Source organism: Stenotrophomonas muris (assembly GCF_052751275.1).
Window position 1 is genome coordinate 568,755 of record NZ_CP199879.1, and the last position, 57,671, is coordinate 626,425.

Sequence of the window (57,671 nt, forward strand, 5' to 3'; positions counted from 1 at the left end):
GCAGGGCCTGGCGATCGGCGAGGCCGAGGTGCTGGTATCGATGTACAGCGGGCTGCTGCCCGGGCGCTCGCTGACCGAGCTGCGCCTGCGTGGCCTGGCGCTGGATCTGCAGCAGGGCGAGGACGGACGCTGGACGGTGCGCGGGCTGCCGCAATCGGACAACGGCGGCGATCCGCTGGATGCGCTGCGCCGGCTGGGCGAGCTGCAGGTGATCGGGGGGCGCCTGGGCGTGCACGCGCCGACGTTGGGCATCGACACCACGCTGCCGCGCATCGACCTGCGCATGCGGGTCAATGGCGATCGCCTGCGCGTGGGCGTACGCGCCTGGGCGCAGCCCGAAGCGCTGCCGCTGACCGCGGTGCTGGACGTGGACCGTGCGCGCGGCAACGGCGAGGCCTGGCTGGGCGCCGACCCGGTCGATTTCCACGCCTGGGCGCCCTTGCTGGCGGCTGGCGGCGTGCGCCTGCGCGAGGGCAAGGGCGAGTTGAACCTGTGGTTGACCCTGCGCGATTTCGCGCCGGTGGCGCTGACCACGGATTCGGACCTGCGCGACGTGCGTATCGATGGCGCACCGATACCCGGCATGGCGGCGCCGCAGCTGCAGCTGCAGCGACTGCAGGCCCGCCTGCGCTGGCAGCGCCAGGCCGAGGGCTGGGCGCTGCAGGTACCGCAGCTGCGGCTGAAGAATGAAGACGGCGAGCAGCGCCTCGATGGCCTGCAGCTGCAGGTCGGCAAACAGCTGCAGGTCCGTTCCGGTGAAGTGCAGGCCGGCATCGCACTGCGTGCGCTGGCCCTGAGTGATCGCCTTGAGCCGGGCCTGCGTCGCTGGCTGTTCCTGTCCAGGCCGCAGCTGGACGTGCGCGCGTTGCAGCTGTCGGGCGAACGCGATGGCCCCCTGTGGGCGCAGGGTGAACTGCAGTCGCTGGGTTTCGCCAGCGTGGGCAACTCGCCCGGCCTGCGCGGCCTGGGCGGGCGCTTTGAAGGCGACGCCGACGGCTTCAGCCTGCAGCTGCAACCGCAACGGCAGCTGCAGTTCGATTGGCCGACCGGCTTCGGCGTGCGCCATGACCTGCACCTGGCCGGACAGATCGTGGGCTGGCGCGACGAGGGCGGTGGTTGGCGGATCGGGACGCCGGCGATGCGTGTGGAAGGCACCGACTACGCGGCCGACGTGCGCGGCGGGGTCTGGTTCCAGGGCGACGGCACGCGGCCGTGGCTGCAGCTGGCCGCGAAGCTGGACGACGTGCCGATGACGGCGGCCAAGCGCTTCTGGATCCACTCCAAGATGAGCAAGGGCGCCACCGACTGGCTGGACATGGCGCTGGCTGGCGGCCAGGTGCGCAATGGCGTCGGCCTGGTCACCGGTGACCTGGACGACTGGCCGTTCGACAACAATGATGGCCGCTTCGAGGCCACCGGCCACATCACCAATGGCGACATCCGCTTCCAGCACGACTGGCCGCTGATGAGCCAGGTCGACGCCGACATCGCCTTCATCGGCCCTGGCTTCGACATGCGTGGACGGGGTGATCTTGCCGGCGTGGCGGTACAGAAATTCGAAGCGGGCATTCCGGACTTCGGGCACCAGCCGTTGTACGTACGTGCCGACGCGCCGAGCGAGGCCGGCAAGCTGCTGGCGATGCTGCGCCAGAGCCCGTTGCACAAGGATTACGGCGATACGCTGGACAATCTGGTCGCCAGTGGTCCGGCCCATGTGACCTTCGATCTGCTGCAGCCGCTGCATCAGGACGAGGGCGAGGGCCACCTGCAGGGCACGGTCGATCTGGCCGGCGTGAAGCTGGTCGACAAGCGCTTCCAGCTGACCTTTGACAACATGCACGGGCAGGCGCGCTACAGCAATGGCGGTTTCGGCGCCGAGGACCTGGCGGTGCGCCACCTCGGCCAGGAAGGACGGCTGAGCCTGCGTGCCGGCGGTTACGTGCATGACAGCACGCGCGCCTTCGAGTCGCAGCTGACCGCCCGCCTCGATGCCAGCGTGCTGATCGACCGTGCTCCGGAGATGGCCTGGCTCAAGCCTTACATCAACGGCAATTCGGCCTGGACCATCGGCGTCAACCTGCCCAAGGTGGCGCCCGGCGCGCCTGCGCCGCCGAGCGAGCTGCGACTGAGTTCGGACCTGGTCGGCACCCGGCTCGACCTGCCGGCGCCGCTGGACAAGCCGGCCGCCGAGCCGCTGGCGACCACGGTGGCCGCGCAGCTGCCGATGGGCGCCGGCCGCATCGATGTGGCGTTCGGCCAGCGCCTGGCCCTGGCCGCGCGCAGCCACAACAACCAGACCGGTGTGCAGGTCACGCTGGGCAGCGACCATGTCGACCGCGAGCCGCCGGCGAGCGGACTGACGGTCAATGGCCGCAGCCCGACCCTGGATGCGCTGGAGTGGATCAGCCTGGCGCGCGGTGGGAGTGACGACGACGCGATGCCGCTGCGCACGGTCGACGTGCAGGTCGGCCAGCTCAAGCTGATTGGCGGAGTCTTCGAGCAGACCCGGCTGCAGCTGCACCCGGGCCCGCAGGCACTGGACGTGCGCCTGGACGGGCCGTCGCTGGCCGGCCGCCTGACCGTACCCAACGCCGACGGCGGCACCATCAGCGGCCAGCTTGACCGGGTGCACTGGCAGTCACTGCCGGCGGCACCGGGTGCGGCCGCCGCGCCGGCGCGGGTACAGGCCGGTGCCAATGACATGGACCCGGCCACGCTGCCGCCGTTCGCGCTGGATATCGCCGACCTGAAGTTCGGCAAGGTGGTGCTGGGCCAGGCGGTGCTGCGCACGCGCCCGCTGGCCAACGGCCTGAACGTGGACGCGTTGCGCTTCCGCGCGCCGGACCAGGAAATCGACATCACCGGCCGCTGGCTCGGCCGTACGGGCGGCGCCCGTACCGAACTGACCGCGCAGGTGCGCAGCGAGGACCTGGGCGGGCTGATGCAGAACCTTGATTACGGCGGCCAGCTGCGCGGCGGTTCCGGCCAGGCGCAGCTGCAGGCGGCCTGGAGCGGGGGGCCGTCGGACTTCCAGCTGGGCAACCTGCAGGGCAGCCTCGACCTGCATGCGCGCAATGGCCAGCTGCTGGAGCTGGAGCCGGGCGCCGGCCGCGTGCTGGGCCTGCTCAGCGTCGCGCAGCTGCCGCGGCGGCTGATGTTCGATTTCCGCGACTTCTTCTCCAAGGGCTTCGCGTTCAACCAGATCGAGGGCAGCATGCAGTTCGGTCAGGGCATGGCGCGCACCGACAAGGTGCTGATCGAAGGCCCGGCGGCCAACATCACCATCCGTGGCCAGGCCGACCTGCGCAACCAGCAGTTCGACCAGACCATCGACGTCAACCCGCGCGCGGGCAACCTGCTGACCGTGGTCGGTGCGGTGGCCGGCGGCCCGGTGGGGGCGGCGCTGGGCGCGGCCACCAATGCGGTATTGTCCAAGCCGCTGGGCGAGATTGGCGCCCGTACCTACAAGGTGACCGGTCCATGGAAGGAGCCGAAGGTGGAAGTGATCGAGCGCAGCCGCGACAAGACCCCATCACCGCCCGTGCCGGCACCTGCACCGGCCATTCCGCCGACCGTCACCGACCTGCCGCGCTCGCGCTGAGCACGGCTTCCTGTTCACGGGGCTTGCCTGAGCGCCCCCGCACCCCCAGATCGAAACCATGACTGATATCGCCCTGACGCTTGCCCAAGACCGCCTGCTGCGCCCCGGCGGCCTGGATACCGCCGGCCTGGAGCGCACCTTCGGGCAGCTGCTCGGCCCTGGTGTCGACTTCGGCGACCTTTATTTCCAGCACGCCCGCCGCGAGAGCTGGAGCGTGGAAGACGGCATCGTCAAGGACGGCGCCCATTCCATCGAGCAGGGCGTGGGCGTGCGGGCGATTTCCGGCGAGAAGACCGGCTTCGCCTACTCCGATGACATCCATGCCGATGCGCTGCTGGCGGCGGCGCAGTCGGCGCGCGCGATCTCGCGCGAGGGCGGTGCGCAGACCGGACGTTCGCTGCTGCGCGGCAATGCGCGCGCGCTGTACCCGGCGCTGGACCCGATCGACGGCATCGGCAACGAGGCCAAGGTCGAGGTGCTCAAGCGCCTGGATGGCTACCTGCGTGCCGCCGACCCGCGCGTGAAGCAGGTGATGGTGAGCCTGTCCGGCGGCGTCGATACGGTGCTGATCGCCCGCAGCGACGGCGTGCTGGCGGCCGACGTGCGCCCGCTGGTACGCCTGAACGTGCAGGTCATCGTCGAACACAACGGCCGTCGCGAGTCCGGCTACGCCGGTGGTGGTGGCCGTTATGGCTACGAAGCGCTGTTCGCCAGCGGCCGCCCCGAAGCCCTGGCCCAGGAAGCGCTGCGCCAGGCGCTGGTGAACCTGGACGCGGTGCCGGCGCCGGCCGGCATGATGCCGGTGGTGCTCGGCCCGGGTTGGCCGGGCGTGTTGCTGCACGAAGCGGTCGGCCACGGCCTGGAAGGCGACTTCAACCGCAAGGGCACCAGCGTCTACGCCGGCCGCATCGGCGAGCGCGTCGCCGCACCGGGGGTGACCATCGTCGACGACGGCACCCTCGACGGTCGCCGCGGTTCGTTGAACATCGACGACGAAGGCCACCCGAGCCAGTGCACCCCGCTGATCGAGGACGGCATCCTGGTCGGCTACATGCAGGACAGCCTCAACGCGCGGCTGATGGGCATGGCCCCGACCGGCAACGGGCGCCGCGAATCGTTCGCGCACCTGACCATGCCACGCATGACCAACACCTACATGCGCGCCGGCGAGCACGACCCGCAGGAGATGATCCGTTCGGTGAAGAAGGGCCTGTACGCGGTGAACTTCGGCGGTGGCCAGGTCGACATCACCAGCGGCAAGTACGTGTTCTCGGCCACCGAGGCCTACCTGATCGAGGATGGCCGCATCACCACCCCGGTGAAGGGCGCGACCCTGATCGGCAACGGCCCGGAGACCATGCAGAAGGTGCGCATGGTCGGCAACGATCTGGCCCTGGACGAGGGCGTGGGCATCTGCGGCAAGGACGGGCAGAGTGTGCCCGTGGGTGTCGGCCAGCCCTCGCTGTTGATCGAGGGCATCACCGTCGGCGGTACGCAGGCCTGAGCGTGGCGATGGCCGCGGCCACCGCCCGGGCCGGCGCGGACTCAGTCCTCGTCGGCCTCGTCGACCGGATCGCCGGCGTGTTCGTCGCCCGCCGTCTTCAAGCCCAGCGCCGCCGGCAGCATCAGCGTACGCAGCACCTGGAAGATCTCGCGGTAGGCGCGCGGCGGCTTGTTCTTCGCCTTTTCGGCCTGCGCGTTGCGTACCAGGGTGCGCAGCTGCTGGCGGTCGGCCTGCGGGTAGTCGTCAAGCAGGGCGGCCAGCGCCTTGTCACCGTCGGCCAACAGGCGGTCGCGCCAGTCTTCCACGCGGTGCATCATCGCCACTTCGCGGCGGCCAGTCTCGCTGTTGGCGTCCAGCGCATCGCGGATCGCGTCCAGCGTTGCCTCGTCCTCGCGGCGCATGTGCTTGGCCAGGAACGCCAGCTGGCGCTTGTGGGCGATGTGGGCGGTGATGCGCTTGCACTCGGCGATATGCGGCAGCAGGTCTTCCGGGATCGGCAGGCGCGCCAGCTGGGCCGGGGTCAACGACACCAGCTTCTCGCCCAGGGCCAGGACGTCGAGCGCGTCGCGCCGGTTCTGGCTGCGGCTCTTGTCGTGGAATTCACCGGTTTCTTCGTCGCGTCCGCGCATCGTCCCTACCTGATCTCAAAAAAAGTCGCCCGGCGTGATGCCGGGCCCAACCTGTACAGGATAAAGCATTGAACGTGATCGCCCCTGAAGTGGCCGTCGGCGACGACAGCCCGGCCCGGCTGGAACGGCTGGCCGACCTCTCCCAGCAGCTGCTCGACCGCGCCCGCGCGCTGGGCGCCAGCCAGGCCGAGGTCAGTTGCAGCGAGGACCGCGGACTGGAGGTCAATGTCCGCCTCGGCGAGGTCGAGACCGTGCAGTCCACGCGTGACCGCGGCATCGCCGTGACCGTCTATTTCGGCCAGCGCAAGGGCAGTGCCAGCACCGGTGACCTGAACGAGGCCAGCCTGGCCGCTACGGTCGAGCAGGCCTGCGCGATTGCCCGGCATACCGAGGATGACCCGGCTGCCGGCCTGGCCGAGGCCGCACTGATGGCCACCGACTTCCCGGAGCTGGACGGTTGGCACCCGTGGGCGCTGCAGGCCGATGAGGCGGTGGACCTGGCCCTGGCCTGCGAGGCGGCCGGTCGCGAGGCCGACGCGCAGATCCGCAATTCCGACGGCGCATCGGTGTCGAGCATGCAGAGCCTGTCGGTGTATGCCAATTCGCATGGTTTCTTTGGTCGTGAGCGCGGCACCCACCATTCGGTCGGCTGCGCGCTGATCGCCGGGCAGGGCGATGGCATGCAGCGCGATGGCTGGTACACCAGCGCGCTTGCCCGGGAGGACCTGGAAGACGTGGGCCTGGTCGGCCGTCGTGCCGCCGAGCGCACCGTGGCCCGCCTGCAGCCGCGTTCACTGGCTACTGGCAGCATGCCGGTGCTGTTCGCCCCGGAAGTGGCGCGCAGCCTGGTCGGCCACCTGCTGTCGGCGGTGTCCGGCGGCGCCTTGTACCGCCAGGCCAGCTTCCTGCTGGACAGCGTCGGCCAACGCCTGTTCCCGGAATGGATGCAGATCGACGAGCTGCCGCACCTGCGCCGTGGCCTGCGCTCGGCCGCCTTCGACGGCGACGGCGTGGCCACCCGTAGTTCGGCGCTGGTCCGAGACGGCGTACTGCAGCGCTACGTGCTGGGCAGCTATTCGGCGCGCAAGCTGGGCCTGCAGACCACCGCCAATGCTGGCGGCGTGCACAACCTGCAGCTGGCGGCCAATGCCGGCCCGCTGGAAGAGATCGCCCGGCAGATGGGTGACGGCCTGCTGGTGACCGAGCTGATGGGGCAGGGCGTGAACGGGGTGACCGGCGATTACTCACGAGGCGCGGGCGGCTTCCGTGTCGAGAACGGCGAGATCCAGTACCCGGTGGACGGCGTCACCATCGCCGGCAACCTGCGCGAGATGTTCAGCAGCATCGAGGCGGTCGGCAGCGACGTCGACCCGCGCTCGCACATCCGGACCGGTTCGATCCTGCTGGGGCGGATGACCGTCGCCGGTAATGATTGATGGCATTGATGACGTAAGCTATGCGCGCCTGACGCAACCAGCTTGGTGCTGGTGGGTCAAGACCACCCAATGAAAAGGAGTTTTGTCGTGAGCGAATTCGATAACGTCCCGCCGCCGCCGGCAACCACCGATGCCCCGGCCGACCAGCGCACCATGGCGCTGGCTGCGCACCTGCTGGGCATCTTCACCTGGTTCATCGGCGCCCTGATCATCTGGCTGATCAACAAGGATGACGCCAGCAAGGCCTTCGTGACCGACCAGGCCAAGGAAGCGCTGAACTTCCAGATCACCGTGACCATCGCCATGGTCATCAGCATCATCCTGATGGTGGTGATCATCGGCGGCATCCTGGCGCCGATCGTGGGCATCATCAACCTGGTGTTCTGCATCATTGCCGCAGTCAAGGCCAACAACGGCGAAGCCTATCGCTACCCGTTCACCCTGCGCCTGATCAAGTAATACCGGCCGCATGTGCAAACAGGAACGCCCGGCATTGCCGGGCGTTTCTGTTTGAGGGCAGCGTCACCGGCGGCGATCAGTGATCGCGTTCCACCGCCAGCGTTGCCAGCGCGCGCAGCGCATCGGCCTCTTCGCCATGGCCGGCCAACGTGGCCTGCATGCGTGCGGCCAGTTCGCGCAGCTGCGCCTTCGCGCCGTCCATGCCGAGCAGCGCGGGGAAGGTGCTCTTGTCCTGCGCCTGGTCCTTGCCGGCGGTCTTGCCCAGCTGTTCGGAACTGGCTTCGACATCGAGGATGTCATCGCGGACCTGGAAGGCCAGGCCGAGTGCATCGGCGAAACTGTCGAGCTGGGCCAGCTGCGGCTCGTGGGCCTGGCCGCACAGCGCCCCCATGCGCACCGCTGCACGGATCAGCGCGCCGGTCTTCAGCGCATGCATGCGGGTCAGTGCCGCCAGGGTCTGCTGTTGGCCGGTGGCATCGATGTCCAGCGCCTGGCCACCGCACATGCCGGAGGCGCCGGACGCGTGAGCGAGGGTCTGCAGGCAGGCCACGCGCAGCGTGGCCGGCAGCGGCGCATCGGCCAGCAGGCCGAAGGCACGCGTCTGCAGGGCGTCGCCGGCCAGGATCGCGGTGGCTTCGTCGAAGGCGATGTGGGTGGTCGGCTTGCCGCGGCGCAGGGCGTCGTCGTCCATCGCCGGCAGGTCGTCATGCACCAGCGAATAGGCGTGGATCAGCTCGACAGCCATCGCCGCCGCGTCCAGCTGTTCCGGCTGCGCGCCGAACAGGTGGCCACTGGCATACACCAGCAGCGGGCGCATGCGTTTGCCACCGCCCAGCACCGAATAGCGCATGGCCTGGTGCAGGCGCTGCGGTGCTTCGGCGGGCGAGGGCAGGGCGGCATCGAGCTGGCTTTCGATACGGTCGCGCCAGCGCGCGAACAGGGCTTCAGCCGTCATGGTTGGGCGGATCGAAAGGCTCGGCCGTTTCCGGCTGGGCCGGATCGCTGAGCAGGCGCACGCGCAATTCGGCCTGCTCCAGCGCCTGCTGGCACTGACGGTACAGACCGACGCCGCGTTCGTAAGCACTGAGCGACGCTTCCAGGCTCAGCTCGCCGGTTTCCATCTGCTCCACCAGCTGCTCCAGCGATTCGAGCGACTGCTCGAACTGGGCGACCGGGGAGGCGTTTTCGGGGGACTTCTTGGCCATGCGGCAAGTGTGGACGGGCTGCGCGCGGGGGTCAATTCACCAGCCGCCCGGACGCCACTGCAGCTGCGCGTCGTGGGCCTGCAACCAGGCCTGCAGGGGAGCTGCGATGACCACGTCGGCGGCGGCAAGCAGCTGCGCTCCATCGAAGACCAGCGGCAGCTGGGCGCGTCGCCAGGGGGCAAGGTGTTCGCGTTGCAGGCAGTCCTTCAGCGCATGCGAATGCTGGCGACCGGGCAGCAGGATGCGTTCGCCGCCCACACGCGCACGGACCTGGAGCGGCCGTTCGAAGGCCTCGGCGCCGTGCAGGTGCAGCTGACCGCCATCGGGCAGCGCCAATGGCGCGCGTCCATCCCATCCGGCCTGCCAATCATGGGGAAGCGCCGGCAGTTGCGCGGGCAGGAGATAGGCATGATCGCGCCATTGCTGGATGGCATGATCGTGCCAGCGCACCCGCGCCTGGCGATCGTTGCCGGCTGGCAGCAGCTCGTCCAGCGCCTGCTGCAGCACCGTGGCCGGAAGTGGGGCGGCCCCATGGCCGATCACCCAGGCACGGAGCACGCGCGCGGCGCGGCCCGGTGACACCTGGCGCAGCAGCTGCAGCGACAGCACACGCGGTGCCACCTCCAGATGCACGATCAGCTCGGCGTCCTCCTCGTCCAGCAGTTCGCGGGTCTGCCGGCAATGCAGGGCGCTGCCCGCCAATGCCGCGGCGGTGTGCGGCCAGCGCTGGCGCAGCAACGGCAGCACCTGCAGGCGCAGGAAATTGCGATCGGCGTGGTCGTCGGCGTTGCTGGGGTCTTCAACCCAGCGCAGCGCGTGCTGGTGCGCGTAATCGAGCAGCGCACGGCGCGGCACCGCCAGCAGCGGTCGCCACACACGGTGTTCGCCTACGCGGCTGTCTGCGGACATCGCGGCAAGACCATCGACGCCGGAGCCACGCAGGGCACGCAGCAGGAAGGTCTCGGCCTGGTCGTCCAGGTGCTGCGCCAGCGCCAGTGTTTCGCCGTCGCGCAGTTCGGTGGCGAACGCGGCGCGTCGCGCCTGCCGTGCTGCGCCTTCCAGGCCCAGGCCCGATGTAGGGGCGATCTGCACGCGATGCACGGCCAGTTCGATGCCCAGCGCTGCGCATTGGTGCTGGCAATGCAGCACCCAGTCGTCCGCATCGGGGTGCAGGCCATGGTGCACGTGCACCGCGCGCAGCGCCGTGCCGGAGGCCTTGGCGCTGCGCCACAGCCAGTGCAGCAGCACGGTCGAGTCGACACCGCCGCTGTAGCCCACCAGCAGTGGCGCATCCAGCAGAACGAGGGCAGGGAAGGCAGTCACGGCGGCAAGTATAGGGTTGCTCGGCAGGGCTGCGCCCTGCACCCGCTACGATCCAGAGCAACGGCAACAGCAACAGCAACAGCAACAGCAGAAGCTGGTTTCCTGAGGGTAGGCGGGGTGGGTCCGGTTGCGGGGGCCGCTGCAAGTACGTCCATGTAAGCTCGGTCGCCGCATCCATGCGGCTCACGCCCCCGCAACCGGACCCACCCCGCCTTCGACAGTTTCCTGCGAACTGTTGGACGTGCCGATGGGGTCAGATCCGTTTTCCTGCGGAAAACGGATCTGACCCCGATTTATTTCGATATCTGACAGATGTGTCGACCAAGGTCGACACCTACCAACAGCCGCCGGAAAACTGTCGAAGGCGGGGCACTGTGGGTTTGCGGGGTGTGAGCCGCATGGATGCGGCGACCAAGCCCCCAGGGACGGGTTTACGGCGTCCCCGCAAACCCACAGCGCCCCGCCATCCCACGGAACGCACGCTGTTGCTGTTGCTTCGGCCGTGGCCGTTGCTATTGCTCTGGCGTGTAGCAGGTGCAGGGCGCAGCCCTGCCGAAAAACCTACTTCACCCGACGGCCCGCGCGGTCGATGCGGAACCACTCCCCGCCTTCCATCGGCGTGTGGCCATCGGCATCCGGCGTGCCGCGCCGACAGCCGTTGCAGACCTCGGCCACGCCATCCTGGAACGGCCACCCGAAATCGTAGGTGCCGGGCACCACCTGGCGGAACGTCAGGTCGAAGTAGCCGACGCGGTTGCCGACGCGGCCGCGCAGCAGGCCTTCCTGCGGTGTTTCCGGGCCGTTGTCCCAGGTCAGCACAGGCAGGCTGCGGCCCTTGCGGTCGACGTAGTGGAAGCCCTGGTCGGCATACACCACGGCCAGGCCGTGGTCGTCGTAGTTCAGGTCCTTCAGCGCATCGGCGCTGATCTTCGGCCGGTGATCGACCACCTCGCAGTTGGGCAGCGGCCACAACCCGTGTTCGTCGGTCAGCAGCTTGCAGGCCGGCGCCTGCGCCAGCGCGCTGGAACCGGCCAGTACGCCGAGCAGGACCAGCGACCGCGCGAAGCGGCCGCGGTCGAGGCGGGCCTGCCGCACGATCACTTGGCCTCGGCCTTGCGCTCGAAGGCCGTCGGTGCCGGCAGCTGCACCGGCACGCCCTTGTCATCGCAGGTGCCGGCCTGGCACAGGCGCTCGCGCAGGGCCGGGGTGGCCTGCACGATCATGTGGTAGATCGCGTTCTGTTCCAGCGTGCCGCGGATCGCCTTGCTGCCCGGGCCACGCGCCCAGATGCCGACATCCTCACCACCGTGCGATTCGGACTTCATCGGCACCAGTGCTTCCTGCATGTAGTCCGGATGCTCGGTGTCGACCTCGCGCAGGTTCGGGCGGCCGTTGGCCGGTTCGAAGCTGCTCGGGTTGTGCGGGTAACGCTTCGGGCCGGCCGGCTGCTGGTTGCTGCTGCCGGTATGGCCCGGGCCGTTGGCATAGCTCAGCGTGGTGTACGGCTGGCCGGTGCCGTCCAGCGCGTAGTCCAGCTTGCCGGCACCATCTTCGCCGCCCTTGTCCTTCACCTTGCCCAGGATCGGATTGCCACGTGCCGGGTAGCCGACGAAGTTCAGCGTATGCGAGTGGTCGGCGGTGACGATGATCAGGGTGTCATCGGCCGAGGTCAGCTCGTTGGCCACGCGCACCGCGTCGGACAGCGCCACGGTCTCGGTCAGTGCACGGAAGGCGTTGCCGCTGTGGTTGGCGTGGTCGATGCGCGCGCCTTCGATCATCAGCACGTAGCCTTCCTGGTGCCTGGCCAGATTCCTGATCGCTGCAGCCGTCAGTTCGGCCAGGCTCGGCTCACCGCCCGGATCCTGCGGGCGCTCGTATTCGTAGCGCATGTGGTCCGGTTCGAACAGGCCGAGGATGGCCGGCGCATTGGCGGCCGCCGCCAGCTGCTTGCTGTTCCACACGTAGGCACCCTGCGGGTGCGCCTGCTGCCATTCCTGCACCAGGCTGCGGCCATCCAGGCGCTGGCCGACCTTGTCGTCGTATTCCGGATCGCGCTCTTCCACGGTGGTGAATTCAGCGCGACCGCCGCCGAGAGCGACCAGCGGGCCGCGCCCATAACGCGAGGTCGACAGCAGCTGCTGTGCGATGTCCTTGCAGCCTGCAGCCTTGGCCGCTTCAGTCAGGTCGGTGTCGTTTTCCCAGTTGCGCTCGGGTGAGTGCGCATAGGTGGCAGCAGGGGTGGCATGGGTCAGGCGCGCGGTGGACACCACACCGGTGGCCAGGCCGGCGCTGTCGGCCAGCTGCAGCCAGGTCAGCAGACCCTTGGACAGGCTGTCGGCGCAGTCGGTGCGGCTGCCGGCGCTGACACCGATCGCGCCCATGTGGGTCTTCACGCCGGTGGTGATGGCGGTCATGGTGCCGGCCGAGTCCGGCGTCTGCGAATCGGTGTTGTAGGTCTTGCTGAACGCCGTGGCCGGGAAGCGCTCCCAGGACAGCAGGTTCTCCTCGCCCGAGCCACCCTTCTGCTGGCCTTCGTAGATGCGCGAGGCGGCCACGGTGGTCAGGCTCATGCCGTCGCCGAGGAACAGGATGACGTTCTTCGCCTTGCCGGACATCGCGCCGTTGGCGGCGGCCTGGGCGGCGCCACTGCGGTACCACCATTGCGGGGTCTCGCCGGCCGGATGGGCGACCGGGTCGACGGCGACCTTCAGGCCGGCCGGGGCAGAGGCGGGGGTGGTGCTGGCGCAGGCGCCCAGCAGCAGGGTGGTGGCGCAGGCGGCCAACAGGGAGACGGAACGGCGCATGGACGCTGGGATCTCACAAACTGTAACGGGACGTTCATTATGCCCGCCCCTGCAAGGCACGCCGATGACACACTGATTTGCCGGCCGGGCGGTCGTTCTGCGGGCCGCCTTGGGCTATCGTGCCAGCATCCCTTCCTTCCCCTCTGGATTGCCTATGAAGCTGGTCTCTGCCTGGCTGCGGATTCCATTCTGGCAGCGCGTGGTCGGTGGCTTCGTGCTCGGCGCGCTGGCCGGCTGGGCGCTTGGCCCGGCCGCGGAAACGTGGTTCGGCCCGCTCGGTGAGCTGTACGTCACCCTGATCAAGATGATCGCCGTGCCGCTGGTGTTCTTCGCGGTCATCAACGCGATCTCGTCGCTGCACGGGCAGAAGTCGGTCGCCGCGCTCAGTGGCCGCACCTTCCTCTGGTTCGTGATCACCGCGGCGCTGGCGGTATGCGTTGGGCTGGGCGTGGGGACCGTGCTGCAGCCCGGTGCCGGCGGGCTGCAGCTGACAATGGCCAGCAACTACGTGCCGCGCGAAGTGCCCAGTGTGGTGCAGGTGCTGCTGGACGTGGTGCCGGCCAATGTCTTCTACGCGCTGTCCGGCATCGGTACCAAGGTCAATGCGGCCGGTGAGACTGTGCTGGCGGCCGGTCGCGGCTCGATCCTGCCGGTGATCTTCTTCGCAGGCCTGGTGGGCTTTGCCATCGTCAAGCTGGGCGAGAAGGTGACCGAGGCGCGCAAGCTGGTCGGCCAGATGAGCGACATCATGATCCAGGTGACCCGCTTCGTGCTGGAAGTCACCCCGATCGGTACCTTCGGCCTGATCGCCGGCCTGGTCGGCAGCTATGGCTTCGAGAAGCTGCTGCCGCTGGGCCATTTCGTGCTGGCCCTGTACGTGGCCTGCGCCCTGCACATCGTGGTGGTCTACAGCGCGCTGCTGCTGGCGCACGGCCTGAACCCGCTGAAGTTCTTCCGCGGCGCGGCGCCGGGCATGCAGGTGGCCTTCGTCAGCTCGTCCAGCTTCGCCGCGATGCCGGTGGCGCTGCGTTCGATCACCCACAACCTGGGCGTGAACAAGGACTACGGTTCATTCGCGGTGCCGCTGGGCGCCAGCATCAAGATGGATGGCTGCGGCGCGATCTATCCGGCGCTGTGCGCGGTGTTCATCGCGCAGTACAGCGGTGTGCCGCTGACCCCGGAGCAGTACGTGGTGGTGCTGATCGCCTCGGTGCTGGGCAGCTTCGGTACGGCCGGCGTGCCGGGTACCGCGGTGATCATGGCCACGGTGGTGCTGAGCGCAGCCAACCTGCCGCTGGAGACCATCGGCTATCTGTATGCCATCGACCGCATCCTCGACATGATGCGCACGATGACGAATGTGACCGGCCAGATGCTGGTGCCGGTGATCGTGGCCAAGGAAACCGGGCTGCTGGACCAGGCGGTGTATGACAATCCGTCCAGCAATGTGGGCGTGGACGATCCTGACCCGACACCGCCACGCAGCTGAGGTTGCGTGGAGATGAAAGGCCCGCCCTGACCGGCGGGCCTTTCGTTTGGGAGATGGCTGACGCGCTGCCGGCCGTGGTAGATCCACGCCATGCGTGGATGGAGGCGGTGCCGACCAAGGTCGGCAGCTACCCACCATTACGCGGGCCCCAACAAAAAAGCCGCTGCAGGGCAGCGGCTTTCTCGTGTCAGACGGCGCTGTGACGCCAGCCGGTCAGAGGTCGACCCGGCGGGCCTGCATGAACTTGTTGCCCCAGTAGCCACTGAGCAGGGTGTCCACGCGGACGTCCTTGCCCGAGCTCGGCGCATGCAGGAAACGGCCATCGCCGACGTAGATGCCGACGTGGTCGACGCGGCCCTTGCGGCCGAAGAACACCAGATCACCCGCGGCCAGCGCGGTGCGGTCGTTGATCAGTTCGGCATTGTCATCGTGGGCCATCTCGCGCGAGACGCGCGGAAGTTCGATGCCCAGGGCCGAACGGAACACATAACCGACCAGGCCGCTGCAGTCGAAACCGCTGTCCGGGTTGCTGCCACCCCAACGGTACGGGGTGCCCAGCAGGGTCATCGCGCGGCGCAGCAGCGACTGCACCTTGCCGTTGTCGGCGGCGGTGCCGACGACGCTGCCATTGGCGGCGCTGCTGGTGTCGTAGTTGGCGAGCAGGCGGCTGAGGTCGCCGGCCACCACGGCCGAGCGGTCCATCAGCGGAATGGTGTCGTTGGCGGCCAGGTGCGGCAGCAGGGCGGCCAGCGTGGCACTGGCGGCGGCATCGACGCGGCTGCGCTGCGGAGCGGCAGCCTCGGCCTTGGCGGCCGGTCGGGCGGTGCTCTCGGCCACCGGGGCCGGGGTCACATCGGAACGGTTCGGAGCAGTCTGCGACCAGGCCGGAAGGCTGGTCAGACACAGTGCCAGGCCAAGCAACAGCGGGCGGGCACTACGTGAAGATACGGAAGTCTGGCCTTCGCTTTTCAGGTCGTCAGTCGTCACGCGTCGGTCACAGGAAAAAAACGATGGGGCATCATGCCCTGTAAAAGCGCGGATAAGTTAAAAATTCCGTTAGTAATTCGTTAGTTGCACAGTGATGTTCGTCACAGTTTTGAATATATCGCCTGTTCATTTTAGCGAAGGACGCGTTTCGCCCCTGTGTAGTGGTCCTTCCAGTAGGGACCGCTGAGCGAGTCCAGGCGCACGGTGCCGCCGGTGCTCGGCGCATGCACGAAACGCCCTTCACCTACATAAATACCGACGTGGGTGACGCTGCCGCGGCTGCCGAAGAACACCAGGTCGCCGGTGGCCAGGCGCTGCGGGTCGATCTTCGGGCCCTGCACCGCCGCCAGGTCGCGGGAGGTGCGCGGCAGCCGCAGGTCCAGCATCTCGCGATAGACATAAGCGACCAAGCCGCTGCAGTCGAAGCCCGAATCCGGGGTGTTGCCGCCATAGCGGTAGGGCGTGCCGACCAGGCTGATGGCGCGCATCAGCACCGAGTTGGCAGCCTCGGGGTTGTCCGGCACGGTCTTTGGCCAGTTCGCCGTGGGCGGGGGCGGGGCCGGGCGGGTGGCCTTGCCACCGCCACAGGCGGTCATCAACAGGGGCAGGGCCAGCAGCAGGGCCGGGGCGAGAAACCGGCGCTGGCCGGACGAAACTGGCGTGATGTGCATGATCTCCGGATAATGCGCCACCTTGGATTGGCCGTCATGATGGCGGCGTCCCCGCCGGGCGACAACCCGCCCCAACCCGCCTGCCTCCGGCAGATCCAGACAGAGTTGCGCATGAAGATCGAAAAAGACCGCGTTGTCCGCTTCCACTACACCGTTTCCGAAGTCGGCCAGGAGCCGATCGAATCGTCCAAGGACCGCGGCGAGCCGCTGGCGATCCTGATCGGTCACGGCAACATCATCCCGGGCCTGGAAAACGCCATGATGGACAAGGAAGCCGGCGCGACCTTCAACGTCGACGTCAAGGCGGCCGATGCCTACGGCGAGCGTCGTGAGGGCCTGTCCCAGCGCGTGCCGAAGAAGCACTTCGGCAATACCAAGCTGGCGCCGGGCCAGCAGGTCGTGCTGCAGACCAACTTCGGCCCGCGTGCGGTGACCGTGCAGAAGGTCGGCATGAGCGTCGTCGACGTTGACCTGAACCATCCGATGGCTGGCAAGGACCTGCACTTCGACGTCGAAATCGTCGACGTGCGCGAAGCCGGCAAGGAAGAGCTGGACCACGGCCACGTCCACGGCGACGGCGGTCACCAGCACTGATCGCAGCGCGATCGTGATGGCAGCAATGGCCCGCTTCGGCGGGCCGTTGCGTTTCTGGAACACGCCGCGGCCATCCATGGTGCACGGGCCGGCGGCATAATGGCGGACCTGCCTGACGGACGCCCCGTGAACGCCGCTTCTCCTTCCCTGCAGCCGGTGGCTTCCGGCGAACGCATCGCCGTGCTGGACGTGCTGCGTGGTGCTGCGCTGCTGGGCATCCTGCTGATGAACATCGAGGCTTTCAGCGGCCCGCTGGACCTGGCCTTCACCGGCATTGACGTGCACTGGCGGGGCATCGATTACTGGGCCGACGCCTTCGTCTATGTGTTCGTGCAGGGCAAGTTCTTCACCCTGTTCTCGCTGCTGTTCGGTGCCGGCTTTGCGGTGATGGCACAACGCGCCGAGGTGGCCGGGCGCGACTTCACCCCGTTCTACCTGCGCCGCAGCGCCGGCCTGCTGCTGATCGGCCTGTGCCATGCACTGCTGGTCTGGTCCGGCGACATCCTGGTGATGTATGCGCTGGTATCGTTGCCCTTGCTGGCCTGCCGCGAGGCGCCGCGCAGCTGGCTGCCGTGGATGGGCGTGATCGTCTACCTCGGCGGTGTAGCGATGATGCTGCTGGTGGGTGCGATGGTGTCGATGGCGTCGGCCGAAGAGGTGCAGGGCATGCTTGCCGAGGCGCAGCAGAGCATCGACCTGCAGCGGCAGGTGTACGGGCAGGGCAGCTGGGCGCAGGCCACTGTGCAGCGCCTGAGCGAGTTCGGCACCTCGATGGGCGCGTTGCTGATCAGCGGCCCGGAAGTGCTGGGCATGTTCCTGCTCGGCAGCTGGTTCGCCGGCAGTGGCGCGCTGGCGACGCCGGAGCGCTTCCCGCGGCTGTACGCGTCGCTGCGCTGGATCGCACTGCCGCTGGGGCTGCTGGTCACGCTGCTGGGGGTTGCCTGGAAACCCTACCTTGCACCCGGCGCCTACAACCTGCCGGTGACCGCGGCGATGGCCCTGGTCACGGTTGGCGGGCTGCCGATGTGCCTGGGCTACCTGGCGTGGATCGTGCACTGGCGCACGCGGCTGGCGTGGCTGGCGCCGGTGGGGCGCATGGCGTTGACCCACTATCTTGGCCAGTCGCTGCTGTGTACCTGGACCTTCTACCACTACGGCCTGGGCAGGTTCGAGATGATGCCGCGCAGCGTGCAGCTGCTGTTCGCGCTGCTGTTGTTTGCCGTGCAGGTGGCTGTTTCGCACGCGTGGCTGGCGCGCTTCCGCTTTGGTCCGATGGAATGGCTGTGGCGTGCAATGACCTACCGGCAGTGGCCACCGATGCGGCGCAGGACGAAGCAGGGGTGAGCGATGAGCGCGCACGCGCTGTGCTGATCGGCCGCGCGCCCGCGCATCCTCACGTCTGGCCTGCAGCGGGGCATGGCATGCTCGGCGTCAGCATGAGCGCCGGCATCGGCCAGCGGATCGCCGATCTCGTCTGCGGCCACACGCCAGCGATCGATCCTGCCCCTTACTGACCCGAGCGATTCCGATGAGCACTGCATCCTATGATTACGACCTGATCGTCCTTGGCGGCGGCTCCGCCGGCCTGGCCGGTGCGATCCGCGCCGCGCAGCATGGCAAGCGCGTGGCGATGCTGGAACCCGGCGAACTGGGCGGAACCTGTGTCAATGTCGGCTGCGTGCCGAAGAAGGCGATGTGGCTGGCGGCCGACCTGCACGAGCGCATCGGCCTGGCCAATGCGATGGGCTTCGATGTCGAGGCACGCCCGGCGCTGTCGTGGAAGGAACTGGTGATCCATCGCCAGGCCTACATCAGCAACATCCACACCAGCTACCACAAGCGCCTGGACGAAACCGGCGTGGTGCGCATTCCGGCACGTGGCCATCTGCTTGATGCGCACACCGTGGCCTGCAGTGATGGCGTGCACTACAGCGCCGAACACATCCTGATCGCCACTGGCGCGCATCCACTGCGTCCGGATATTCCCGGCGCGGAGCTGGGCCTGGTCTCCGACGATTTCTTCGACCTGCGTGCGGCGCCGGCCGAGGTGGCGATCATCGGTGGTGGTTACATCGCGGTGGAGCTGGCTGGCCTGCTGCAGGCGCTCGGCAGCCGCGTGAGCCTGCTGGTGCGCGGCAAGCGCCTGCTGGAGCGCTTCGATTACGAGCTGACCGATCAGCTGGCCGAGAACCTGAAACAGCAGGGCGTGCGGATCCATTTCGACTATCGCCTGCGCGAACTGCAGCGCGATGGCGAGCGCGTGCGGGCGTTCGGCCATGACGGCCCGATCGACAGTGTGTTCGATGCGGTGTTCTTCGCTGCCGGCCGCCGCGGCAACAGCCGTGGCCTGGGTCTGGAAGCGCTCGGCATCGACATCGGCGAGCACGATCAGGTGCAGGTGGACGAGTGGCAGACCACCCGCGTGCCGAGCGTGCACGCGGTCGGTGACATCGCCGGCAAGGTCGGCCTGACCCCGGTGGCGGTGGCCGCTTCGCGGCGGCTGATGGACCGCCTGTTCGGGGGGCGCCCGCAGTCCAAAATGGATTACGAGAACGTGGCCAGCGTGGTGTTCTCGCATCCGCCGCTGGGCGCGGTGGGCATGAGCGAGGAAGAAGCGCGCCGGCGTTTCGACCAGGTGAGCGTCTACCACAGCCGCTTCCGCCCGATGCTGCAGGCGCTGGCCAATGGTACCCAGCGCAGCCTGTTCAAGATGGTCTGTGCCGGCCCGGAAGAACGCGTGGTAGGCATCCACCTGCTGGGCGAAGCGGCCGACGAGATCCTGCAGGGCTTTGCGGTGGCGGTGAAGATGGGCGCGACCAAGGCCCAGTTCGACGACACCGTGGCGATCCACCCGACCTCGGCCGAAGAAGTGGTGCTGATGCGCTGAGCCGGGATGTTGTGGGGCCGAGCCCTGCTCGGCAGCCTTTCGCACCGGCCTGGCGACGCCGAGCGCGGGCTCGGCTCTACAGGGCAGCGGGCGCCCCCATGCGACAATGAGCGACCCCACGCCTTGCCGGGCCGCTCTGCGCGGCCCGCCGTCGTCCTGATGTCCACTCCCGCTTCCCGCATTGCCACTGCTTCCCCACGCATTGCGCTGGGCGGCATCGGCCTGGCCGCGATCGGCGCCATCGCCGCGTCGGGCAAGGCGATCATCGTCAAGCTCGGCCTGCGCCACGGCGTCGATGCCACCACGCTGCTCGCCCTGCGCATGCTGATGGCGCTGCCCCTGTTCGCGTTGATGGCAGCGTGGGCCGCGCGCCGGGCCGAGCCGTTGTCCTGGGCCGACCGTGCCCGCGTGCTGTGGCTGGGCTTCACCGGCTACTACCTGTCCAGCCTGCTCGACTTCCAGGGACTGCAGTACATCAGCGTGACCCTGGAGCGGCTGATCCTGTACTTGAACCCGACCCTGGTACTGCTGATCAACGTGCTGCTGGCGCGCCAGCGGCCGGGCCGCTGGCAGATCGGTGCGCTGGTGCTGAGCTACCTCGGCGTGCTGCTGGCCTTCGGCCACGATTTGCAGCGCGAGGGTGGGCAGATCATCGTCGGCAGCCTGCTGGTGCTGGGCAGTGCCCTCAGCTATGCGCTGTACCTGTTCGGCAGTGGGCAGGTGGTCGCGCGCATCGGTGCGGTGCGGCTGACCGCCTATGCCAGTTGCGTGGCCAGCGTGCTGGTGCTGCTGCATTTCGCGGTGACCCATCCGCTGCCGCTGCTGTGGCAGGCACCGGCGCCGGTGCAGTGGCTGTCGTTGGTCAATGCCACCGTGTGCACGGTGCTGCCGGTGCTGGCGATCATGCTGGCGGTGCAGCGCGTGGGTTCGTCGCTGGCCGCGCAGGTCGGTATGCTGGGCCCTGTTTCCACCATCGTGATGAGCCTATGGCTGCTCGACGAACCGATGGGGCCGGCGCAGATCGCCGGCACCGTGCTGGTGCTGATCGGCGTTCTGCTGGTGACCCGCCTGCGGCGCTGACGCCGGAGCAGGCGCGTGCGAGCATCCTGGCGGTGATCCGCGCAATCCCGGCGGGGCAGGTGATGGGCTACGGCCAGGTGGCGATGCGCGCGGGCCTGCCCGGGCGTGCACGCCTGACCGCACGCATCCTGGGCCAGAACGACGACCCGGACCTGCCTTGGCACCGCGTGCTGCGCTCGGACGGGCGCATTGCCATGGAAGAAGGGTCGGCCGGCTGGCGCGAGCAGTCACAACGGTTGCGCGCCGAGGGTGTGCGGGTGGAGAACGGCCGGGTGCGGATGCCGGCGACCGATCCGGCGGCGGCGCTGGACGCAGCGGTGTGGGGCCCGGGCTGAGCACCGCTGGCGACTGAACAGGCCGGACCTGCGGGTCGCCAACAAGACACGATGCTGCGGCTATGATGGAGGCCGTTCCATGCCGGTGCTCCCATGTTCCCGCGACTGCCAACCGTCACCAAGGCCCTGCTGATCGCCAACGCGATCCTGTTCCTGCTGCAGCAGCCGTTCCTGCTCGGCATGCAGACCTTCGAGCCGTTCATGCTGCAACCGTTGCAGCAGGGCTTCGACGCGTTCTCGCCGGGTGGCAACTTCCAGCCTTGGCAGCTGCTGACCTACGGTTTCCTGCATGGCAGCTTCGGCCATCTGTTCTTCAACATGCTGGCGGTCTTCATGTTCGGCGCGCCGCTGGAGCAGACCTGGGGCGAGAAGCGCTTCCTGCTGTACTACCTGGTGTGCGTGGCCGGTGCCGGTGTCTGCCAGCTGCTGGTGGGTACGCTGCTGGAAAACCCTGCCACGGTGCTGGGCGCCTCCGGCGGCGTGTTCGGCCTGCTGCTGGCCTACGGCATGCTGTTCCCGAACCAGCGGGTGATGCTGCTGTTCCCGCCGATCCCGATGAAGGCGCGCACTTTCGTGATCCTGTTCGGTGTGGGCGAGCTGGTGCTGGGCATGACCGGCTGGCAGCCGGGCGTGGCCCACTTCGCGCACCTCGGCGGCATGCTGTTCGGCTGGTTGCTGATCCGCTACTGGCGCGGGCAGCCGCCGTTCAGGCGCCGCCCGCCCGGCCCACCGAAGCGCCCGAACCATCTGCGCAGCGTCAAATGATCCGAAGGATCATTTGACGCTGCAGGTGCCGACCGTTGGTCGGCACGCCTCTACAGATCCTGCAACACCACCTGCGCCGCGTTGTGCCCCGGTGCACCGGTGACGCCGCCGCCGGGGTGTGTGCCCGAACCGCACAGGTACAGCCCGGGCAGGGCGCCACGATAGCCGGCCTGGCCGACCATCGGCCGTGCCGAGAACAGCTGGTTGGCGCTCAGTGCGCCGTGGAAGATGTCGCCGCCGACCAGGCCGAAGGTGCGTTCCAGATCCAGCGGCGACAGCACCTGCCGACCGAGCACGCTGGCGGTGAAGCCGGGCGCATGCTGTTCGACGGTGGCGATCATCAGGTCGGCCACGGTCTCCCGGTGATCGTCCCAATGGCGGCCTTCAGGCAACACCGGCGCCACATGCTGGCAGAACAGGCTGGCCACGTGCTGCCCGGGCGGCGCCAGCGAATCGTCCAGCGTGCTCGGAATCAGCATTTCCACGATCGGTTCGCGCGCCCAACCGTCGCGGCGCGCATCCAGCCAGGCGCGGTCCATGTAATCCAGGCTGGGTGCCATGATGATGCCGGCGCTGAGGTGATCGCCGGGCCCGGGCAGGGCGCGGAACTCCGGCAGCCGCGACAGCGCCACGTTCATCCGGAACGTGCCGGAACCGCAGCGCCAGTTCGCCATGCGTTCGCGTGTCGCGTTGGGTACCTGTGCCGGTTCCAGCAATTGTTCGTACAGCAGTTTCGGATTGACGTTGGCGACCACCGTGCGTGCGCGCAGGATCTCGCCGTTGGCCAGTTCGACGCCCACCGCGCGGCCCTGTTCGATTCGCACGCGCTGCACGCCGGCCTCCACGCGCAGTTCCGCTCCGGCCTCGCGTGCCGAGGCTGCAATCGCCTGGCTGATCGCGCCCATGCCGCCGATCGCATGGCCCCACGCACCCTTCACGCCATTGCACTGGCCGAATACGTGGTGCAGCAGTACGTAGGCACTGCCCGGTGTATAGGGGCTTGCGTAGTTGCCGACGATGCCATCGAAGCCGAACAGCGCCTTGATCGGTTCGCTTTCGAACCAGCGATCCAGATACTCGGCTGCCGACAGCGTGAACAGGTCCAGCAGCTCCTGCCGCAGCGAGGCATCCAGCGTGGCCAGTTCACGACCAAGACGACCCATCTGCCACAGCGCAGGCAACGCGCGCCAACCACCCGCAACGCCGGCATCCGGTGGCGCGCGCAGGGCCCACGCGCGCAGCACATCGGCGAAGATCTCCAGGCGCGCTTCGTATTCGGGAAGCCGCTGCGCATCCCGCTCGGAGAACTTCGCGACCTCTGCCTGGGTGCGGCCCGGTGCCGACAGCAGATAACGACCATCCTCCATCGGCAGGAAGTTGTTGACCGGGCGATTGATGATGCGCAGCCCATGCGCATGCAGTTGCAGGTCGTCGATCACCTTGGGCTGCAGCAGGGACACCGTGTACGACGCCACCGAGTTGCGGAAGCCGGGATGGAATTCCTCGGTGACTGCGGCACCGCCGAGAACGCCACGACGTTCCAGCACCAGCACCTTCTTTCCAGCGCGCGCCAGATAGGCCGCGCAGACCAGGCCGTTGTGGCCGCCACCAACGACGATCGCATCCCAGGACATCAACACCTCGCAAAAAGGGGACGGAGGGGATTAAGTCGCAATCTGCATCTGCACACGGGGCATGGGGAGAAACGACTTAATCCCCTCCGTCCCCTTTTTTGATTGCCGCTTCGATGGTGGCGATGTCGATCTTCTTCATCGGCATCATCGCGTTGAAGGCGCGCTTGGCCAATGCCTTGTCCTTGCTGGTCACGGCTTCGATCAACATGCGCGGGCTGATCTGCCAGGAGATGCCCCAGCGATCCTTGCACCAGCCGCATTGGCTCTCCTGTCCGCCATTGCCGACGATCGCATCCCAGAGGCGGTCGGTCTCGGCCTGGTCGTCGGTCTGGATCTGGAACGAGAACGCTTCGCTGTGCTTGAACGCAGGTCCGCCGTTGAGGCCGACGCAGGGAATGCCGCAGACCGTGAACTCGACCGTCAGCACGTTGCCTTCCTTGCCATCCGGAAAGTCGCCGGGGGCGCGATGCACGGCGATCACCGCGCTGTCGGGCAGGATGCTGGCGTAGAAGGTGGCGGCCTCGAGCGCGCCGTTGTCGTACCAGAGGCAGATCGTGTTCTTGTGTGCCATGTCGGGGCTCCGCGATGGACGAAGCCGCAGCGATAGCACGCGCGGTGTTAACCCGGGATCGTGCTGCACCCGCAAAAAAGGGCGCCCGAAGGCGCCCCCTGTACTACGGGTAGTGCGCGTGGCTCAGCGCCAGACCTTGATCTGGTCGGCTTCGCTGCGCTGCATCGGCTGGCCGGCCTTGCAGCTGAAGGTGGCACCGAATGCCGGCAGGTTGGCCAGCGTGCCGTTGCTGCGCCACAGGCCCGGCGCGCGGATGTCGGCGGTCAGGCGGCGCACGGCCTCGTTCGGCGACAGCTGCTGTGCCCACAACGCCGACCAGGCGCGGAAGAAGCCCTGCTGCTGTGCCGGCTTGGCCTTCGGCTCCTGCGCGGTATAGGCCGCCCAGGCCAGTTCCAGACCGGCGATGTCGGCCAGGTTCTCTTCCTGGGTGAGCGTGCCGTTGACCTTGGCACCCTTCACGCCCGGGAAATCGTAGGCGCTGTACTGCGCGGCCACGCGGTTGCCAAGCAGGGTCCAGGCGGTCTTGTCGGCCGGGGTCCACCAGCTGCGCAGTTCGCCCTTGGCGTCGACCAGTGCACCCTTGGCGTCGATCGCACGGGTCAGCTCATGGCCGACCAGGCCACCGAAGCTGCCGAACTTGTCGGCGGCGTCGGCCTTGGCATTGAACACCGGGCCCTGCAGGATCGCCGCGGTAACGATCAGGCGGTTCTGTGCCAGGTCGTAGGCCAGCGACGGCTGCTGCGGCAGCACGTCCCAGCGGCGGTCGGCGTTGCCCTTGCCGATGCGCTTCATTTCCTCGCGGTGGCGCCAGGTCGACGCGATCAGCATGTTGCCGCCGAACGAACCGCGGCCCATCGGCTGCACGCTGTAGTCGAGGTCGCGCAACGGGGTGCCGATCTCGATCTTCAGCGCAGCCAGCTTGGCCTGCGCTTCGGTCTTGGCTTCGGCGCTCATCCAGCTGTTGTTCTTGACCGCCTCGATCTGCACTTCGCGCAGCTTGTCGACGATCCACGCCGCCTGGCGACGGTCTTCGGCCGACAGGTAACGGGCCGCATATTCGCGGCCGACCATCGGGCCGGCGGCCACGTTGATCGCCTCCAGCACGTCTTCCCAGCGTTGCGGCGGCAGCGTTTCGCCACGCAGCACGCGGCCACGGAATTCAAACTCCGCGTCGCGGTAGGCCTTGGACAGGTACGGTGCCATCGAGTCGCCCACGCGCCAGCGCAGGTAGGCCTTCCACTGGTCCGGCTTGAGCTTGGTGACCATGCCATCGAGCTGCTTGAACAGGCCCGGGTCGGCCAGCGAGACCAGGTCGTCGTCCACGCCCTGTGCCTTCAGGAACGCGTCCAGCTGCAGGTTGCGGTAACGGCTGTTGAGCTCCTTGGTGGAGATCGGCGCGTAGTTGTTGAACGGGTTGTTGATGCCGGCCAGCGATTGCGCATTGCGCGCCAGCTCGGTCTCCAGCGTGATCACCGACTGCGATTCGGCATCGAGCCTGGCCGCCGGGGTGCCGGTCAGCGCCAGGATCTGCTTGACGTAGTTGCGGTAGCGCCCCATCAGCGCCACGGTATCGGCGTCGGTGCGGGTATAGAACGCCGGGTCCGGCAGGCCCATGCCGCCCTGCATGAAGTAACCGATGTGGCGGTCCAGTGCCTTCAGGTCGACGTCCGGGCCGAAGTTGAAGGCCACCGGGATGCCCACCTGGTGCAGCGCGGCGATCGAGGCCGGCACATCCTTGGCCTTCTTGATGGCGTTGATGCGGGTCAGCAGCGGCGCGATCGGGTTGGAGCCGTCCGCTTCCACGGCGGCTTCGTCCAGGCCGCTGGCCCAGAAGTCGCCCAGCAGCTTCTGCACGTTGCCCTGCGGCGACTTCATCGCTGCGTCGAGCAGTTCACGCTGCTGCTGGCGGCTGCGCTCGACCAGCTGGCCGAGCGCGGTGGTGGCACCGGTCTGCGGCACCGGGTTGGCCTTCAGCCAGCCTGCATTGGTGGCGTCGTAGAAGTCGCTGCACTGGGCGCTGACGGCCGGGGCGCGCGCGGCCTTCTTCTTGGCGGCGAACGCATCGTGGGTCGGGACCAGGGTCGCCAGGCTGATGCCCAGGGCGATGGCAAGCGGACGGAAATTGGGCATGTGGAACGAATCCGTGATGGATTGAGGGCGCGCGCACTATAGCAAGCTGTGCATGGGCGCGGCATGCACGCGTCACGGTGGCGCCGCTGGGCCGTGCGCCGACCAGGGTCGGCATCTACCAACGGCCTGAGCCATGCGTGGATGACGGGCGCTGTGAAAAACAAAGGCCCGGGATTCCCGGGCCTTTGCAGGTCTGCCGCAGCGTCAGCCGTGGCTTACCAGATCACCACCTGCTGCTCGCCGGTGCGGGCCATCGGCGAACCGGCCTTGCACTGGAACGCGGCAGCGAAGGTCGGCAGGTTCGACGGCGCACCCATGGCACGGAACTGCGCCGGGGCGTGCGGGTCGGTGGCCAGGCGGACCTTGGCGTTTTCCGGGGTGTACTTGGTGCGCCACACGGTGGCCCAGTTGAAGAAGAAGCGCTGGTCGCGGGTGAAGCCGTCGACCTTCGCATCTTCCTTGCCGGCGGTGGCCTTCTGCAGGGCGTCGTAGGCGGTGGCCAGGCCGCCCAGGTCGGCGATGTTCTCGCCCAGGGTCAGGTGGCCGTTCACTGCCTGGCCGTCGACCTTGTACTGGTCGAACTGCTTGACCAGCTTGCCGGTGAGGCCTTCGAAGTTCTTCTTGTCGGCCGGGGTCCACCAGTCTTCCATGTTGCCGGTCGGCCCGAAGCGTGCGCCCTGGTCGTCGTAACCGTGGGTCATCTCATGGCCGATCACCGCACCGATGCCGCCGTAGTTCAGCGCGTCGTCGGCCTTCGGATCGAAGAACGGCGGCTGCAGGATGGCGGCCGGGAACACGATCTCGTTCTGCAGCGGGTTGTAGTAGGCGTTGACGGTCTGCGGGGTCATGCCCCACTCGGTCTTGTCCACCGGCTTGCCGATCTTGGACAGGTTGAACTTGTAGTTGAACTCGTTGGCCGCGCGCACGTTGCCCAGGTAGCTGTCGCGCTGGGTCTGCAGGCCCGACCAGTCGCGCCACTTGTCCGGGTAACCGATCTTCGGGGTGAAGGTTTCCCACTTGGCGATGGCCTTGGCCTTGGTTTCCTCGCTCATCCAGCTCAGGCCCTGGATGCGGTCCTTCAGCGAGGCGGCCAGGTTCTTCACCAGTTCTTCCATCTTCGCCTTGGCTTCCGGCGAGAAGGCAACCTTCACGTACAGCTGGCCGAAGGCTTCACCGGCATCGTTTTCGATGGTGCCCAGCACACGCTTCCAGCGCGGCTTCTGCTCCTTCTGGCCGTTGAGGGTCTTGCCGTAGAACTCGTAGTTCTCCTGCACGAAGGCATCGGCCAGGTACGGCGAGGCGCTGTCCACGGTGTGGAAGCGCAGGTAGGCGCGCCACACCGACGGATCGGTGTCGGCCAGCGACTTGCTCACTTCCTCATGGAAGGCCGGCATGGCCAGCGAGAACTTCTCCGGCGCGGCCACGCCCTGCGACTTGAAGAACTCGGTCCAGCTGAAGTTCGGGGTCAGCTTGTCGGCGTCGGCCAGGGTGACCGGGTTGTAGTACAGCTCGACGTTGCGCGACAGCTCCACGCGCGACTTGGAGGCCTTGGCCAGGCGGGTTTCGAACTTGACCACGTCCTCGGCCTGCTTGGCTGCATCGGCCGCGGCCACGCCGGACAGCTCCAGCACCTTGGCGACATGCGCCTGATAGGCCTTCAGCTTGTCGGCGTTCTTGGCATCGGTGTAGTAGGTGGTATCCGGCAGGCCCAGGCCGCCCTGGCTGGCATAGGCCATGTTCACCCCGGAGTTCTTGAAGTCGGCTTCAGCGCCGAAGCCGAACAGGAGGTTGTCACCCTTGGCGGCGCTGGTGCGCAGGTAGTTGGCGATGGCCGCCTTGTCCTGCAGGCCGTCGATCGCAGCCAGGTCGGCCTTCAGCGGCTCGATGCCCTGGGCGTTGATCTTGGCTTCGTCCATGCCGGTGGCCCACAGGTCGCCGACGATCTTCTCGATGTGGTTCGGGTTCTTGACCTGCGCAACCTGTTCGGCCAGCTGGTGCTGCACGGCCACCGAACGTTCGTCGAGGATGGTGAACGCGCCCCAGCTGGTGCGGTCGCCCGGGATTTCATTGGCGGCCAGCCACTTGCTGTTGACGTAGTCGCCGAAGGCGGTGCACGCGTCCTTGGTGGTGTCCAGGTCGCTCGGCTGGAAGGCGTTGTAGGCCGGCAGCTTGCTGTCGTCCAGCTTGTAGGTGGTGGCTTCGGCGGTGGCCGGGGCGGGGGTCGCGGCATCCTTGGCCGGGGTTTCGTTCTTGCCGCAGCCGGCCAGCACGGCCGACACGGCCAGGCTGAGCAGGACGATCTTGGGAGTGCGCGTCATCACTATTCTTGGCCTCCAGGCCGAGTGAGTCAGGGAGAAGCCGCAGGTACGGCCGTGGGCCGAACGATACGCCGCCGGCCTGGCCTGCAAGGGTGTCGAAGGTCATGTCCGGGCGCAAGGGCCAGAACGTGCAAGGGCGCCCCGTGGGCGCCCTTGCAGGAAGCGGTGCGGCTTACAGGCCGCCGCCGCCGCAGCCCTTGCCCAGGTAGTCGTTGATCAGCCTGAGCTGGTCACCCATGATCGCGCGGGTCCAGGCGGGACCATGCGCGTAGTCGGCGATGGCGTGGAACTCGACCGGCTGCCCCGAACCCCTGGCCTTGTTCACGAACCACTCCGACTGCTCGATCGGCACCGTGCGGTCGCGGTCACCGTGGTAGACCATCAATGGAATCTTCATTTCACCGGCCTTGTCGACCGGGTTGAGGCCGGCCACGGTCGGCGCCTGGGCCTGGCGGAAGAACGGGTTGGTATAGAAGCGCGACCAGATCTTCTTGATGTCCGAAACGCCGGCACCGGCGATGGCGCACTTGTACAGGCCATTGGGACGCACCGAAGCCGCGAACGCCGAGTAGCCGCCATAGGAGAAGCCGAACATGGCGATGTGGCCGGGCTGGGCGATCTTCTGGTCGATCATCCACTGCGCGCCATCGTCCTTGTCGTCCTGCATCTTCTGGCCCCATTCGGCATCACCGGCCATCCACAGCTTGCGGCCCCAGTCGGCCGAGCCGCGGAACTGCGGGCGCAGGACCGCCATGCAGCGTGATGCCATCAGCGGTACCCACATCGAGCCGTCGAAGTCCATGCCATCGCGCGCCCACGGGCCGCCGTGCGGATGCACCACGGCTTTCCACGGGCCGGCACCGCACAGCTCGGTGCTGGGCGTGGTCAGGAATGCCGGAATGTCCAGCCCGTCGCGTGCCTTGTAGTAGACCAGCCGGGTGGTGCCCAGCGCGGCTGGCTGGATCTGCGGATAGGTCTTGGCCAGCAGGGTCAGCTTGCCGTCGTGCAGCAGGTGATACTCGGGCGGGTTGGAAGGGCCGGAGGTAGCCACCAGCACATTGGAAAGATCGGCGGTGTAGTCGACGATGCGGTAGCTCAGGCCTGTATCGTAGTTGGCGGTGTAGCGCTGGCCGTTCGCGGTATCGACCATCGCCAGCGGCTCCTGGCGGATGCCAAGCGCCTGGCGCAGCCCCTGGTCCAGGGCCTTCATGCGCGGAGAGGTCCACTGGATGTCGTCGCCGCGCGGACCGGCGTAGCCGATTCCCATGATCTCGCCGAAGGGTACCGCACCGCTCCGGTGGCGGTTGATCAGCATCGAGCCGGCGTTGAACAGTTTGTGCTCGAACAGCACTTCCTTCTGCTTGCGGGCCGTGATGTCGTACTCGTAGACGATTGATTTGTCGCGGCCGACATTGCTGAGTACGAACGCGATGTTCGGATCATCGGCAAAGCCGATCACCTGGTTGACGTCGCGGTTCTTCACGTAGGAGCGGAAATGCTCCTCCCAGGCACCGTTGGCAGGCGAGCGGAACTCGGTGGCGACGTAGGCGCCGGTACCGTCGACGTCCTGCCGCAGGCGTGCCCGCAGTTCACTGTCCAGGTCGGTGATATAGCCCGCCACGCGCTCTTCGGTCTTCTGGATGCGCTGGGAGGTGAAGTTGCGCAGGTCGACCTTGTAGACGTCACCGGAACTGCTGCCCGAACCGTTGACCACCAGGATGTGGTCGGGATCGTTGGGCAGGGTGTCGAGCACCGTGGCGTTGGCCAGTGCCTGCTCGAGCTCTTCATTGCGACTGGAGGCGCGCGGCGGCGTGATCGGCTCCTTCCACTGCTTGCCTTCGATGTCGGTGATGAAGAACTTGCTGACGAAGGTCTTGGTCACCCGGTCGGCGCGCAGGTCGTAGGGTTGCCACAGCACGACGGCCAGCTGTCCGTTCTTGATGAACGACACGCTCTGGAACTTCATGCGGTTGGCGCCGATCACCGTGGGTGGCTTGTCCAGTGCATCGGTCCGCCAAACCACGATCACGCGCTCCTCGCCATCGGCGCGAAGGCCGGCGATGTGTTTTCCGTCTGGTGACAACGACAGGCTGGAGATGGCCGGGAAGGCGGCCATCTGTTCGATGGTGGGCGCCACAGGCTTGGCGTGCAGCAACGGTGAAAGGCTGGCCAGGGCCGCCAGCAGCAGGGCTCGCTTCATTGCAACCTCGGAATGCGTTGGCACCGGCCTGCGGAGAATCCGGTGCCTGAAATGGAACCGCCGCCCCGAAGGGCGGCGGTTGCAGGGAGCAGGATCAGAACGAACGCGTGATGTTCAGGAAGTAGCTGCGACCGAAGTAGTCGAAGCCGCTGTACAGCAGCGCGTTGCCGACGGTGCTGTAGACACCCTGGGAGATGGTCGGCGGCTTGCGGTCGGCGAAGTTGCGCACGCCACCGGTGACCGACCACTTGTCCGCTTCATACTTCACCGAGATGGCCTGCAGGAAGTAGTTCGGGGTGTACAGCTTGTACGCCGAGGTGGCCGGATCGAAGTCACCCGGGTTGCGCTCCTCGTAGTACGCGTAGCTGTCCATCTTGTCGATCCAGTCCAGGCCGTAACGCACCTGCCAGTTCTTCCACTTGTAGCTCAGGTCCAGCGAGGCGGTGTTTTCCGGACGCGACAGCATGCCGTTGTAGTCCACCAGCGGATCGTCGGAGAAGACCTTGCTGGCCTGTTCCAGGTAGTGGGTGAACTGCAGCGTGGTGCGCAGGGTGCCCGGGCCGATTTCGCGGACATAGCGGGTGGTGAAGTCCAGGCCACGGACCTTGTCGGTGGACAGGTTGATGAAGCCGTTGGTCACCACCAGTTGGTTGTTGACCGGGTTGCGGGCCACCAGGCGGCACAGACCCGAACCGGAGGAGAAGTCGGCACTGCCGCTGTCGTAGCAGCGCGACAGGATGTTCGCACCGCCCGCGCTGTCGACGCCGTTCTTCACTTCGATGTCGAAGTAGTCGGCGGCGAAGGACAGGTCACCGAAGCCGCTGCCGAATTCCGGCTGGATCACCACGCCCAGGGTCTTGGCCTTGGAGGTTTCGGCTTCCAGGCCGGCCTCGGCACCACCCTGGGTGACCACGGTCACGCCCTGGGTGGCCAGGTAGTCCGGTGCCAGGCCCAGCGATGCGCAGTTCTGGTAACGCGGCGAGCTCGGGTTGCGATCACCATACTCGTTGCAGGGGTCGGCACTGCTGCTCAGGAAGCCGGTGGTGCCGCCCAGGAACTGTTCGAACAGCGCCGGTGCGCGGTAGGAGGTGCCGTACGACGCACGGAACGACAGCCACTTCACCGGGGTCCACAGCGCGCCGATCTTGTAGGTCTCATCCGAGCCGTAGGACTTGTAGTCGGTGTAGCGGCCGGACAGGTTGACCGTCAGTTCCTCGGCAGCGGTGACGCCGGACAGCAGCGGCAGTTCCAGTTCGCCGTAGGCTTCGAACACCGAGTCCGAACCGCGGGTCGGAGTGGCGTTGGTCAGGTTGTACAGGTCGGCATTGATCGAGTACGGCGACGGGGTGTCGTCGATGCGTGCCTTGCGGTACTCGACGCCGAATGCACCACCGGCCGAACCGTACGGCATGTCGAACAGCGGGCCGTTGACGTTGAAGTTGACCGTCGTTTCCTTGTACAGCGTGTTGCCGGTGACCGGCACGAACACCCAGTCCTTCCAGTCCTGCGGCAGCTTGCCACCGATGGTGTTGGTGTTCAGCGCCGGCGCGGCGATGCAGCCGTTGGAACCGTCCCGGCAGACATAGCCACCGGCACCGTTGGAGACCACGTCCAGGCTCTGGCGCAGGCGGCTGGTCAGGAAGCTCTCGAAGGTGTAGTCGGCGTCGCTGCGCGAGTGCATGACGTTGAAGTCATAGTTCCACTCCGAGCTCAGGTGGCCACGCAGGCCGGCATTGAAGCGCAGGAAGTCGACGTTCTGCTTGTTGGTGTCGTTGCCGAAACCGATGAACGCACGCACGCCCAGGTTCTTGCCGCTGGTCTGGTCGGTCGGAGCACCGGCAACGCTGTCACGCAGGTTGGCCGGGATCAGCGGGCTGCCCACGGCATAGTCCAGGGTCAGCTGGCGATAGCCGGTCTGGGTCGACTTGCGCTTGTTGCCCAGGAACTCGTAGTACAGCTCGGCATCGCCCAGTGCGTTGAGGTCGAAGCCACCCTGCAGGTACAGGGTGTGGGTCTTGGTCGGCGAGATCAGCGACTGGTTGCGCATGGCCGGATCGAAGGTGTCGCGGGTGTTCAGGTCCACGCCTTCGTAGCCCACCAGGCCGGTGGTGATGGCCGCATTCGGGCGCCAGCGGTTGAAGCGGGTGCCGGCGCCGCCCGGGGCCGCAACACCGGTACGGGTGTTGGTGCCGATGGTGTTCAGCGTGGTGCCGCCGGCATCGAGCGACCAGCACTTCGGCTTGCCGGTCAGCGGGTCGATGAAGTCGCCGCTGCCCCAATAGTCGCCCGCGTCGATGTCGCGGTACATGTCGGTCGGGCAGCCACCGGCCCAGCTGCGGTCGGCCAGGGTCAGCTCGTTGCGGGTGTAGTACTCATAGGAGCCGGAGAAGTGCGAGCGCTCGCCGGTGGCACCGAACATGATGGAGTAACGGCGCTCTTCACCGCCGCCGCCATCGGTGGCGTTGTGCTGTGCTTCGAAGCTGACGCCATCGACCTTCTTCTTGGTGATGATGTTGATTACGCCGGCAACGGCGTCGGAGCCGTAGATCGAGGACGCACCGTCCTTCAGGATTTCGACGCGGTCGACGATCGAGTTCGGCAGCACGTTCAGGTCGGTCGAGCCCACCGAGCCGCGGGTACCGGCCGGCGACACGCGGCGGCCATTGAGCAGGATCAGGGTGCGGGTCGGGCCGAGGCCGCGCAGGCCCAGGGTGTTGGCGCCCGGGCCACCGTCGGTGACGTAGCCGCCATAGGCGTTGTTGATCTGCGCCGCACCGGCGGTGACCGCGGTGCTCTGCAGGGCCGCCGTGGTCGAGTTGAAGCCGGCCAGGGTGGTTTCTTCACGGGTGACGACCTGCACCGGCGAGACCGAGTTGAACACGTCGCGGCTGATGCGCGAGCCGGTGACGGTCACCGTATCCAGATTGGTGGCCTTGGACTTGGATGCCTCTTCGGTGGTCTGCGTCGAGCCCGAGGCGTCCTGTGCGATCGCCGGGGCAGCCGCAGCGAGCAGCACGGCGGAGGCGAGGGCGAAGCTCAGCGGGTGCTTGCTGAGCGACTTGCGATTGATCATCTGAAATCCCCTTGAATCGAATGATTGCGTCGTACACCGGGACAGGTCCTTGTCGGCGTCTCCGTGTGCCCCTTGCCCGGGGTCGGCAGCGTGCTGCCACCCGGCGCTGGTACCGGCTTCACGTGCCGATGACCCGAGATTAACACGACATTAACCGAGCCTGTCAAACGTTCACGAGGGAGTCATGAAGCTGTGGGTGATGGGCGCGCCTTGCAGTGACAGGAGCGCCCATTTCTCCTTCATCTCATTGATATGTATTGATTTGTTTCGGTTCATGTCAAACGTGTCTGAACCGTGAACGGGATGTGGCCGTGCTGTGCGACGGACAAAAAAAGGCCCCGCCGAAGCGGGGCCTGGTCCAGACACGCAGTCCGGAATACGACGGGATCAGAAGTCGTACTTGACCTGGGCCGAGATCTGACGGCCGTAGACGCTGTAGAAGCCGTCGTTGAACGGGGTCGATTCGTTGCCCGGGTAGTTGTAGCGCTGGCCTTCCGGCAGCTTGTTGAACACGTTGTTGACCATCAGCGACAGGGTCAGATCGTCCTGCGCCTGGTAGTTCAGGCTCATGTTGTAGGTGGTGTACGAGCCCCACTTGCCGGCCTTGGCGCCGGAGGAGTGGACGTAGTCATAGCTGCGGCCGGTGTAGGCCAGGTAGTTCGGGGTGCTGCCGACGTAGTTGGCGTACAGGGTGGTGGTGAACTTGGAGATGGCCCAGCCCACCGACACATCGCCGCGCACCTTGGCGAAGTTGTCGTAGTACCACATGTTGTACGGATCGCTCAGCAGATCCAGCTTCTGTGCGCCCGGCAGCGGCACCACTTCACGCTTCAGCATGTTGGTGTAGTTGCCCGAGAACATCAGCGAACCGAAGCGGCCCAGGTCCTGCTGGTACTTGGCGCCGACGGTCACCGCTTCCAGGTTCTGGCTGGCCACGTTGAGCTTCGGGGTGTACACGCGGGCCAGGTTGCCACCGGCGTCGCGGGACACCCAGTCGGTCACGTTCTGGCAGCTGGCCGAGGTGTTGTTCGGCAGGCCGTTGCGGCACTGGTACTCGGCCAGCAGCAGCTGGTCGGTGCTCAGGGTCTTGACCTCGTTCTTGATCTTCCAGTTGTAGTAGTCGACCGACAGCGAGAAGTTGCTCACCGGGGCCCACACCACGCCCGCGCTCCACACGTCGGCGGTGATCGGCTTCAGGTCCGGGTTGCCGGACTTTTCGCTGTACACCGAGGTGGTCTTGTAGAACGAGCAGGCTTCGTCACGCAGCGCGTAGCCCATCTGGCTGCAGCGGTAGTAGTCGTTCTGGCCGGAGGCGAACGAGCCGCTCATGCCCTGGAAGGCATCGGACAGGGTCGGCGCACGGAATGCGGTGCCGTACTTGCCGCGCAGCAGCAGGCTCTCAACCGGGCGGTATTCCAGGCCGATGCTGTAGGTGGCCTTGTCAACGGTCTTGTCGGCGATCTTGAAGGCGTCGTAGCGGCCCGAGGCGCTGATGGTCAGCGACTCGAACACCGGCATGCGCAGTTCGCTGGTCACCGCGTAGTTGCTGCGGTGGCCGGCACCGGCCACGGCGGTGGCGCCCCAGGCGTTACCATCGACGAAGGCCTGGTCGGGCGAGTAATCCCAACCTTCGCTGCCACCTTCCAGCACCACGGCCAGGCCGGCGTCGCCGCCCGGCAGGGAGAACAGCGACCCGTTGGTCACCTGCACGCGACCCAGGTTCTGCCAGGTCTTGCTGCGGTGGGTGCCATAGCCGGTGAAGCTGGCGAACTGGTCCGGGGTGATCGGCGAGTAGAACGCAGCGTAGTCCGGGTTGTAGATGCCGAAGCCATCAGCGGTGGTACCCAGGCGCGGGCCCAGCACGGTGTCGCCGAAGAAGCCTTCGATCTTGTCCTTCCAGCGCGCGAAGCGGTTCTGGTCCAGGCGGTATTCGCCGCGGGTGAAGCTGGCGCTGTAGTCCCAGTCGCCGACCATGCCCTTGCCACCCAGGGTGACCTGGTAGGAACGGCTCTCATCGGAGTTCAGGATGTTGTTGTAGTGGCCCGGGCCGATTTCTTCCGGTGCGAAGGCGCGCTGCAGGTTCACGACCTTGCCCAGGCCCTGGTCGTAGAAGCCGCCCATCACCGACTTGGTGCCCCACCACAGGGCGCTGGAGCCGGAGGTGAACTCGGTCTTTTCCTTGCTGTACAGCACATCGGCGAACAGCTGGAAGTTGTCGTTCACGTCGAAGGTCATCGACGAGTAGAACTGGCCGCTGTTCTTGCCGTTCTTCAGGGTCTTGTAGCCGGCGCTGTACACCGAGCCGCACGATTCGCCCGATGCACGCTTGCCGACGGTGGTGGTGCCGTCGTACAGGCCTGCGACGTTGGCGCAGCGGGTCGGGTCCATCATGTACAGCTTGTTGTCGGCGTTGCCGATGACGGCAAAGTCGTTCGACGGCAGCTGTGCGGTATAGCCGACCGGGTTGTTCTGCTTGGTGATGTCACGCTGGTAGCCCCAGATCGGGCTGCCGTTTTCGATCTGCACGTTGACCAGCGCGTGGAAGCGGTCGTCGAATGCGTTGAAGCCCTTGGCGGCGCTGAAGCGGATGTTGCTGCCACCACCTTCGGTGTAGGTGCCGCCACGGATCGACATCGTGCCGCCGTCCATGCGTTCCTTCAGGATGATGTTGACCACGCCGGCGATCGCGTCCGAGCCGTACAGCGACGACTGGCCGCCCGGCAGGACCTCGATGCGCTCGACGATGTCGATCGGAATGCCGCTGATGTTGTTGAACGACTCGCTGCCGTTGTACAGCGCCGGATACGAGAGCATCGGGCGGCCGTTGATCAGGTACTTGGTGTAGCCCGGGTTCAGGCCGAACATGCCGGCGGCTTCGGCGCCCTGGGTGAACGCACCCGAGGTCTGTCCACCCTGCAGGCCGCCGGTGGTCAGCGACGACTGCTGCAGAACTTCAGCAACGCTGCTGAAGCCGCGGGTCTGGATGTCTTCGGCGGTGATGGACATCACCGGGGTCTGGGTTTCGACCTGGGTCTGCGGGATCAGCGAACCGGTGACGGTGATCTTGTCCAGGTTGGTCGCCTTGTCCTGGGCCATTGCCGGGGCGGCGGCCATCAGAGCGGACATCAGGGCGACGGCGAGCGTGTTGCGACGTGCGGTATTGCTGACGTGTTTCATGTAATTCCATTGGAGAGCAAAAACAAAAACGGCACTGCGCATGCGCCATCGCGCGGGCTGGAATATCCGGCTCCGCAGCTCAAAACAGTGCTCATCGAACGTAACATGAACTTAACAATCTGTGCACGAATCTGTCGCATTCCTGAATTTCAGTCAGCTTGCATCCAGCTTGTATGATGTCGGGTTATCCCCCTGACCCCGCCGGTGCCCGTTGTGAACAGTTCTCCCCGCCGTCCCCATGTCAGCCAGGTCCAGAAGGGACTTACGCCGCATGCCCGCATCCGCAACGTGATCGCGGTCGGTTCGGGCAAGGGCGGCGTCGGCAAGTCCACCACCTCGGTGAACCTGGCCGTGGCGCTGCAGCAGCTCGGTGCGCGCGTGGGCGTGCTCGATGCGGACATCTACGGGCCGAGCGTGCCGGCCATGCTGGGCCTGTCCGGTCGCCCGGAAAGCCCGGACAACAAGAGCATCGAGCCGTTGCGTGCCTTTGGCGTGGACACCATGTCGATCGGCTACCTGATCGAAGAGGACACGCCGATGATCTGGCGGGGCCCGATGGCCACCTCGGCGATGACCCAGCTGTTCAACGACACCCTGTGGGACGACCTGGATTTCCTGCTGATCGACCTGCCGCCGGGCACCGGTGACATCCAGCTGACCCTGACCCAGAAGATTCCGCTGGCCGGTGCGGTGATCGTCACCACGCCGCAGGACATCGCCACGCTGGACGCGAAGAAAGCGCTGAAGATGTTCGAGAAGGTCGAGGTGCCGGTGCTGGGCATCGTCGAGAACATGGCGGTGCACACCTGCAGCAGTTGCGGGCACATCGAGCACCTGTTCGGCGAGGGCGGCGGCGAGCGCATGGCCGCGCAGTACGGCGTGCCGCTGCTGGGCTCTCTGCCCCTGCAGATCGGCATCCGTGAACAGGGCGATGCAGGCACCCCGATCACCGTCGCCCAGCCGGATTCGGCGCCGGCCCAGGCCTACCGACATGCCGCACAGCGCCTGATCGAGGAAGTGGGCAGGCGCCCGCGGGCTTCGATCCCGATCCTGTCGTCGCTGCTGTAAGGGCCGGGGCAGGGGCCGCCGGCCGAGGCCGGGCCCCTGCTAGAATCCTCGCGCCCCCTCGTACCCCCAGGACAAAGCATGAGCATCAAGAGTGACCGTTGGATCCGCCGCATGTCCGAGCAGCACGGCATGATCGAGCCGTTCGAGGCCGGGCAGGTGAAGCAGGCCAACGGCCAGCGCATCGTCAGCTATGGCACGTCCAGCTATGGCTATGACGTGCGCTGCTCGCGCGAGTTCAAGGTGTTCACCAACATCAACTCGACGATCGTCGATCCCAAGCACTTCGACTCGGGCAGCTTCGTCGACATCACCGCCGACGAATGCATCATCCCGCCGAACAGCTTCGCGCTGGCGCGTACCGTCGAGTACTTCCGCATCCCGCGCGATACCCTGGTGGTGTGCCTGGGCAAGAGCACCTACGCGCGCTGCGGCATCATCGTCAACGTGACGCCGCTGGAGCCGGAATGGGAAGGCCACGTCACCCTGGAATTCAGCAACACCACGCCGCTGCCGGCGCGCATCTACGCCAACGAAGGCGTGGCACAGATGCTGTTCTTCCAGGCGGCCGCCGATGACGTCTGCGAGACGTCCTACCGCGACCGTGGCGGCAAGTACCAGGGCCAGACCGGCGTGACCCTGCCGCGGACCTGACGATTGCAGGCGATTTGTAGAGCCGAGCCATGCTCGGCTGCCCTGCATTGAAGCCGAGCATGGCTCGGCTCTACATGAGGGAAGGCGGCGCAATGCGCCGCCTTCCTTATTTGCCGCGACCGAACAGCATCGCGATGCCGACACCAACCAGGGCCACCGGCCACCAGGTCAACAGCAGCTTGGACAGGTTCAGGTGCGTCCAGCCGAGATTGCTGGCGAGCATGAACAGGCCGATCAGGATCAGCAGGACGGCGGCAACGAGGTTGAATCGCATCGGGTCGGCGAAGGCTCAGGACTGGGCCGGATATCCTAGCCGTTCCTTCCAGTAGGCGACATGCTGGTCCAGCGCCGCCGGCTCGTAGCGGTGCGCCGGGCCACTGCCCCAGACCGGGCCCGGCCAGGCCGGATCACCGTCATGGCGGCCGATGACATGGAAGTGCAGCTGGCGCACGATGTTGCCCAGCGCCCCGATGTTGATCTTCTCCACCCCGTCTGCGCCCTTCAGGGCCTTGCAGGCGCGGTTGAGCTCGGTGCGCAGCTTGTCCTGCTGCTCGCCGTCCAGCTCGATCCACTCGGTCACCCCGGCCAGGCGCGGTACCAGCACCAGCCAGGGGAATCGTTCGTCGTTCATCAGCCGCACTTGCGACAACGGTCCTTCCGCCACCAGCACGCTATCGGTGGCCAGGCGTGAATCGAGTTCGAATTCGCTCATCCAAGATGCTCCGAGAAGAAGTCCAGGGTGCGTTGCAGCGCCAGGGCGGCGCTGTCTGGATCATACGCATGTCCGACCTCCCGGTTGAAGGCGTGATCGGCCGGATAGACGTAGGTGGCCATCTGCGGCAGCTTCTCGCGGTGGGCCTGGACCGCTTCCGGCGGGATGCTGCGGTCCTGGGCGCCGAAGTGGAAGATCACCGGGGCCTTGGGAGCCTCGTCGAGGAACTGCACGTTGCGCGCACCGTAGTAGCTGACCGACGGCAGCCCCAGGCGCAGTGCGGACAGCATCGCCACCGTGCCGCCCCAGCAGTAGCCGACGGTGCCGACCTTGCCGTAGGGCGCCAGTCGGGTGGCCGCCGCGCGCACGACCTCCAGCGCCCGTTCCATGCCCAGCGCGCCGACCCGTTCCAGGCCCTGCTTCACGCCCTCGGCGTCGTAGGGCAGCGCATCCGGGTCGGCGTCGGGGCCGTCGACCAGGTCGAAGAACGAGGGCGCCAGCACCGCATAGCCTTCGGCTGCGAAGCGCTCGGCCACGCTGCGGATGTGCGGATTGGCGCCGAAGATTTCCTGCACCACCACCAGGCCGCCGCGCGCGGTGCCGTCCGGCAGGGCCTGCCAGGCCCGTACCGGGCCGTGATGCGTATCCAGGGTGATCCACTCGGCCATCGTCATCTTCCTCGTTGCTGGGAACAGAGCTGCATTGTCGGCGCTGCGCCGGTTAGCGCGGCGTCAGCGGCTGTGCCGGATCGGGCGGCTGCGGGTTTGCGGCAGTGCGTTCCCAAGGCGGTGCAGAGGGCTGTTTCTGCATTGACCGGTGCACACCCGCAGCCTAAGCTTTCAGCCACGATGACATACAAGCCTCCGGCGCGAGCCGGGGGCTTTTTTGTTGTCCGCGTGTTGCGGGTCGCAACGCGCAACCGGTGGCTGTGACGGGCCAGCCACGATGACCCACTGCAGGCAGCCCCGAGCCTGATCACCCCGAACCCCAGCCGCCGCAAGGCGGCTTTTTCATTTCCAGGAGATTCAACACCATGTCCATCAATCAAGCCATTTCCGCCCAGGACTCCGCGCTGTACGTGAAGGCCGGTACCGCCCCGACCGCGCCGAACAATCCGGCCGGCTATACCGAAATCGACGGCCTGACCGCCTTCCCGTTCGGCCGCGGCCAGGCCAACACCCTTGATGCCACCAACCTGCGTTCGAAGCAGATGGAGAACATCGCGGGTCTGTCCGGCGGCCAGGCCGTGCAGGTGTCCGGCCACCGCTGGCCGGTCGGCAGCTCGGCAGGCCAGGAGATCCTGCGCGACGCCGATCCGGATGCCGACCTGCACTTCCTGATGGTGCTGCCCACCGGCGATGCCGCTACCTTCGTCGCCAAGGTCGCCGCCTTCAACGTGGCCCCGGGCACCAACCAGGTGCTGACGTTCACTGCGGACCTGCTGCCGCGTGAGTTCGCGCTGGTAACCGTGGCCGCTGGCGGCACCCCGTGATGCTGCTGGGCAAGCAGCAGATCCTGGACGCGCAGGATCGCCGGCACGAGGACGTCGCCGTACCCGAATGGGGCGGCAGCGTGCGCGTGGCGATGATGTCGGCGCGTGACCGTGATCGCTGGGAGCAGGAGACCTATGGCGGTGACACGCCCAAGGTGGATGACTTCCGCGCGCGATTCGTCGGCCTGTGCCTGGTCGATGAAATGGGCGAGCGCCTGTTCTCCGACCACGAGGTGGCCCAGCTGGGCACGAAATCGGCCGCGGCGCTGGATCGCGTGTTCCGTGTCGCGCAGACGCTCAATGCGCTCGGCGATGCGGCCGTGGGAGAGCTGGAAAAAAACTGATCCGCCGGCCTGAGCGCCGGCTTCAGTTCCGGATCGCGTGGAGGCTGGGCCTCCCGCATCCGGACCACCTGCTGGCGGGAGTGACCTCCCGCCAGCTCTCGGAGATGTATGCGTTCGCACGCCTGGAGCCGTTGGACCAGCCCCTGCAGGGGATGCTCGCCCAGCTGACCAGTGTGCTGGCGCAGGTGCACGGCAATACGACCACTGCCGACGACTTCCTGCTGGTGCGACCGCGTGCGTCGCCGGAGAGGGCGGCAAAGGAGCGCTCGCAGCAGCTGCTGGAACTGTTCGGCAGCGCATCGCGGCGCAACGCTGCGGCGTGATTCCGGGCGGGGCAGGGCATTGCTTCTCCGATGCGTGGCATGCAATCGAACCTGGGGCCCTGCGGGGCCCCTCATCATTCTTGGAGGAACGCGTATGGCGTCCACTAACCAGAATCTAGACGTAGTACTGCGGGTCAACACGACGGGCTTCCGTACCGCAATGGCGGAGGCCAGCCGCCTGGCAACGCAGAATCTCAAGACACTGCGCGCGGAGGCCGAGCGGACGGCCGCCGCGCTGGCGCGCGTGCATGCGGCACCGGAGGGCGCAACGGGCAAGGCCGCGACAAAGGCAAAGGCCAACGTCGGCGGCGATGTGCTCGGCAGCGGCTTGAAGGAGCTTGGTAGCGGCCTGCTGACGGCCGCCGGTGGCCCATGGGGCATCGCCATCGCGTCGGTGCAGAAGCTGGGCGAAGCGTACCTGGACATGGTCAAGGCGTCCGAACGTGCGCGCAGCGAGTACAAGGAGCAGATGCAGTCGCTGCAGCAGATGTCGTTCTCGATGGACCAGGCCGGCCTGGGCATGGGCGCGGGCACGCTGCCCCTGGAGCAGGCGGTCGCCACGCTGCATGAGCAGGCCAGGGCGCTGCGCGAGCTGGAGGCACGCGAGAAGGCGCTGCAGGGCTCGGTCGTCCATTGGGAAGGCCGAGTGAGTCATGGCCAGCGATCGGGACGGGAAGGGGCGGGCCTGAGTGCAGCCTCGGACTACGCCGAGCTGGAGAAGGCCAGGGCGAACCTGGAAGCGTTCCAGGCGGAGGTCGCGCCGGTCCAGGAGAAGTTCCGGGGCCTGAAAGAAACGATCAGGGGCGCCCTCGACGAGAAGCTGTTCAATGCGATTGCCGCGGCCATCCAGAACGTGGACAACCAGACGCTTGACCAGCTCATCGCGTCTCTGGGTGCGACGCAATGGAACGCATTGAAGGCGACCGATGCCTTCAACGGCATGCTGGGCGCCATGCGCGGAGAGGCGTGGCGGGACGAGGTCGAGTGGATCCGGCTGACCCGTGGCGAGTACGCGGCCTGGATGGCTGAACGCGGCGCGGAGATCAACGCAAGGGGCGGCCCGGACAAGATGGACCCGGCCCAGCGCGCAGAGTTCAACAGGGATGCCGCGCGCAAGAAGGCCGACATCGAACGCAAGGCCCAGTTCCGCGAACAGCAGCAGGCCGCCCAACAGTCGGTCAGGGGCGTGCACGAGCAGGCTGATGCGTACGCCGGGCTGATGGATCGCATCGAGAAGCAGATCGCCCAGGACCGGGTGCGGCAGAAGCTGAAGGAGGGGATGACAGAGGCGGAAAAGCTGCAGGTCACCCTCCTTGACGAGATGGAGCATGCCGAGAAGAAGCTCAGCGAGCAGAAGGAACTGCGGGTGAAGGCCTCGCTGGACGCCGCGGTGGCCCTGGCCAAGGAAGCGGCAGCCGCTGAAGCGTCGAAGAAGGCCCAGCAGGATCTGCTGAAGCTGCAGCGGGAGCTCCAGCAGGCGGCGCATGCACAGCAGCGCGGCAACGACCAGGCGCTGTTCGGCATCGGCCATGGCGCAGCGAGCGTGGATCGCATGCAACGCCGTTCCGCTCTGGATGAGGATCGGGACAATCGAAAGCGCGCGCTGGACGACGAGTCGCGTGGTGAGGATGGCAAGGTCATCGAGTCGGAGCGCTACAGAGCCCGGCTGGCCGAGCTCGATGCATTCCATGAACAGTCACTGCAACGCGAGGCAGAGTTCCAGGAGAACAAGAAGGCATACCAGTCCGATTGGAAGAACGGCGCAATGCGGGCGTTCGAGGACTATGCCGATGCCGCGGCCAATGCCGCCGAGTTGAGCCACGGCGTCTTCAGTAATGCATTGGGCGGGTTGGAAGACAGTCTGGTCAAGTTTGCCCAGACCGGAAAGCTGTCCTTCTCCGACCTCGCCGACTCGATCATCGCCGATCTGGCGCGCGTGGCAGCCAAACAGATGGTCAGTGGGCTGATCAGTTCGATCGGGCAGATGTTCGGACCGAAGATCACCGGCTTTTCCATCGGCGGCTATACAGGCCCAGGGGGCAAGTACGAGCCGGCCGGCATCGTCCACAAGGGCGAGGGCGTGCTCAGCCAGGAAGACATGGCTGCGCTCGGCGGCCCATCGGCATTCTTCGCCCTGCGCACTTCGCTGCGAACCGGCAATGGCCTGTCCGGTGGTGATAGCGGGGGTTATGTGCAGGTACCGATCGCCCGTGCCGGCGAGGGTGGGATGAATGTGGAAATCAACAACTACGGCGAAAGCCGGGTCAACACCCGGGAAGAGCGGCAGCGCATGCCCGATGGCAGCGAAGTACGGCGGCTGGTGATCGACATCGTGGGCGACAGCCTCAACGGTGGTGAGCTGGGCGCCATTGGACGGGCCCGATACGGATGGACGGAGGCAGTGGGATGAGCAGTTGGCCAGAATATGCAGAAATCCGCTTTGCGGATTACGGCGAGGAGATCGTCGCTTCGGAAGAGCGGACCGAGATGGAGCGCGGCCCCAGCAAGATGCGCGCGCTCAACAGCCGGGTGATGAAGAACGTGTACGCCTCGGTGCAGTTCCGCACCGCGGCTGACGCCGAGGCATTCGAAGCGTGGTACCTGCACGATGTCGGTCGCGTCGGCTGGTTCACGATGGAGCACCCGCGGACCGGGCAGCCGATCAGCGCCCGCTTCCCGCAGGGCATCGGCCGCCTGGTGCCACTGAACACCCGGTTCCGCTTCTCCAAGCGCGATCTTGTACTGGAGTACATGCGATGAGTTCCTTCCATGAGCGCCGCCAGCGCCTGGCCGACACCCAGGGACCGCTGATGCTGTTGGAAGTGTCGGCGCCGTCGATGCCGGAGGTGTTGCGGATCGTCAACGACAACGTCAACTGGACCAGCAACGGCAAGGAGTTCATTGCCGCACCGTTCGGCTTCCAGCTTCCCGACGATGTCAGTGGACAGGCACCGCGCGCGCAGCTGGTGATCGACAACATCGGCCGCGCACTCACCGAGGACCTGGAAGGGCTTGCCCCCGGAGAGATGGTGACCGCACGGTTGATGCTGACCGATCGCGCCGATCCGGATGCCATCGAGGCCGAGTACGACCTGCCGATGACCCAGGTGTCGGTCAACACGCGCACGGTCAGTGCCCAGTGTGGTGTCGACTTCCTGATGCGCCAGCAGGCTGTGCTGCTGCATGCCAATCCGTTCACGCTGCCGGGAATCTTCTGATGCGCCTGGTCGACGTCGAGCGATGGGTGGGCATCCCCTATGACGAAGCAGCGTGCGACTGCGCCGACCTGGTGATGCAGGTGCAGCGGGCGCTGTTCGCCCGTGAAGTGGCACTGCCCGGACGCCGGCCGCGCGGGCGGCGCGGCTCGGCCGAGCTGGGCGCATTGTCGCGCGCGCAGGCGGTACCTCGCGAGGGCCCTCCACAGGACGGCGACCTGGTACTGATGATCGAACGCGGACAACACAACCCCGGCCACGCCGGGGTTTTCTTTTTCCTGGCTCATGAGGGCTGGGTCTTGCACAGCAACGAAACGAACGGCTGCAGCGTGCTGCACCGCGTTCGTGACCTGCCCGGATTTGGGCTGAGGATCGAGGGATACTACGCATGGAACTGACACCACAACCGGCGGTCGACGGCCGCCTCATCATCACCCCGCACCCGGTGCTGCTGGATGGCCAGCGCAACGTGCCGGTCGAACTGCGCCCGGGTGAAAGCCTGTACGCATTCCTCATGCGCCATGTAGACGGGCTCGATGGCCGCGCATGGCAGGTCTGCGTTGACGGGCTGGAGGTGCCGCGCGAGCAGTGGATGCACACGCGACCGCGCCATGGCCAGTTGATCGAAGTGCGCAGCGTGGTGGGCAAGGCGGTGATTCCGCTGGTGGCGATGATCGCGCTGACCTATTTCACCTTCGGCATCGGCACGCTGGTGGCCGGTTCCGCGTGGGGCGCAGGCGCCGTTGCGGGGCTCAGCGCCACCTACGGCACCGCGCTGGCGTCGGCGGTCTATGTTGCCGGCAGCGTGCTGATCAACAAGGTGCTGGGCCCGAAGCCTCCCCGTGCAGGTGGCGGTGGCGGTGTCGCCGACACGGCGTATTCCCTGGCAGCGCCGCGCAACCGTGTGCGCGCCTATGAACCGCTGGGCCTGCTGTTCGGTTCCACGCGCCTCGCTCCGGACCTGATCAGCCGCCCCTATACCTGGTTCGAGGGCGATGAGCAGTACGTCGGCCTGACCCTCAGCCCGGGCATCAACGTTGGCCGGGTGGAGGCCCTGCAGAACGGTGATTCGGCGCTGTCCAGCTACGAAGGCGTGCGCACCTGGTTCCGCGGCTTCCCGCAGATGCCCGACGAAGCGATTCCGCTGTACAGCAACGCGGATGTGATTGAAGGCGCGCAGCTGCTCGATACCGGCAGCGATGCCAAGCACGTGGCCAGCCCGTGGGTGGAGCGCACCAGCTCCGCTGACTCTCTGCGCCTGCAGGTGAACATCGAGTTCCGGCTGTGGGATACCACGTCCAAGGGCAAGGACAAGGACAACCGCGAGCAGATCCAGATCCAGTACCGGCCGGTCGGCTCCGATGCCTGGCAGTCGTTCGGCAATTACAGCGTCGTGGGACGCACGCAGAAGGCGCGCCGCGTCAGCTACGGCCGCGACGTGGAGCTGGGCCAGTACGACGTGCGCGTACGCGTGGCCGGGCAGAACACCGATGGCAGTGGCGCGCAGGCGAATTTCACCTGGACCACGCTGGTCAGCGTGCAGCGCGACGACGCCAGCCATGCCGGCATTCCTGCCATCGGCCTGCAGATGAAGGCGTCCGGCCAGCTCAATGGCACCCCGGATGAGATCCGCTGCGTGGCTCATGCGCGACCGATTCCGGTGTGGAAGGGTGAAGCGGCCGGCTGGGTGACCGAGGAAACCAGCAACCCGGGCGCACAGATCCTGGCCTACGCGCGTGGCATCCATGATGAGAACGGCAAGCGCATCGCCGGCCTGGGCATGGCCGACCGGCGCATCGATATCGAAAGCCTGAAAGCCTTCATGCTGCACTGCGCGGACAACGCGCTGGGCTACGACTACTGGCTGACCGAGGTGCGCAGCCACCAGGCAGTGCTCGACGCCATCGCGCTGGCCGGCTTCGGCCAGGTGACCTGGGCCAAGGGCCGGCTGGGCGTGGCCTGGGCGGCCGATGAGCAGCCCCTGTCCGGCGTGGTCAACATGGCCACGATCAAGAAGGGCCAGTTCCAGGTCGATTACACCCTGGCCAACGCTGCCGACGGCATCGAGTACAGCTACCTGGACCGCCGCACCTGGAAGGCGGCGACGCTGCGCGTGCCGGCGCCGGGCGTGGAGGTGATGCTCAATCCGGCCAAGATCACCGGTGAGGGCGTCAGCTCCGAAGCCCATGCCGCGATGCTGGCGCGTTGGCATCTGGCGCAGAGCGTCTATCAATACAAGTCGATCAGCTACAGCACCGACATCGAGCACCTGGCCTACTCGCGGTTGTCGGTGCTGGCGTTGCAGCACGACCTTACCCAGTGGGGCTTCGGTGGCCGCCTGATCGATGCCGCCGTCGACGCTGCAGGCGTTGCCACGCTGCAACTGGACGAGACGGTCCCGGCACCTTCGCTGGGCAGTGCGTTCATCGGCCTGCGTATTCCAGGCGAGCGTGTCTACCGCGTACTGCGCGTGGTTCCGGGCGCTGAGCCAAGTGACAGGCTGGTGCTGGCCGATCCGTGGCCGGCAGATGCACCGCTGCCGGGCCACAACGACGGCAATCCTGCACACGACACGATCTGGATCTACGACTTCAAGCAGACGCCGGGTACCCGCGTGCGCGTGACCGGCATCCGCCCGGAAGGTGACCTGAAGGGCGCCGCTGTGGAGGTGGTGCAGGAGGGGCCCGAGTTCTGGCACTACGTGCGGACCGGGCAGTATGTGCCGCCGTCGAATGAATCCTCGCTGCAGACCCGGCCGGTGGCCAGCAATCTGAAGGTGGTCGAGCGCCAGGTCAGCCGGGGTGGCAGCGTGCATACCGAACTGCAGGCCAGCTTCGATATCAGTGGACCCACCGGCGAAACGCGGGTCCTGTCCGATCCAGACGGCAATGCCGCGCTGGAGGAAGTGGCACGCACCAGCACGCGATCAGCGAGCTGGGCGATTCCCGGAGCGGGTACCTATCCGGTGGTCGTTCGTCCGTACAGCCCCGATGGCCGTGCCGGCGTTGCCGTGTCCACCCAGTACACCACGCTGGGTGCCGATGCGCCGCCGGTCCTGGTCGATCTGTTCGACATCGAAGAGCTCAGCGGTGGCGTGCGCCGGTATGTGTGGGGCTTCTCCGGCGACACCGTGCAGTCGGCTGATTTCGCCGGCGTGGAAATCCGCTATACCGCCGGCAGTATCGACAACCCGCTGTGGGAGCACATGACCCCGCTGGGCGATGCCGGTGGCTTCTTCACCTCCGCAATCGAAGCCGTATTGCCAGAGGCGGGCAGCTGGACGTTTGCGTGCCGCAGTCGCAACACCGCTGGCGTGCTGTCCGTCGGTGCCCGCTACCTGCGACGCTCGCTGGGGCGCAATACCGGGCAGACGCTGGAGGGAATCGGCGGTGTGGTCGAATCGGTCAAGCAGGACCTGGGCAAGGAAATCAACGCCCGCATCGACAGCGACCTGGCCGCCGCCACCCGTACAGCCGAGGCGCTGCGTAGCGAATCGCTGCGCCTGCAGGACCAGATCACCGCCAGCGCCCAACGACTTGCCGGCCAGGCCGAACGGCTGGACCAGCAGGCGCAGGCGCTCAAGGCGAACACCGATGGCCTGGCGCGCGAAGTGCTGGACCGTGCTGCCGGCGATCTGAATACCCGCACCGAGCTGACCACGGCGGTGACCCGCGAAACCAGCGAGCGCCGGTCGGATGTGGAGAACCTGACCCGCATGGTGAGCCAGCTGTCGGCAGGCAGTGGCGTGCAGTTCGACAGCAAGCGCATCTGGTACTTCGACAGCAGCGTGGAAGGTTGGGGCGCGAATGGCGGCAGTCCAACGCTGGTGGAGGGCTGGCTGCGCCCGGCCAACCATGCCAGCGACGCCTTCGTGACGAGCCCGCGCGGCCAGGATGTCCAGGGCGCGGCGCACCGCTTCGTCAAGCTGCGCATCCGCAAGGTGGGCAGTCCTGCCTGGGACGGGCGCCTGCTGTGGAATGGTCCCGGCCAGTCGTGGGACAACGCACGCATGGTGCAGTTCGCGGAGCCAAGCTATGACAGCAACGGCATCGCGACGCTGGACGTGGACAACATTCCATGGAACGGGACCATCGTCGACCAGATCCGCCTGGATCTGTCCAAGGCGCAGACCGATGCCGACTACTTCCTGCTGGACTGGGTGGCGATCGGTCGCCCGACGCCGGGTGCGTCGGTGGCCATGCTGCAGGACGAAGCCACTGCACGCGTCGCAGCAGACAGCAGCGAAGCGGGCCGGCGCGAGTCGCTGGCCGTGCAGTTGCGCGGCAGCTACGAGGGCGGTGACCTGGCAGGGGTCAGCCAGGGCCTGATCGCGGCCGAGAAGACCGCACGGCTGAGTGGCGACCAGGTCAACGCGCAGTCGATCCAGGCACTCCAGGCACGGATGCCGGCAGGCACCGGCGCGCTGGCCACCAGTGCCAGTGTCAGCAGCCTGCAGCAGGCGATGGTGACCGCTGACACCGCGCTGGGGCGGCGCGTGGACAGCCTCGATGCCACGATGGGGGACAAGATCGGATCCAGCGCCTTCAATGCGTTGAAGACCGAAGTCGGGCAGCTCGATGGCCGGGTTACCAGCAGCAGCCAGGACCTGGTGCAGCTGAAGAGTCGCATGGAAGCGGTGATGGGCGCGGGCAGCAACCTCGCGCTCAATGGCGACTTCAACCTGGGCGCTGGCACCGGCTGGACGTTCTTCAACACCACCGCAGCATCGGTGGTGCGCGAGGGCCGCGGCAACAGCCTGTGCTGGAAGGCGGAGCCCTATGCGGGCGGAAGCAATACGGTGGTCAGCGCCGCGGTCAATGAGGGGCGCGTCATCACCCTGACCGCCGGCCGTCGCTATCGGGTGTCGTGCTGGACGCGGACCAGCGAGGACTTCGACGGCACCGCCGACAATACCAAGCTGCGCGTCGCCGACCACAACGGCAACCTGATGGGCGGCGCCACGCAGTCGTTCCCGAAATCGGCGGACTGGGTCAAGACCGAGACCTTCGTGACGTTGCCGCCTACCGGCACGGTGCAGGGCATCAAGGTCACGATCAATCGCAATGGCACGGCCGGCACGTTGTGGCTGGACGATCTGTGGGTGGAGGATGTGACCGATGTCGACGCGAACGCTGCGGCGGTCAGTGGCCTGTCGACCAGGGTGGAACAGATCGATGGCAAGCTGAGCAGTGCCGCCGAGGACGTCACCCGGCTGGCCTCGGGCATCGGCAACATGGTGGCCTACAACATCATCGCCAACGCACATATCCTCGCCTGGCCCACCGGTGGCCCCCGAGCATCGGGTGTGTACCGTGCCAACGGCAGCATCGTGCCGGGCATGGGCGCCAACCGGGGGCTGCGGGTGGGCATCATCAATGCGGACAACAGCATCACCGATACGGCGGTGTTCGATACCCATGGCAATCTGCAGAGCGAGTCGGCCCGCTTCAACACCTGGTACGACCAGACGCTGAAGGACAACCAGTACTTCATTGCCTATACGTCCGATGCAGTGGGGGCGATCAGTAGTGCCAGCAACAGCGACACCAGTGGCCTGCGCACCCGCCTGCTGGACGCGGGCCTGTCACAGGAAAACCTGGCGGCCCTGTCGGGGTCGCGGATGCTGGTGATGATCGGGCGGCGCAGGAGTGGTGCCGGCGGTGGCAGGCAGATCCTGTCGCCCTTGCCGGAGACCGGCCGTACTGGCATGTGGGTGGAAATGACCGTCACCGTGCTCAATGGCGTGCCGACCGGATCGCAGGATTCGTCGATGCTCGATCGTACGGCGCGGAGCAATGCGGACGCCTTGACCGGGCTGCGCACCGACGTCAGCAAGCTCGGTACCGACCTGGTGTCCGCCGCCGACAGCCTGACCAGCCTGACCGCGCGGGTCGACACCTCGGTGACCAGCAGCGACAACGTGCTGCGCAACAGTAACTTTGCTGGCAGTGCCGCCTGGTGGACGCTGACCCGTACCGTGTCGGCCAACACCGTGGAGTGGGTGAAGGCATCGGGCCAGAGTGGTGATGCGTTGCTGATGACGCATGGGCCGCAGGCCGGGCAGAACCCCTTCATCACGGCCAATGACGCGCGGTGGTTGCCGGTGGTTGCGGGGCGGTCGCGCCGGTACCGACTGGTGATGGTGGCTCGCGCCTTTGATGAAGCCACGGCGACCCTGGTCTGCCGGTTGCGCGTGCGAACCACGGGTACAGGCGAAAGCCATGCCGACGTGACGCTGAACCTGTCCGATGCGTCCTGGAAAACCTACACGGCCGAATGGTCTGCCGCGCAGGATCGCAACGAGATCATGCCGCAGGTGCATCTGACCAACGCCGGCGGCAAGGTGCTGTTCGACCGGATCGAGTTCTACGACATCACCGATGCGCAGGACATCGCCGGCAACGCGACGGCCATCGCCAACCTGCGCAGCGACGTGGTGCAGCTGGGCGATCGTGTCACCAGCAGTGCGTCCAGTGTGCTCAAGCTGCAGTCGGACGTGCAGTCGGTCCTCAATGGCAGCGACAGCCTGTTCCCGCTGGGTGCGTTCGAAACGTTCCAGGATGGCCAGCTGCTGGGCAGTGCGGCGGGCACGATCTACACCGTCCGCGCCGATGCTCGCCGGACCGGTGAGCGCGGTCTGGATGTGAACGTTGCGGCCAACACCAGTCCGAACACCAATGCGGACCTGTACCTCGGGCAGTGGACCCCCATCACCGGCAATCGCCGCATCTATGTGGAGTACTACGCCCGCCTGCATCCGGACAGTATCCAGCCGACTGGTGGTTCCATCCGGGTGGGCTGGCAGACCACCAACGAAGCCAACGCGGAGAATTCGTGGCCCTTGCAGGCTTACGCACTGGCCTCGCTGCGCAAGGATGGCTGGACCAAGGTCAGCGGCTACCTGAACACCGCCGCGTCTGCGGCGAAGTGGCGGATGCTGGTCAGCATTCCGGGAGGAAGTGGTGCGCGCGAAGTGGGCGTGCGCGTGCAGGTGGACGACATCCGCATGATCGATGTCACCGACGCCTACGCCGCGCAGCAGAGCGCCGCTGCCACGGCCACCGCGGTGACCGCGCTGACCACCAAAGTCGATCAGCAGGGCACGAAGGTCGACGCGCAGGCGCAGCAGCTCACAGACCTGTCCAGCGGGCTGAAGGGCGTGCTCAACACCGGAAGCGGCCTGCTGCCCAATCCCGACTTCGCCGAAGGGCTGGGGGGGTGGGCGGCATCGGCGGCGGCCAATGGGGCGGTGTGGAGTACGGTCAACGGCGACGGACGCCCAGGTGTGCTGCTCAACCGCTACACGAACGTGAATCCGACCCTGCAGGCCAACGGTGGCAAATGGGTGCCGATCAACGGCGCGCGCCGCCTGCGGGTGATCGTCCGCGCCTGCGGTGCTGGCGGCGCCAACAATCTGCTGGTGCGGATATATCGCAAGAATGCGGCAGGCCAGCAGTCCTACCAGGATCTGCGTGCCGTGTTCGCGGTGGAGGCGTTCGAGACCCGATCGTTCGACTTCGATGCCTTCAACAGCGGCATCGATGCCTGGCGCTTGAACCTCTATGTTCATCCCGACAACGGTCAGGTGCGGGTGGACAGCGTCCAGGTCTATGACATCACCGACCAGGTGGCCAACGATGCCAATGCCTCGGCCATCACGGGGCTGAGCACCTCGGTAAGCCAGCAGGGCACCAAGCTGGACACCACCGCGCGTGACCTGACCCAGCTCAAGACCCAGGTGGGCGATGTATCGGCCAGCGGCTTCTCGCAGCTGAACAGCCAGGTCAGCCAGCAGGGTACGCAACTGACCGCGCTGTCCGGGCGGATCGATGGCGTGCAGGCCTCACTGGGTGGCAAGGCGGATGCAGCCGTGGTCACCAGCATGCAGGCGCAGGTCAAGAATCTGGGCGCCGGTGGCAACCTGCTGATGAACACCACGTTCCCCTTCTGGCAGCGCTCGGGGTGGGGCTGGGGCAGTAATCCGAACGGGCGGTGGACCGAACTGGGCAACCCCACCGGCGATGACAACTGGCATCCGCAGGGGATCTTCGGGCTGGGCGCGGTGACGCCCGGCGTCGTCGCAGCAGGCGAAATGGCATGGTGGGGAACCGAGTACGACATCGCCATCGAAGGCGGCAAGACCTATTGCGCGTCCGCCTGGATCAATACCCATCGCGTGGAAGCCAAGCTGGAGATGACGTTCTTCGATGCGGCCGGCAATCACCTGGGGCTGGTGCACAGCCCGGGCGTGAGGAGCGATACCGGAACCCCGATCACGCTCGACCGCTTGACGCGCACGTTCCTGATCACCAAGGCGCCCGCCACGGCGACCTTCGCTCGCTTTCGCGTGATCGTGATCGGCACCGGTGGAAACACGCCCTATTTCTGGATGTTCCGCCCGATGCTCAGCCAGGTGGACGCGGCAGCAACCGCCCCGCCCACCTGGTCGGCCGGAGGCACCGAGTCTTCCGCGCAGTGGTCGGTCAACGTCCGTGCAGATGGCCGGGTAGGGGGCGTGCAACTGGCGTCCAGCGGCCAGGTCTCGCGTTTCGATGTGGTGGCCGACGCGTTCAGTGTCAGTGCCCCCGGTGGCGGGCGTCGTACCGAGTACAGCGATGGCAACTGGCGGGTCTATGACGAAGCCGGACGCCTGCGCGTGCGCATGGGCGTGTGGTGACCCGTGCACCTGCCCGTCGCGGTGGGTGCCCTGCATGAAAACCGTTCGGGCCGCCGGTGGATGCGGCCCTTTTTTTGGAGATCCAACATGAAGTTCAACGCACGTCTTGTCCTGCTGACCCGCGCAGTGGAGCAGTCGGGGGTGGTCAATCTGCATTTCCGGCCGGAGGGCGAGAACCTTCTTCCGCAGATGGTGATCCCGGTATCGCCGCTGGATGCGCATGCCTTGAAGTTCGGGGCACTGTACCGGTTCGAGGCGATCGAGGTGGAAGAAGCGCTGCCCATTGAAACAGCCGCTGGCTGAGACCGGGCGGTTGCAGTGGTGCTGGATATGACCGGGTACTGACCCTTCACGGGCCAGGCGCCGCAGGCGGCAGCGGCGATTCAGGGCGCTGGCCCGAAGCCCGGTATACTGGCGCCCTTTCAGGCCCCGGCCCCCAGGAACCCCTGCCATGCCGGCAGGGGCCCAGGCCCCCAGAGTCCCGCGATTCCATGTCCCAGCTGAACCCCAAAGTCGGCTTCGTCAGCCTTGGCTGCCCGAAGGCCCTCGTCGATTCCGAGCGCATCCTCACCCAGCTCCGCTCGGAAGGCTACGACATCGTCCCGTCCTACGATTCGGCCGACGTGGTGGTGGTCAACACCTGTGGCTTCATCGATTCGGCGGTGACCGAGTCGCTGGATGCCATTGGCGAGGCGATGAACCAGAACGGCAAGGTCATCGTCACCGGCTGCCTGGGCAAGCGCCCTGAGCAGATCCGCGAGGCGTACCCCAACGTGCTGGCGGTGTCCGGCCCGCAGGATTACCAGAGCGTGATGGAAGCGGTGCATGAAGCACTGCCGCCCAAGCACGATCCGTTCGTGGATCTGGTGCCCGACTACGGCATCAAGCTGACCCCGCGCCATTACGCCTACCTGAAGATTTCCGAAGGCTGCAACCACAAGTGCAGCTTCTGCATCATTCCGTCGATGCGCGGCAAGCTGGTCTCGCGCCCGGTGGATGAGGTGCTGCGCGAAGCCGAGCGCCTGGTGCGTGGTGGCGTGCGTGAGCTGCTGGTGGTTTCGCAGGACACCTCGGCCTACGGCGTGGACGTGAAGTACGCCGAGAAGATGTGGCGCGACAAGGCCTACCAGACCCGCCTGAAGGCGCTGTGCGAAGGCCTGTCCGAGCTGGATGCGTGGGTGCGCATGCACTACGTCTACCCGTATCCGCACGTGGACGAAGTGGTGCCGCTGATGGCCGAGAACCGCATCCTGCCGTACCTGGACATCCCGTTCCAGCATGCGAGTCCGCGCATCCTGCGCCTGATGAAGCGCCCCGGTGCGGTCGAGAAGACCCTGGAGCGCGTGCAGAACTGGCGCCGAATCGCGCCGGACATCACCGTGCGTTCGACCTTCATCGTCGGCTTCCCGGGCGAGACCGAGTCCGAGTTCGAAGAACTGCTGTCGTTCCTCGACGAAGCGCAGCTGGATCGCGTGGGCGCGTTCGCCTATTCGCCGGTCGAGGGGGCCACCGCCAACGATCTGCCCGATGCTGTGCCGGAGGAAGTGAAGCAGGAGCGTCTGTCCCGCTTCATGGAGAAGCAGGCGCAGATCTCCGCCTCACGCCTGGAGGCCAAGATCGGCACCGTGCAGCAGTGCCTGGTCGACGCCATCGAAGGCGATATCGCCGTGGCCCGTTCCAGGGCCGATGCGCCGGAGATCGACGGACTGGTGCACATCCAGAACGCCGACCAGGTGCCGCTGCGCGTGGGCGACTTCGTCGACGTGGAAATCACCGAGAGCGACGAGCACGACCTGTACGGTGACGCGCTGCCCGCCGCTACCCGCCCGGCATTCGACCTCAAGATGCTGTGACCGCAGCGACGACCGCCGCCAGTGACGGGGGCGGCGTCCGGCGCTTCGTACCGCCGCCACGTGCGGCGATCGATCCGCAGGTGTTCGCGCAGCCGCTGTTTGCCGGGCTGCAGGATTTCCGTGATCTGCTGGATGGCCCCCACTGGCCGTCCATCGCGGCGCTTGACGCACGCCTGTCCCTGCCGGGTTGGCAGCTGGTCGAACAGGATGCCGCGTTGCTGGCCGATGGCCTGCACTACGAGGCCCGCATCGCGCAGGGGCGCATCGCCACCCGTGCCGACAACTGGCACGACCTGTTCAACGCGCTGGTGTGGGCCTCCCACCCGCAGCTCAAGCGGGCACTCAACGTGCAGCAGTGCCGGCATATCGAAGCCATGCCACCCGGCCAGCGCAACCGCGCGCAGGCCGCCTTGACCCAGTTCGACGAAACCGGCGTGATCGTGCGTGTGGGGGATGTCACGTTGCTGCGCGCGTGGGATGGGCATGACTGGCCTGCGTTGTTCGAGCCAACGCGCTGGCAGAGCGGTGACATCGCCATTGCCACGGTATTCGGGCACGCGTTGATGGAACAGGCACTGCTGCCGGGGCGATTGCTGGTGGGCAAGTGCGTGGTGGTGCAGGGTGATGCCGATGCTGCCTGCGTTGACGCGGTGACTGCGGCCATTGCCGAAGGCAGGGCAGTGACCGATCCGCTGCAGCTGCGGCCCCTGCCGTTGGCCGGTGTTCCTGGCTGGCACGGCGTGCAGGATTCCGCCTTCTATCGCAATGCCGGGTATTTCCGCCCGTTGCGCGCAGGGCGCACATACCCGCCGCCGTTGTAGAGCCGAGCCCATGCTCGGCTGCGTTTGCCCATCAGACGAGCATGGGCTCGGCTCTACAACGGCAGCGAGGTCGGGCATGACTCGACTCTACAACGGCGCGTACTCCACCCCGATCACCGCAAAGGTGAATTGCCCGCCGGGCAGCTCCACCGAGAATTCATCATCCAGTCGCTTCTTCAGCAGCGCCCGCGCCAACGGCGAATCGATGCTGATCCAGCCCAGCCCGGCATCGGTCTCATCCGGCCCGACAATGCGATAGCGGCTGGTCTCGCCACTGTCCACATTCTCCAGTTCCACCCATGCGCCGAAGAACACCGCCAGCGGGTCGGTCGGCGTGGTGTCGACCACGCGCAGTGATTCCAGCCGCTTGGTCAGGTAGCGCACGCGACGGTCGATCTCGCCCAGCTGCTTCTTGCGATAGGTGTATTCGGCGTTCTCGGAGCGGTCACCTTCCGCGGCGGCCGCGGCCAGTGCCTTCACCACCTCCGGGCGGCGCACGCGCCACAGCTCATCCAGTTCGGCCTTCAGCCGGGCATGCCCGGAGGCGGTGATCAGGGCCGTGCTTTTTTCTGCGGGGGGGCGCCAACGCGACATGCAATACGACTTCTTTTCTGGATGACGAACGGGAGAGCGGGGTCAGATCCCTTTCCAGCGGAAAGGGCTCTGACCCCGGCCGTGGCAGATCAACGCTTTCCGCCGAAGATGCCACCCAGGATGCCGCGCACGATCTGGTTGCCCAGCTTGGTGCCGACGGTGCGCGTGGTCTGCTTGGCCATCGTCTCGATCATGCCCTGGCGGCGCTTGGTGCCGAAGATCGCGTCCTTGATCGCCTGGCCGAAACCGCCTTCCTGCGCTTCGTCCTGCTCGCGGCTGCGCGCGGCCGGCGCCTGCGCCTGTTCGACAGTCTTCTGTGCACGCTGGGCCAGCAGTTCGGCGGCCGATTCGCGGTTGATCGCGGTGTCGTAGCGACTGCCGACCGGGCTGCCGGCACGCACCTGGGCGCGTTCGGCTTCGGTGATCGGCCCCATCCGGCAGCGTGGCGGCGCGATCATGGTCTGCTGCACCGGCATCGGGATGCCCTTGTCCTGCAGCGTGGAGACCAGGGCCTCACCAGTGCCGAGCTGGCTCAGTACCTTGGCCACGTCCAGCTTCGGGTTCGGCACGAAGGTTTCGGCCGCGGTCTTCACCGCCTTCTGGTCGCGCGGGGTGAACGCGCGCAGTGCGTGCTGCACGCGGTTGCCGAGCTGGCCGAGGATGTTGCCTGGCACGTCGTCGGGGAACTGCGAGCAGAAATACACGCCCACGCCCTTGGAGCGGATCAGGCGCACCACCTGCTCGATGCGCTGCACCAGCGATGGCGGCGCATCGTCGAACAGCAGGTGTGCCTCGTCGAAGATGAAGACCAGCTTCGGCTTGTCCAGGTCGCCCACTTCCGGCAGCTGCTCGAACAGCTCCGACAGCAGCCACAGCAGGAAGGTGGAGTACAGCTTGGGCTTGAGTACCAGCTGGTCGGCGGCGAGGATGCCGATCATGCCGCGGCCGTCGTGGTTGACGCGCATGATGTCGGCCAGCTCCAGCGCAGGTTCGCCGAAGAAGTGCTCGCCACCGTCCTGCGCCAGGCGCAGCACCGAACGCTGGATCGC

44 protein-coding genes and 1 pseudogene (2 of these 45 cut by a window edge) are annotated in these 57,671 nt (G+C 66.8%); 25 read left to right on the top strand and 20 right to left on the bottom strand.

Features of this window, described 5'->3' with window-relative positions; all coding sequences use genetic code 11:
• Nucleotides 1-3,601: the 3' portion of a YhdP family protein gene (locus tag ACUVWL_RS02430; protein ID WP_445978784.1), read on the top strand. The gene continues 257 nt to the left of window position 1, outside the view; the window shows 3,601 of its 3,858 coding nt (coding positions 258-3,858); its start codon lies beyond the left edge, outside the window; it ends in the stop codon at nt 3,599-3,601.
• 58 nt (nt 3,602-3,659) lie between these two features.
• Nucleotides 3,660-5,105 carry a metalloprotease TldD gene (gene tldD, locus ACUVWL_RS02435; RefSeq protein WP_014647936.1) on the top strand — a complete coding sequence of 482 codons (1,446 nt, stop codon included), beginning with the start codon at nt 3,660-3,662 and terminating at the stop codon, nt 5,103-5,105.
• A 41-nt stretch (nt 5,106-5,146) separates the two neighbouring features.
• On the opposite strand, the gene yjgA is transcribed toward tldD, so the two are convergent.
• A complete protein-coding gene (gene yjgA / locus ACUVWL_RS02440) occupies nt 5,147-5,734 on the bottom strand; it encodes a ribosome biogenesis factor YjgA (protein WP_014647935.1) in 588 nt (195 codons plus the stop codon).
• 68 nt (nt 5,735-5,802) lie between these two features.
• Between yjgA and pmbA the strand changes: the two genes are divergently transcribed.
• Together pmbA and ACUVWL_RS02450 are read left to right on the top strand one after the other, a co-directional pair.
• A complete protein-coding gene (gene pmbA, locus ACUVWL_RS02445; RefSeq protein WP_014647934.1) occupies nt 5,803-7,170 on the top strand; it encodes a metalloprotease PmbA in 1,368 nt (455 codons plus the stop codon).
• 87 nt (nt 7,171-7,257) lie between these two features.
• Nucleotides 7,258-7,629 (top strand): DUF4870 domain-containing protein, encoded by a 372-nt coding sequence (locus ACUVWL_RS02450; protein WP_014647933.1) that lies wholly within the window; start codon nt 7,258-7,260, stop codon nt 7,627-7,629.
• A 76-nt stretch (nt 7,630-7,705) separates the two neighbouring features.
• On the opposite strand, the gene ACUVWL_RS02455 is transcribed toward ACUVWL_RS02450, so the two are convergent.
• From ACUVWL_RS02455 to ACUVWL_RS02475, 5 genes are all read right to left on the bottom strand, one after another.
• Nucleotides 7,706-8,584 (bottom strand): polyprenyl synthetase family protein, encoded by an 879-nt coding sequence (locus tag ACUVWL_RS02455; protein WP_032961955.1) that lies wholly within the window; start codon nt 8,582-8,584, stop codon nt 7,706-7,708.
• A complete protein-coding gene (locus ACUVWL_RS02460) occupies nt 8,574-8,834 on the bottom strand; it encodes an exodeoxyribonuclease VII small subunit (RefSeq protein ID WP_014647931.1) in 261 nt (86 codons plus the stop codon). Before ACUVWL_RS02460 ends, ACUVWL_RS02455 begins: the two co-directional genes overlap by 11 nt.
• A gap of 36 nt (nt 8,835-8,870) precedes the next feature.
• Nucleotides 8,871-10,157, bottom strand: coding sequence for a tRNA lysidine(34) synthetase TilS (tilS, locus tag ACUVWL_RS02465; RefSeq protein ID WP_445978785.1), 1,287 nt, complete (start codon nt 10,155-10,157; stop codon nt 8,871-8,873).
• 561 nt (nt 10,158-10,718) lie between these two features.
• Entirely contained in the window at nt 10,719-11,258 is a 540-nt protein-coding gene (locus ACUVWL_RS02470; protein ID WP_032960809.1) for a WG repeat-containing protein, read from the bottom strand.
• Nucleotides 11,255-12,961 (bottom strand): alkaline phosphatase, encoded by a 1,707-nt coding sequence (locus ACUVWL_RS02475; protein ID WP_445978786.1) that lies wholly within the window; start codon nt 12,959-12,961, stop codon nt 11,255-11,257. Before ACUVWL_RS02475 ends, ACUVWL_RS02470 begins: the two co-directional genes overlap by 4 nt.
• Before the next feature lie 154 nt (nt 12,962-13,115).
• On the opposite strand from ACUVWL_RS02475, the gene ACUVWL_RS02480 reads away from it, so the two are divergent.
• Complete coding sequence (locus tag ACUVWL_RS02480) at nt 13,116-14,450, top strand: dicarboxylate/amino acid:cation symporter (protein WP_014647927.1); 1,335 nt, start codon at nt 13,116-13,118, stop codon at nt 14,448-14,450.
• Nucleotides 14,451-14,663: 213 nt separating this feature from the next.
• Here ACUVWL_RS02480 and ACUVWL_RS02485 read toward each other — a convergent pair whose 3' ends face one another.
• Entirely contained in the window at nt 14,664-15,437 is a 774-nt protein-coding gene (locus ACUVWL_RS02485) for a C40 family peptidase (RefSeq protein ID WP_005414115.1), read from the bottom strand.
• Nucleotides 15,438-15,568: 131 nt separating this feature from the next.
• On the bottom strand, nt 15,569-16,108 hold the full coding sequence (locus ACUVWL_RS02490) for a C40 family peptidase (RefSeq protein WP_026347086.1): 540 nt from the start codon (nt 16,106-16,108) through the stop codon (nt 15,569-15,571).
• Between the two features lie 111 nt (nt 16,109-16,219).
• Between ACUVWL_RS02490 and ACUVWL_RS02495 the strand changes: the two genes are divergently transcribed.
• The 7 genes and pseudogenes from ACUVWL_RS02495 to ACUVWL_RS02525 all read left to right on the top strand — a co-directional run bounded on the left by ACUVWL_RS02495 (nt 16,220) and on the right by ACUVWL_RS02525 (nt 21,769).
• Nucleotides 16,220-16,702: an FKBP-type peptidyl-prolyl cis-trans isomerase gene (locus tag ACUVWL_RS02495; RefSeq protein ID WP_014647924.1), complete on the top strand. Its 483-nt coding sequence runs from the start codon at nt 16,220-16,222 to the stop codon at nt 16,700-16,702.
• A gap of 99 nt (nt 16,703-16,801) precedes the next feature.
• Nucleotides 16,802-18,046 carry a DUF418 domain-containing protein gene (locus ACUVWL_RS02500; protein WP_041863671.1) on the top strand — a complete coding sequence of 415 codons (1,245 nt, stop codon included), beginning with the start codon at nt 16,802-16,804 and terminating at the stop codon, nt 18,044-18,046.
• Between the two features lie 35 nt (nt 18,047-18,081).
• A pseudogene (locus ACUVWL_RS02505) lies at nt 18,082-18,216 on the top strand (amino acid dehydrogenase); the annotation flags it as partial.
• Nucleotides 18,217-18,230: 14 nt separating this feature from the next.
• Entirely contained in the window at nt 18,231-19,589 is a 1,359-nt protein-coding gene (gorA, locus tag ACUVWL_RS02510) for a glutathione-disulfide reductase (protein ID WP_049442360.1), read from the top strand.
• Between the two features lie 159 nt (nt 19,590-19,748).
• Entirely contained in the window at nt 19,749-20,669 is a 921-nt protein-coding gene (locus ACUVWL_RS02515) for a DMT family transporter (RefSeq protein WP_014647921.1), read from the top strand.
• Nucleotides 20,576-21,004, top strand: coding sequence for an MGMT family protein (locus tag ACUVWL_RS02520; protein WP_414615635.1), 429 nt, complete (start codon nt 20,576-20,578; stop codon nt 21,002-21,004). Before ACUVWL_RS02515 ends, ACUVWL_RS02520 begins: the two co-directional genes overlap by 94 nt.
• 93 nt (nt 21,005-21,097) lie before the next feature.
• Nucleotides 21,098-21,769, top strand: coding sequence for a rhomboid family intramembrane serine protease (locus ACUVWL_RS02525; protein WP_126411223.1), 672 nt, complete (start codon nt 21,098-21,100; stop codon nt 21,767-21,769).
• Nucleotides 21,770-21,819: 50 nt separating this feature from the next.
• Here ACUVWL_RS02525 and ACUVWL_RS02530 read toward each other — a convergent pair whose 3' ends face one another.
• The 7 genes from ACUVWL_RS02530 to ACUVWL_RS02560 all read right to left on the bottom strand — a co-directional run bounded on the left by ACUVWL_RS02530 (nt 21,820) and on the right by ACUVWL_RS02560 (nt 36,872).
• Nucleotides 21,820-23,403: a phytoene desaturase family protein gene (locus ACUVWL_RS02530; protein ID WP_288496721.1), complete on the bottom strand. Its 1,584-nt coding sequence runs from the start codon at nt 23,401-23,403 to the stop codon at nt 21,820-21,822.
• Between the two features lie 76 nt (nt 23,404-23,479).
• Nucleotides 23,480-23,974 (bottom strand): VOC family protein, encoded by a 495-nt coding sequence (locus ACUVWL_RS02535; RefSeq protein WP_445978787.1) that lies wholly within the window; start codon nt 23,972-23,974, stop codon nt 23,480-23,482.
• Between the two features lie 123 nt (nt 23,975-24,097).
• Entirely contained in the window at nt 24,098-26,104 is a 2,007-nt protein-coding gene (locus ACUVWL_RS02540; protein ID WP_445978788.1) for a M13 family metallopeptidase, read from the bottom strand.
• 215 nt (nt 26,105-26,319) lie between these two features.
• Nucleotides 26,320-28,422 (bottom strand): M13 family metallopeptidase, encoded by a 2,103-nt coding sequence (locus ACUVWL_RS02545; protein ID WP_032957470.1) that lies wholly within the window; start codon nt 28,420-28,422, stop codon nt 26,320-26,322.
• A 172-nt stretch (nt 28,423-28,594) separates the two neighbouring features.
• Nucleotides 28,595-30,622 carry an alpha/beta hydrolase family protein gene (locus ACUVWL_RS02550; RefSeq protein WP_445978789.1) on the bottom strand — a complete coding sequence of 676 codons (2,028 nt, stop codon included), beginning with the start codon at nt 30,620-30,622 and terminating at the stop codon, nt 28,595-28,597.
• A 94-nt stretch (nt 30,623-30,716) separates the two neighbouring features.
• On the bottom strand, nt 30,717-33,695 hold the full coding sequence (locus ACUVWL_RS02555) for a TonB-dependent receptor plug domain-containing protein (RefSeq protein ID WP_014647913.1): 2,979 nt from the start codon (nt 33,693-33,695) through the stop codon (nt 30,717-30,719).
• A 387-nt stretch (nt 33,696-34,082) separates the two neighbouring features.
• Entirely contained in the window at nt 34,083-36,872 is a 2,790-nt protein-coding gene (locus tag ACUVWL_RS02560; protein WP_014647912.1) for a TonB-dependent receptor plug domain-containing protein, read from the bottom strand.
• 213 nt (nt 36,873-37,085) lie between these two features.
• Here ACUVWL_RS02560 and apbC point away from each other — a divergent pair, with 213 nt between their 5' ends.
• Both apbC and dcd read left to right on the top strand, forming a co-directional pair.
• Nucleotides 37,086-37,940 carry an iron-sulfur cluster carrier protein ApbC gene (gene apbC / locus ACUVWL_RS02565; protein WP_014647911.1) on the top strand — a complete coding sequence of 285 codons (855 nt, stop codon included), beginning with the start codon at nt 37,086-37,088 and terminating at the stop codon, nt 37,938-37,940.
• A gap of 78 nt (nt 37,941-38,018) precedes the next feature.
• Nucleotides 38,019-38,591 carry a dCTP deaminase gene (dcd, locus tag ACUVWL_RS02570; protein ID WP_014037995.1) on the top strand — a complete coding sequence of 191 codons (573 nt, stop codon included), beginning with the start codon at nt 38,019-38,021 and terminating at the stop codon, nt 38,589-38,591.
• Between the two features lie 106 nt (nt 38,592-38,697).
• Here the strand turns inward: dcd and ACUVWL_RS02575 are convergent, their stop codons facing one another.
• The 3 genes from ACUVWL_RS02575 to ACUVWL_RS02585 are packed head-to-tail and all read right to left on the bottom strand — an operon-like array spanning nt 38,698 to nt 39,971.
• A complete protein-coding gene (locus ACUVWL_RS02575) occupies nt 38,698-38,865 on the bottom strand; it encodes a LiaI-LiaF-like domain-containing protein (protein WP_005418011.1) in 168 nt (55 codons plus the stop codon).
• A gap of 15 nt (nt 38,866-38,880) precedes the next feature.
• Nucleotides 38,881-39,303, bottom strand: coding sequence for an HIT domain-containing protein (locus ACUVWL_RS02580; protein WP_014647910.1), 423 nt, complete (start codon nt 39,301-39,303; stop codon nt 38,881-38,883).
• Entirely contained in the window at nt 39,300-39,971 is a 672-nt protein-coding gene (locus tag ACUVWL_RS02585) for a dienelactone hydrolase family protein (protein ID WP_032957503.1), read from the bottom strand. The genes ACUVWL_RS02580 and ACUVWL_RS02585 overlap by 4 nt, the downstream gene beginning before the upstream one ends.
• A gap of 365 nt (nt 39,972-40,336) precedes the next feature.
• Between ACUVWL_RS02585 and ACUVWL_RS02590 the strand changes: the two genes are divergently transcribed.
• From ACUVWL_RS02590 to ACUVWL_RS02640, 11 genes are all read left to right on the top strand, one after another.
• On the top strand, nt 40,337-40,795 hold the full coding sequence (locus ACUVWL_RS02590) for a hypothetical protein (RefSeq protein ID WP_014037992.1): 459 nt from the start codon (nt 40,337-40,339) through the stop codon (nt 40,793-40,795).
• Complete coding sequence (locus ACUVWL_RS02595; protein WP_014647908.1) at nt 40,795-41,139, top strand: hypothetical protein; 345 nt, start codon at nt 40,795-40,797, stop codon at nt 41,137-41,139. Before ACUVWL_RS02590 ends, ACUVWL_RS02595 begins: the two co-directional genes overlap by 1 nt.
• A gap of 80 nt (nt 41,140-41,219) precedes the next feature.
• Entirely contained in the window at nt 41,220-41,462 is a 243-nt protein-coding gene (locus ACUVWL_RS02600; protein ID WP_227864145.1) for a phage tail assembly protein T, read from the top strand.
• 94 nt (nt 41,463-41,556) lie between these two features.
• Nucleotides 41,557-43,872: a phage tail tape measure protein gene (locus tag ACUVWL_RS02605; RefSeq protein WP_262224502.1), complete on the top strand. Its 2,316-nt coding sequence runs from the start codon at nt 41,557-41,559 to the stop codon at nt 43,870-43,872.
• Nucleotides 43,869-44,222 (top strand): hypothetical protein, encoded by a 354-nt coding sequence (locus ACUVWL_RS02610; RefSeq protein WP_014647906.1) that lies wholly within the window; start codon nt 43,869-43,871, stop codon nt 44,220-44,222. The genes ACUVWL_RS02605 and ACUVWL_RS02610 overlap by 4 nt, the downstream gene beginning before the upstream one ends.
• The gene (locus ACUVWL_RS02615; protein ID WP_014647905.1) at nt 44,219-44,680 is read left to right on the top strand and encodes a DUF1833 family protein; all 462 of its coding nucleotides are present in this window, start codon (nt 44,219-44,221) and stop codon (nt 44,678-44,680) included. The genes ACUVWL_RS02610 and ACUVWL_RS02615 overlap by 4 nt, the downstream gene beginning before the upstream one ends.
• On the top strand, nt 44,680-45,075 hold the full coding sequence (locus tag ACUVWL_RS02620; protein ID WP_014647904.1) for a hypothetical protein: 396 nt from the start codon (nt 44,680-44,682) through the stop codon (nt 45,073-45,075). Before ACUVWL_RS02615 ends, ACUVWL_RS02620 begins: the two co-directional genes overlap by 1 nt.
• Entirely contained in the window at nt 45,066-53,354 is an 8,289-nt protein-coding gene (locus ACUVWL_RS02625; RefSeq protein WP_445978790.1) for a host specificity factor TipJ family phage tail protein, read from the top strand. Before ACUVWL_RS02620 ends, ACUVWL_RS02625 begins: the two co-directional genes overlap by 10 nt.
• Nucleotides 53,355-53,441: 87 nt before the next feature.
• Entirely contained in the window at nt 53,442-53,657 is a 216-nt protein-coding gene (locus tag ACUVWL_RS02630; protein ID WP_241887545.1) for a hypothetical protein, read from the top strand.
• A 188-nt stretch (nt 53,658-53,845) separates the two neighbouring features.
• Nucleotides 53,846-55,207: a 30S ribosomal protein S12 methylthiotransferase RimO gene (gene rimO, locus ACUVWL_RS02635; RefSeq protein ID WP_445978791.1), complete on the top strand. Its 1,362-nt coding sequence runs from the start codon at nt 53,846-53,848 to the stop codon at nt 55,205-55,207.
• The gene (locus tag ACUVWL_RS02640) at nt 55,204-56,028 is read left to right on the top strand and encodes a DUF3025 domain-containing protein (protein ID WP_445978792.1); all 825 of its coding nucleotides are present in this window, start codon (nt 55,204-55,206) and stop codon (nt 56,026-56,028) included. The genes rimO and ACUVWL_RS02640 overlap by 4 nt, the downstream gene beginning before the upstream one ends.
• An 87-nt stretch (nt 56,029-56,115) precedes the next feature.
• Here ACUVWL_RS02640 and greB read toward each other — a convergent pair whose 3' ends face one another.
• Both greB and ACUVWL_RS02650 read right to left on the bottom strand, forming a co-directional pair.
• Complete coding sequence (gene greB / locus ACUVWL_RS02645; protein ID WP_014647900.1) at nt 56,116-56,622, bottom strand: transcription elongation factor GreB; 507 nt, start codon at nt 56,620-56,622, stop codon at nt 56,116-56,118.
• A gap of 89 nt (nt 56,623-56,711) precedes the next feature.
• Nucleotides 56,712-57,671: the 3' portion of a helicase HerA-like domain-containing protein gene (locus ACUVWL_RS02650; RefSeq protein ID WP_046431840.1), read on the bottom strand. It continues 546 nt past the right edge of the window; the window shows 960 of its 1,506 coding nt (coding positions 547-1,506); the start codon falls outside the window, past its right edge; it ends in the stop codon at nt 56,712-56,714.

Bases quoted from the DNA above. Each gene is read 5' to 3' on its own strand.
- tldD (WP_014647936.1), top strand. From the start codon at position 3,660: ATGACTGATATCGCCCTGACGCTTGCCCAAGACCGCCTGCTGCGCCCC.
- yjgA (WP_014647935.1), bottom strand. From the start codon at position 5,734: ATGCGCGGACGCGACGAAGAAACCGGTGAATTCCACGACAAGAGCCGC.
- ACUVWL_RS02455 (WP_032961955.1), bottom strand. From the start codon at position 8,584: ATGACGGCTGAAGCCCTGTTCGCGCGCTGGCGCGACCGTATCGAAAGC.
- ACUVWL_RS02460 (WP_014647931.1), bottom strand. From the start codon at position 8,834: ATGGCCAAGAAGTCCCCCGAAAACGCCTCCCCGGTCGCCCAGTTCGAG.
- ACUVWL_RS02475 (WP_445978786.1), bottom strand. From the start codon at position 12,961: ATGCGCCGTTCCGTCTCCCTGTTGGCCGCCTGCGCCACCACCCTGCTG.
- ACUVWL_RS02480 (WP_014647927.1), top strand. From the start codon at position 13,116: ATGAAGCTGGTCTCTGCCTGGCTGCGGATTCCATTCTGGCAGCGCGTG.
- ACUVWL_RS02490 (WP_026347086.1), bottom strand. From the start codon at position 16,108: ATGCACATCACGCCAGTTTCGTCCGGCCAGCGCCGGTTTCTCGCCCCG.
- ACUVWL_RS02495 (WP_014647924.1), top strand. From the start codon at position 16,220: ATGAAGATCGAAAAAGACCGCGTTGTCCGCTTCCACTACACCGTTTCC.
- ACUVWL_RS02500 (WP_041863671.1), top strand. From the start codon at position 16,802: ATGGCGGACCTGCCTGACGGACGCCCCGTGAACGCCGCTTCTCCTTCC.
- gorA (WP_049442360.1), top strand. From the start codon at position 18,231: ATGAGCACTGCATCCTATGATTACGACCTGATCGTCCTTGGCGGCGGC.
- ACUVWL_RS02515 (WP_014647921.1), top strand. From the start codon at position 19,749: ATGTCCACTCCCGCTTCCCGCATTGCCACTGCTTCCCCACGCATTGCG.
- ACUVWL_RS02520 (WP_414615635.1), top strand. From the start codon at position 20,576: ATGGCTGCTCGACGAACCGATGGGGCCGGCGCAGATCGCCGGCACCGT.
- ACUVWL_RS02525 (WP_126411223.1), top strand. From the start codon at position 21,098: ATGTTCCCGCGACTGCCAACCGTCACCAAGGCCCTGCTGATCGCCAAC.
- ACUVWL_RS02530 (WP_288496721.1), bottom strand. From the start codon at position 23,403: ATGTCCTGGGATGCGATCGTCGTTGGTGGCGGCCACAACGGCCTGGTC.
- ACUVWL_RS02535 (WP_445978787.1), bottom strand. From the start codon at position 23,974: ATGGCACACAAGAACACGATCTGCCTCTGGTACGACAACGGCGCGCTC.
- ACUVWL_RS02540 (WP_445978788.1), bottom strand. From the start codon at position 26,104: ATGCCCAATTTCCGTCCGCTTGCCATCGCCCTGGGCATCAGCCTGGCG.
- ACUVWL_RS02545 (WP_032957470.1), bottom strand. From the start codon at position 28,422: ATGACGCGCACTCCCAAGATCGTCCTGCTCAGCCTGGCCGTGTCGGCC.
- ACUVWL_RS02550 (WP_445978789.1), bottom strand. From the start codon at position 30,622: ATGAAGCGAGCCCTGCTGCTGGCGGCCCTGGCCAGCCTTTCACCGTTG.
- ACUVWL_RS02555 (WP_014647913.1), bottom strand. From the start codon at position 33,695: ATGATCAATCGCAAGTCGCTCAGCAAGCACCCGCTGAGCTTCGCCCTC.
- ACUVWL_RS02560 (WP_014647912.1), bottom strand. From the start codon at position 36,872: ATGAAACACGTCAGCAATACCGCACGTCGCAACACGCTCGCCGTCGCC.
- dcd (WP_014037995.1), top strand. From the start codon at position 38,019: ATGAGCATCAAGAGTGACCGTTGGATCCGCCGCATGTCCGAGCAGCAC.
- ACUVWL_RS02575 (WP_005418011.1), bottom strand. From the start codon at position 38,865: ATGCGATTCAACCTCGTTGCCGCCGTCCTGCTGATCCTGATCGGCCTG.
- ACUVWL_RS02580 (WP_014647910.1), bottom strand. From the start codon at position 39,303: ATGAGCGAATTCGAACTCGATTCACGCCTGGCCACCGATAGCGTGCTG.
- ACUVWL_RS02585 (WP_032957503.1), bottom strand. From the start codon at position 39,971: ATGGCCGAGTGGATCACCCTGGATACGCATCACGGCCCGGTACGGGCC.
- ACUVWL_RS02590 (WP_014037992.1), top strand. From the start codon at position 40,337: ATGTCCATCAATCAAGCCATTTCCGCCCAGGACTCCGCGCTGTACGTG.
- ACUVWL_RS02595 (WP_014647908.1), top strand. From the start codon at position 40,795: ATGCTGCTGGGCAAGCAGCAGATCCTGGACGCGCAGGATCGCCGGCAC.
- ACUVWL_RS02605 (WP_262224502.1), top strand. From the start codon at position 41,557: ATGGCGTCCACTAACCAGAATCTAGACGTAGTACTGCGGGTCAACACG.
- ACUVWL_RS02610 (WP_014647906.1), top strand. From the start codon at position 43,869: ATGAGCAGTTGGCCAGAATATGCAGAAATCCGCTTTGCGGATTACGGC.
- ACUVWL_RS02615 (WP_014647905.1), top strand. From the start codon at position 44,219: ATGAGTTCCTTCCATGAGCGCCGCCAGCGCCTGGCCGACACCCAGGGA.
- ACUVWL_RS02620 (WP_014647904.1), top strand. From the start codon at position 44,680: ATGCGCCTGGTCGACGTCGAGCGATGGGTGGGCATCCCCTATGACGAA.
- ACUVWL_RS02625 (WP_445978790.1), top strand. From the start codon at position 45,066: ATGGAACTGACACCACAACCGGCGGTCGACGGCCGCCTCATCATCACC.
- ACUVWL_RS02630 (WP_241887545.1), top strand. From the start codon at position 53,442: ATGAAGTTCAACGCACGTCTTGTCCTGCTGACCCGCGCAGTGGAGCAG.
- rimO (WP_445978791.1), top strand. From the start codon at position 53,846: ATGTCCCAGCTGAACCCCAAAGTCGGCTTCGTCAGCCTTGGCTGCCCG.
- greB (WP_014647900.1), bottom strand. From the start codon at position 56,622: ATGTCGCGTTGGCGCCCCCCCGCAGAAAAAAGCACGGCCCTGATCACC.